Raw genomic sequence first — 57,671 nt, 5'->3', positions numbered from 1 at the left:
GTAGCAGGAATCACTGATAACAAAAACTCCCCTTTCATCCAACTAAGCAAATCCTTATCTAAATCAAGATCGGTAAGGGATTTTATCCCACCTCTAATCTGTTCTGGTGCGATCGGTGATAAAGGATTTCCTTGAGATGTTAAAACATAGTCTCTCCACAACCTCTGTAAGTTACCGCCAGTAAGCATCATTAAGGTTTCCGCTGGTATGCGGCTTTGCATTTTCCCAGCTTTGTTTTCCACGACCAGTACACGTTGACTATTAGGATTTAACCAAGAAACGCCCTTAAAGCGGATTCCTTCTGACTCTAAGGTCATTGTCCCTGCTAAACCTTGGTTATTTTGCAGTTGAGCCAAAACTTGAGCCGGTAAAGGGCGGTTTGGAGAAGCCGCGGCTATTTTCGCTGCTGTTGGTACATTTACATAAAACTGTCCAAAGGGTTGGTAATTGGCAATTTTTGGGAAATTCTCAGCAAAGCCCCCTGTTGTAGCTAGCGATGTTTTATTGTTATAAGCATCGATCGCTCGTTCTGTGGCTTTGGGACTATCAGTTATGACTAAAAAACGCCCATTTAGTAATGCAGCTGAGAAGTTTTGCCCCGTTTGTCCCTCACTTTGTTTGATGGCGACCCCTTGATAAGTACGGTCAATCCATTTGCCTTGTTTAAGAGTTTTGGGTTGTGCCAAAATGCTTTTGGCGATTTCTGGATTTTTTACTGGCAATACCATTACCATAGACTGCTGATCGCTAGCAGCATCTTCATTGGTGGTAACTGGTTTGGGTGCAGGTTTATTCCCTGTTACTGGGGCAAGAATTGCGATCGTCACGTCATCGCCTACCCAAGGAGCGATATCTTTCTGGAAGTCGTAACCATTATTAGTCAGAAAGCGATCGCGTAACTGGACTAAATTTTTGTCCAGTTCTGCTTGGGTTTCTTTTGTCCCAAACTGCCGCAATTTCTGCCACTGCTGGGGATCTGTTGTTAAAGAAACCGCAAACAGGGCATCACCAGGAATAATATTTGCACCTACTAGCAAATCGCTAGAAGATATTTGTCTCTGGGCTAAAAACCAGTAAGCTACACTCCCCACACCAATCAATAACCCCGCAGCCGAGAGCGTCAGTACCAGAGACGGTTTTTTATTTTTCTTCATCGGAACAGACACAAGAGGCGGTGCCATTGAAACCTATACCTCATATTTCCAAACTCATTACTTGCTGAATTGGTTAAGTCAACCAAAAAGTTTCTTGCGATCTAAGGTAGTTAATTTCATAAATTTCTCCACCATAGACATTGATAATATTTCCGTAATCAACCTTCTCTACTGTTTCAAAGCGGTGTTTTAGTGGTTAGTTACCTTTTTTAACACGCTTTGTTGAATTTCGCAGAACACTTCCTTCAAAGGGCTATCTTTTTCGGAAAGTCTCCGAAAGTTAACATCCTTCATTTCAAGCACTTTGAGGATATAACTAACTTGAAAAAGCTGCAAGTAATCTGTAACGCAGACCACCTTCTTGTTATAGAGCCTCCATCTGTGGTATTGACTTGATCTAAGCAATATCAATTCAGTGTCCGGGAATTTACATAGATTACTCATCTTCAAAGTCATTAATGCAAAATTCCCATTTTCTGGGGCGCACTGTAAAAGATGAAAAACTTTTAAATAATACTATGCCTCACCATTAACAGCACTCAACTGCATAGGCCCCAAATATTTGGTTAAATAAGGTGAAAAAACTTCATAAATTAATGTTAGTGGCTGTCCATGATGCCAAAACAAGTAGTGGCGACCCCAAAAAGGCCCAGTTACACCAAAACCGGACTCTAGTGCCAATGAGTCACCGTAATAAATTCCTCGAACATCCCGATACAATTCTGTGCGAAGACGAGCTAAACTTGCCCAAATTGGTAATGAACGGTTTTGCAAATACTCATCGACATGACTGGCTTCCCACCACGAAGTAGCATAGGCTAATCTTTGACCAGAAGCGGTACGCAGCCATACTTGTCGTCGTAATCGCGGTTCTGGGACAGCTTGGATTAATTCAGGAGCAGCATCCAAGTCGATGCCAATCAATGACATATCAATAACATCTACTTCTACAGCCTCACCTGTGAGCAATTCTAAGTGACGTGTTGGAGAGCCGTCACCCAAAAGCATTAGCTGCCATGCAGGTGCTAGCTGAGTGTGAGGTAAACTTTGTTGAATTATTTCCTCCCCTCCTTGCCAAATCGGAGTGAGGCGATGCCAAGCTGGTGGCAGTGTTAAGTTGTTTGTCGGCGGAAAAGAAATAGTCAATGCTTTTTACAAAACTTCACCTATTTCTATAAAAGCATAAAAAACTAGTACTTTGACAAGGCAATGCTTAATATGTAATAAGCACTGAGTGGTTCCGAAAAGGACTAAAGTCTTCACTACAAACTTAAATATTTAAGGGTCAATAGTCTAAGGTTTTTTGACCTGTGACTATTGACCCTATGCTTAAACAAGCAAAAATGCGGATGGCGAGACTCGAACTCGCAAGGCAAAGCCACACGCACCTCAAGCGTGCGCGTATACCAATTCCGCCACATCCGCATGGTTTCTCTAAGAATAGACTATAGCATAAGAAAATAATTATAGTAAGGTGATATCTAAATTCAGTTGCTCAAAAATATAAATTTTCTCAAGGCGGTATCAGACTGACAGAAATTTAGCAGCTGTACAAGGGATATTGAAAAGGGTATAGCTACTGTGTTCGGCGGGATGCGATCGCGTATCCGTCTGCTGTAGGCGATGTCTACGACGGGCTATGACGCTACGCGATCGCTATCGGCGTCGCAAAAGCCCAGCTTGTTAGTCTAGCCAAGACTTACAGCAGCAATGTTGTTAGTGTAGTAAGACCCGTAGAGGCAGCAAGCCTGCAATATGCAAGTTTGCTTAGGATCAGGGTGGCGAATCTCCTGTGATAATTTGAAATAATGCGGAAGCGTTGTTTCAAGTTGGATCAGAGAAAATGTCAATCTACTGGTAATGATATCGAAACTAAAAAATGAAGTTTGACAAAATATTAATTGCCAATCGGGGAGAAATCGCCCTTCGCATTCTCCGCGCCTGTGAAGAAATGGGAATTGCCACAGTTGCGGTTCACTCCACCGTTGACCGTAATGCTCTGCACGTCCAACTTGCTGATGAAGCAGTTTGCATTGGCGAACCTGCTAGCAGTAAAAGTTATTTGAATATTCCCAATATTATTGCTGCTGCACTGACGCGCAATGCGACTGCCATTCATCCAGGCTATGGTTTTTTGGCAGAAAATGCCCGGTTTGCGGAAATCTGTGCCGACCATCATATTGCTTTTATTGGCCCAACTCCAGAAGCTATGAGACGGATGGGCGATAAATCCACTGCCAAAGAAACCATGCAAAAAGCTGGAGTACCGACGGTACCAGGTAGTGAGGGATTGGTAGAATCCGAGCAAGAAGGATTAGGATTCGCCAAGGATATCGGCTATCCAGTGATGATCAAAGCTACAGCCGGTGGCGGTGGACGGGGTATGCGCCTAGTTCGTTCTGAAGACGAATTTGTTAAACTTTTTCTCGCAGCCCAAGGTGAAGCAGGAGCAGCTTTTGGGAATTCTGGCGTTTACATAGAAAAATTTATTGAACGTCCCCGCCACATCGAATTTCAAATTTTGGCAGATAACTACGGTAATGTCATCCACTTGGGTGAACGGGATTGCTCAATTCAGCGCCGAAATCAAAAGCTGTTAGAAGAAGCTCCTAGTCCGGCTCTCGACCAAGACCTACGTGAGAAAATGGGACAAGCTGCTGTCAAAGCGGCCCAATTCATTAACTACAGTGGGGCTGGTACTATTGAGTTTCTCTTGGATAGATCCGGTAAATTCTACTTTATGGAAATGAATACCCGGATTCAAGTAGAACATCCTGTGACAGAAATGATTACTGGGATTGACTTAGTTGTAGAACAAATCCGCATTGCCCAAGGTGAAAGACTCAAGCTGACCCAAGACCAAGTAGTATTACGAGGTCATGCGATCGAATGCCGAATCAATGCCGAAGATCCCGATCATGACTTTCGCCCTTCTCCTGGACGGATCAGTAGCTACCTGCCCCCCGGAGGGCCTGGTGTGCGGATTGATTCCCACGTTTACACAGATTACCAAATCCCGCCCTACTACGATTCTTTGATTGGTAAGTTAATTGTTTGGGCACCAGACCGACCCACTGCTATTAACCGGATGAAACGCGCGCTGCGGGAATGTGCCATCACTGGACTACCTACTACTATTGGGTTTCATCAAAAAATTATGGAAACTCCACAGTTTTTGCAGGGTAATGTCTATACAAATTTTGTGCAGGAAATGAACGGGTAGGAGAGTAGGGAAGGAAAAAGGTTATAGGTTACAGGGGACAGGATTATAACCTGTAACCTGTAACCTAATTAACACGAGATAGCATAGTCAGCAATCCTTGTTGACCTAGTAGGATTTCTCGTAGCAGGCTGAATATACCAACCCAAATAATAGGTGTAATGTCTACCCCACCTATAGGTTGCACCAGCTTTCGCAACGGGATTAAAAATGGCTCAGTGGGCCAAGCTATTAAATTAAAGGGCAAACGATTCAGATCCACTTGCGGATACCAAGTGAGAATGATACGAAATATAAATAAAAATGTCATGACCCCTAACATAGGGCCAAGAATCCAAGCAGTCAGGTTAACACCAGTCATCGGTTTCAGGTACTATCTATCTGTAAAGAGAGAAAAAACTTAGGCGCAGTCCGTCGTAGACATCGCTAAAAATTTTAAGCTTTGTAAAGCACTCCGATCATTATTTTAACCAAATGCTGTCACTTCCATCTGAAATAGAAAAGCGAATTTGCCCGCGCGATTAACTCAATAATTGGTGAAAGCAGTTACCAAGTTTGGCAGTTCAGAGTTAGAGGCTTCTCAAGAAAGTAATACACTATTAAAATTAGGATGAACTGTGTAAAAAAAGGTTGAGAAGTATGACGCCTTCTTTAGCAAATTTTCTTTGGAGTCTGCTATGGGGTACAGCAATTGTTGTAATACCCGTTACAGTTGGTCTAATTTTCATTAGCCAAAAAGATAAAATACAGCGTTCATAATGCTTATGAGAGTTAATTTAACTCTCATAATCGATTGTCTGTCAGCTATCTACTTAATTGCACTAAAAGCGGCATTTTGTGCGGCTGGTGGCAGTTGTAGATGACAGACATAGGTGTTTTTACTTTTCGGTGAATAGCTTCAGAGCTTCTTTGCCAGAGGCTTTGAAGCTTCAATATATCGTGACTAATTAGAGTAGTGATTTTAATTGTGACTCGCTAACATAGATTTGATATTGGGAAAACAGCAATGATAAATTTTGGGCTGAACTCAGCCAGTTTTCTGGCTCAGGTTAATTTTGGGGCAAACTCAGCCAGTATTCTAGGAATTTTCCTGGCTGTGGCTGGGGCAGCACTGTATTTTCTCCGCACTGTGCGCCCAGAATTGTCACGAGATCAAGATATCTTTTTTGCGGCAGTCGGCTTGCTTTGCGGCTTCATTCTTGTCTTTCAAGGATGGCGGCTTGACCCGATTTTACAATTTGGTCAACTGCTTTTAGTTGGCACAACTGTGTTTTTTGCAGTCGAAAGTATTCGTCTGCGGAGTATAGCTACCCAGCAAGCAAAGCGTAATACTCCGATTGTGGACGATGAGCGGGAGGTAAGCGGAAATTATTCAATGAACCGCAACCGCAAGAGGTATGGGGCTGAGATGGAGGCAGACTTAGATCCACTGCCTTATGAAGACGAGGAAGAACGACCCTCGCGTCGCCGGATTCAGGGTAGCAGAGATGAGATTTCCACTCGTGATGACTACTACGAGGAACAACCACCCCGTCGCACAGAACGCCGCAACAGCAGCAGTAGTGAAAGACAGGCTCCATCTGATAGAACGCGTCGGCGGACTTCTGGTCGTCCCGTGAATCGCCCTTCTGAAAGCTCTGAAGATGAAAATTGGGGTTCTTCATCTAGGCAAGTTGATGATTGGGAAAGTTCGGGTGGGGAAGTCAGAAAACCTTCTCGTCGTAGTAATAACGGGTCTGGGCGTCCCGAAAGTCGTGAAGATGATGTTTCTTCCAGACCAAGAAGGCGTCGTCCACCCACTGACTCAACTCCTCGAAGACCGCGCGAAGATGATGATGCGATCCCAACTGATTATGTGCCATACAGCCCGATGGAAAAACCAAATGAGGGACCAGATAATTTGACCGATTTTGATGACGATGTTTAAAACAGTTGGCGTGCAAGTAAGTTTAGAGGCGACGGAAAACAGTTGAGGTGGAAAAATTTACGCCGACATTTTGGCTCCAAAGACCAATTCATTGGAGCCTGGTTTTTGGTTTAACAAGTTTGCTTGTATCTTGTGGTGCTAACGATATTCCCATAGGGCCTACTTCTCTTAACAGTCGCTACACCGAGGAGCAACCTGCTTTGAGTGGAAATGGGCGCTTTTTAGCGTTTGTATCTAATCGCAATGGTAATCAGCAGCTACTAGTGTACGATTTGGAGAGGCAACTGTTTATTGGCACTCCGGGGATAAACCGACAAGAGACAATTGCCGAAAGTCCAAGTTTGAGCTACACAGGGCGTTATATTTCTTATCTTACTAGCGATCAAGGTAGACCAGTAGTAGCGCTTTACGATCGCGCTACGCAACAGTCGCAAATTGTCACACCAATTTATCGCGGCTGGGTCAGAAAACCAAATATAAGTCCAGATGGACGTTATGTTGTATTTGAAACCGCCACTCGTGGTCAGTGGGATATTGAAGTCCTAGACCGGGGGCCAAATATTGAGTTAGATATTCCCAACGGTGCAACCGTAGGTTCACCTCCGTAGGGAAGAAAGTTAGGAGTTAGGAGTTAGGAGTTGTGAGACTATTGACTAATTACTAATGACTAATTATATGAAACGTGTTTTTTTTATACCTGTATTTTTCTGTTTAAGTTTATTGACTGGGTGTTTTGGCTACCCTCGCCTTTTGAGTTATCCCTTTGATCCAGGGGGTCGGAGTCTCAATAGTTTAGCGTCGGAATTAAACCCCCAAATTTCTGGGAGATACATTGTTTTTATTACTGACCGACGCGGTAGCCAAGATGTTTATATGTTTGATACGGTAAATCGTGATTTGGTTGATTTGCCAGGTTTAAATTCCTTTGATGCGATCGCAAATCATCCTAGCGTTTCACAAGATGGTCGTTATATTGTATTTGCGGCTAGCCGTCAGGGGCGATCGGCTATTTTTCTCTACGACAGAGAAACACGCCAATCGCGGAATTTGACCAATAACCTGCAAGCCGAAGTTCGTAACCCTACAATTAGCGCTGATGGTAGCAGAATCGCTTTTGAGTCTAGTAATAATGGTCAGTGGGATATTTTAGTATATGACCGTTATGGACGACCGTTGAATATACCTCAAGAACCGCGTTGAACTATAGTTAGAAGTTAGGAGTTAGGAGTTAAAATTCCTCACTCCTAACTCCTCACCTCTAACTTTTGTTTTCTACTTGTTGCACAGATTCAATGAGCGATCGCACTTGTTCCGTCCCCTCAGAAGCTTCAAATGATAGGGGAAACTTACCTCGGAGGATCATCCGCAAACCGAGGGGTGCAAGACTGAGTAATCCTTTTAAATCCCGAAAATAATTACCGACTACTTGTACACCAAATTGACGTTCATCAATCCAACCACCTTCTTTAACTAAATCTACCAATACTTTCCGGTGGCGAATTGAGCGACTATCGCTAGCTTGTTTCTGGGTGAGAATTTCTTGTTTAACTTTGGTGATTTGTTCTAATGGCGCAACTTCCATTGGACAAACAGAATCGCAGTACAAACAACGGGTGCAACCCCATACGCCTTTAGTACCTTCGTTGTAGCTTGCTAAACGATTTTCGGTATCGCTATCGCGGGAGTCTGCGACCATTCGGTAAGCTTTGGCAAGGGCATGGGGACCTACAAAGTCTGGATTAACTTCACGAGCGTTGCATTCAGAGTAACAAGCACCGCACATAATACAGTTACCAGTTTGATCGAGGCGCGATCGCTCTTGTGGTGTTTGCAAAAACTCTCTTTCTGGTACTTGTCGTGCTGCCGTACTCACATAAGGGGCGACTGCCTCTAGATTATTCCAAAAGCTGCTCATATCTACAACTAAATCTTTAATCACGGGCATATTGCCGAGAGGCGCGATCGTGATTTCACCAATAGCATTTACTTTACTTGGGGATGATGGTATTTGTTGTAATCTGGCAAGTTCACTCCCAACATTTTCTTTACAAGCTAAAGCCGAACGCCCATTAATTCGCATAGCACAGCTACCACAAATGGTGTTGCGGCAATTTTTGCGAAATGCCAAAGTTCCATCTTGCTCCCACTTAATCTGATTGAGGCAATCCAAGATTGTATTACCTGGTTCGGCTTCCACAAGGTAGGTTTGCACAACAGGGGAGGAATTTTGTTGCTGTCGAATGATCTTAAAAATAACTTCCATAACTACCAAAATTTTAAAATTACTTCACCAGCCTCAAAAATCATGAATCAAAGCGAATCAAAGCAGGTAGTTGCGAAAAGTGAGTTATACTTTTTCGCCCCTAATTCAACCCCTGGTGTTAATAGGCTGACGATTCAAGGGCTACTGATTCTAGTTTAAGGATAACCATTAAAATTTTACTTGTAGTAGCCTTGTAGGCAAGATTTTTGTCAAATTCTGAGTTAAAACGCCAAAAATGTAATCGCAGCTTTGCATTAAATTTACCTGTTTGGGAATGTAAAGGAAAGAGAGTTTGCTGAAAAAGTAACTTAAGTTGATCTTTGACCTAGCGATCGTATCCAAATGAAATGTATCTGAAGTTAGCAACACGTCTTAATGTCAACTTTAGTCAAGCAGTCCTGACAGTAAAATTTCATCAAGTGGTAGCGAAGGCGGAATTTTTTGATTATATAGAAGTGTGAAAGCCTATGTTTAATATATAGTAGTGGCAATCAAGCACTAGGCAGATGTTAAGAGATTTGTTCTTCCCATAGACAGACGTGCAAAATCCTCTGACTGCTTTTGACCTGAAGATAATAAACCGAGGAAAAATCCCTACCACTTTCAAAGAAAAGTTAGATCGCCGCGAAACCCGGAGGTGCGAGACTTTTCGCTTTTTGGCTTGCTGTCAATCAAGAAAATATGGGATTGAACTCATTGGTCAAAACTGCTCGTCTCAATTATATAAATTTTTATAAAAGCCAGATAGCAATGCTCACGCTTGCAAGAAAGGGTTAAGAAAATCGTCATTGCTTTTTTCAACTTTCAAGTCCAGGAATTTAAATAAAAATTTACCAGCAACTTTAATTCAAAATTAAACAACTATTTTGCTATTATTAGTCCATGCTAGTATTTAATATAAAATTACGAAGTAGCAAAACCAGAATCAATAGCCGTATCAGCGCGGTTACTACTGCTTTGTTGATTCGTAATGTAGAGACAAGAAAATTCATGTCTCTACTGGTAGGACAAAAGGGTGTATGCCCGTAGGACTCTATTGAAATACTATGCTGTCCTAAGCTTGAGAGGACGAGTGGAGAAAACTCTACTTGCTCATTGACAAGAAAGGCAAGCACTGAAAGTGAAAAACCTGCAATTTTTTTGGTCTACGACTTATTTGCAGTAGAACCTAACCCCATTTGTAAAGGTGGCTGAAAGTTACACCGCTACAGTAGCGCCAAAGGAGAAAATAGTTTTCTTTCTGATGGCGAATAATGGTTAAAAGTGCCGTAACATCACCAAAATTAATGTCTGTGGCAACTATGGCCTCTAGTTGGTTGTGGACAACCATATAATAGAAGTGCTTTTGGCTCCTATCGGCAGGAATTCACCCGTTACACTAGGGTCTTCAGTAGCTCTATGCAAATGCTAAAAAATTAAATGCTGGCATGAGACTACATCGTTTATCAGTTTGGAGAGAGTAAGGAAAATTTGAGCATAATGACTGAAACTGCAACCGCGCCATTAACTGGAAAAGCACTACTTGCTAAAGTAAAAGAACTTTCCACATTACCACGCCGAGAAAGAGCTAAACAGTGCGGCTATTACACTGTTACTAAGAATAACCAGGTTCGTGTCAATCTCACCGATTTTTATGACGCTTTGCTATCTGCTAGAGGAATTCCTCTAAGTCCAGAAGCACCTAAAGATGGTCGTGGTCGTGAACCGACATATCGGGTTAGTGTCCATCAAAATGGTCAAATTGTAATTGGTGCTACATATACCAAAGCAATGGGCTTGAAGGCTGGAGATGAGTTTGAAATTAGGCTGGGATACAAACATATTCACCTGATTCAACTAGGTGAAAGCGATAAAAAACTAACTTCACAAGATATAGATTCTGACGAATCAGACGAAGATTTGGAAGACGAAGAGTAAATTTGCTGATGGTAGGGATAAGTTTCAGGTGATGATAACTTGTCCTTACCCCGACAGCAAATTGGTAGCCAGCTAAAAAATACGATTAGGCCCCTTGCAGAATTCACCAAATTTAGTAGAGTCTTGATTAATCAGCAAGAAATCTATAATGCAAGAAGTCTATCGTGTTTTTTTTGTTTATTTTGATAACTTTCTTTGAGTCTTCACTCAACGCCTTACTGGCGTTTATAGAAAATGCACCGCCATTAGTTATAGTGACGGCATTTTTTGTCTGCTGGATAGTTTGCTGGTTGCCAGTAGCAACAGTATCAGCAATATTGCTTAATTGGCAACCTCCTAAACCTTTACAGCCAGAGCAAAAAATGCCGTTATTGGTGTCACTTTACCTATTAGCTCCTCCGCTCCTCTGGGGAGTTGTTTGGTTGACTAATAAATCTTTTTTAGATTACGGCTTTGTAGGCAATTTTTCAACTCTTGGTTTTTTAGCACTAGGTTTTAGTTTGGGAGTGCTGAGTCTAGCTATTGTATTTAGTGGGCAATTCTGGTTAGGTTGGTGTTCTTTTGAAAAGTCGAATTTTAAGTTACTACTACCCATATTGCTACCAATTTTCTTGATAGCGTTGTTAGTCGGTGGGATAGAAGAGTTAGTTTTTCGCGGTTTCCTGTTCACAGAATTAGCGCAGGATTACCCCGTTTGGGTAGCAGCAGCAATTTCTAGCTTGATTTTTGCCTTGTTACACTTGGTTTGGGAGCAACGTGAAACTGCACCCCAACTTCCTGGATTATGGCTGATGGGAATGGTGCTGGTGTTAGCACGCTTTGCCTCTAGCGGTAATTTGGGTTTAGCTTGGGGATTGCACGCGGGATGGGTATGGGCGATCGCTACCATAGATACAGCAGAACTAATTACTTACACTGGTATTGTCTCTGACTGGTTCACAGGTAAAAATAAAAAACCCCTGGCTGGCTTGGCGGGAATTATTTGTGTATTGGGAACTGGAATAATTATCTGGTTCTTCCCTAAATATTTTAATTTCCCATAGAGAGATGTACGTTAACGCAGATCCCCGACTTCTTCAAGAAGTCGGGGATCTAAATCCAACGATTTAGTAGGCACTATTCCACCCTACTAATCTTTATTTAGTACTCAAAACTACTCAGACCTTTTCATTCTGTCGATTTCTCGTTGTAATTCTTCAATTTGACGGCGTAAAATTTCTGTTTCATTTGCGGAAGATTCTGCTGCAACATTTACCGATCCAGAAGCAGGCGATCGCTGATAATTTCCTCGGCGAATTTGCTGGTATTCTTCGGATACTGCCCACGACCGTAAGTAATGCAAGCGTTCAACAGGGAAAGGATGACTCAACATCATACCCTGACCGCCATTGTAGATTAAAAACTTATATATTTGATTCAGTCCATCCTCATCCAGTGCCTGATAATTTTCTGACTGCTTGATAAACTCTTGTAAACTACATTCATTGGCATATTTGTTACTACCGCCAGAGAGTTTCATCATGGTTGACATCACAGGATTCAAGTCATCCATTACTAGTAGTGCAGCGCGATCTGACGATAACTCGGCTTTGCGTCGCCACTCAAAAAAGGCATAAATCAAGCCTTGGGTGACAATATTACCGATGCCAAAGGTCAATTCTCCCAAGGCAGAAGCAGCACTCATCGCCCACATGGCCATTTGAATTAAAATAGTATGACCACATTTAATATGCCCCAGTTCATGGGCTAGCACCGTCCTAATTTCGGCTTCGTCTAGTAAGTCTAGTATCCCTGTATTTATGACTATGTAAGGATTCTCTTGCCCCAGTGCATAGCTATTTGCTTGGGGATTTTGCGAGACAAACAGTGTTGGTTCTGGGTAAATGTCCAAATCTCGGACGCATTCCCGAAACATCTGGTAAATAGTGGAATATTGACGCGGCCCGACTTGGATGGTGTTACCCATTAGATAGACTAATTGAGGGCGTTCGTAGATAAATTCCACAAATTTACGAGCGATTAAATCAAATCCCGGTAAATTTCGTAAAGCTTGCTCGGCTTGGCGATCTAGTGGATGCCTAAAGGCTTCGCTAGATATTCCTGTGTAAGTTGGCATAATTATAGGGTATTGGGTGATTGGTCACTGGTCATTACTCATTGGTCATAAGTTTTGGATCAATGGTAAATGACAAAGGACAAAGGACAAATGACAAGATAATAGAAATGGGGCAATTGGAAGTAAAAGTCACTTTGTATGGAATTGAAAGCGTGTGATTGAGGCAGAAGTTCATTTGTCACTACATAACTTTTTGCGATCGCAAGCGGGGTTCCCTTCCTGGCCCCATCATTTGACGATGGCACGGTTGGTAGCACGCGCCTTGCGCCTGGGACGTAGCGCCCTAATTCAAGTAGGGGCAGTTAGTGGCTATCAAGGGCGGTATCGTACTAGTTTCGTAGCATCAGCCCTGATGTGGCATGGCCCTGTAATTATTGTTGCTCAAGAAACAGTGCAGCAAGTTCTACTGCGAGTGGAAATTCCCCGTCTACAGCAATGGCTACCAACCAATAAATCGATTAGGACAGGTGATGCTTGGCCTGATGCTGAGTTCCAAGGGCTACTCTTAACTTCCCCAGAAGCTTGGTTAAAAGGACAATTGGCTGGTGGCTCACGCTTTCCCCAAGGCATCCCCACAATTATTGATGGGGTAGACGATCTCGAAGATTGGGTGCGTCATCAACTTAGCCAAGATATTCAACCCGATGATTGGGATCAACTGATGCTGGCTTGTCCCAACCAAGCTGAGGCAATTCGTGAAGCACGGATACAACTAACACACAAACTTTTTCAGCATCCTGCTAATCCATATCAGTGCTATCTAATTTCCCAGCCAGAAATAGAAATTTTGCATCGCCTGCATTTGGCTTTAGATCGAGCAAACCTCCCAGATAAGTGGAAAAATTTCTGGCAACAATTTCAAACCCTTGATGAAAATCTTTCGCCCCCTGCTTCTCCTCCTCTCTTCTGGGCGACTATTGCCCATCGACAAGGTTTATTTTCTTTGCACTACGCCCCAATGGAATTAGGGGAAATACTTTCACCTATTTGGCAGCGACAACCAGTAGTTTTAATTGGCAGCGCTATCGAACCGGAAACTGAGGCTCCCCTTTTTCGCCAGCGCTTGGGTTTGGACGATTTAACTTGCCTGAAGTTCTCTTCGGAAAGTCAAGCCGAAGCAATTCAACTGTATGTACCCTATAAGTTACCTCTACCCAACACGCCAGAATTTCAAGCGGCATTTATTCACAAAGTCCGCACACTGGTTTGTCTAAGTGCGACAGCACCAGGATTAACTGTTGTCTTGGTGGGGGATGTACCACTCAAGGCTCAAGTGGCGACAATTCTAGCCTCAGAGTTTGGTTCGCGGGTGCAAGTAGAAAAAACTTGTTTAGATGAAAATGGTATTTTGATTAGCGGTTGGGAATTTTGGCGAGAACATCAACGAGTCTTGCCAGCACCCCATCTGTTAATCATTGCGACTTTGCCCCTACCATCTTTAGAAAATCCTCTGGTAGCTGGTAGGGTAGCTCTTTATAAGCGATCGCATCAAGATTGGTTCCGTTTATACTTGTTGCCAGCAGCTTTGAATGAATTACAACGCGCGATCGCTCCAGTACGAGAAAGTCAAGGGATTGTGGCTTTACTTGATAGTCGTGTTGTTAACCGCAGCTACGGCGCTCAAATTCTCGCAGCCTTAAGTCCTCTGGCACGCATTAACTATCTCGATCCCAGCCTGTTTTCCAATACAGATGAGGAAAATTCTGCCTAAAGTTCAGTTACCAGTGACACCACTTGCTGCACTTGGGGAGACCCCAAGACCCTTCGGGTTCGGCAGTCCCCCAGACGCTCGTTCCTCGCTACCGCTAGCACTAACGACGGAAACCGCCATCGCGCTTCGCGTCTCCCCTTGGGAGAAGACGGGGGCTGCCTCACCGCAGTGGCTCCCCAATGCCCAATTTAAATTTTGTCAACCAAAGCGCGATCGCCTAAAAGTAAGCATTATTATCAGCTTATGGAAGGTGATACGAGCGCGATCGCCTCTCTGTAGGCATGATTTCTGGCAAGATAAATTTAGAACCTAAGTAGAATTTGAGTTGCTGATTATGGGTGAAGCAAAACGTCGTAAAACCACACTAGGAGAAACATACGGTCAAGAGACTCGGATATTGTCTTGGGTTCCGATCACAAAAACTCAAGGTGAACAATTTGTCACTTGGACTACTCGTGGTGCTTGGATAGGCATTGGTCTTATGGTTGTAGGATGGGCAACAATCCGTTTTATCGGCCCAGCTTTCGGTTGGTGGCAAGTAGTCTATTAATTCTTAATTCATAATTGAATTAGTTGGATATCTAGACTCCAACTAATTCAAGACCACTAAAAAAGATAATGATGCGCAAGTATTTTGCTAATAATTAGGAATTATGTAAGTTAGCGCAACAGTAGCGAGTTTGCCTACCGCTATAAGCAGGCTAGGCGCAGCCTCTCATAGAGAGGGTTATGACTAATTACTAATTAGTTAGCTGAATTATTAATAAAAAATAATTCCTATCTTTGGATAGATAATCGAAATATATTATATACGCATTAAATTCGGCAAAACCAAACTAAGATAATAATCCTTCTAAATTATCGCGCTTTGGTTCGTAGAACTTTTTGAAAATAATCCCAAAATACCTGGAGATATTGCCTAAATGGCAACATTGCGCTGCTGAGTTTAGGTATTGTCAGTGTTAAGTTTTCCGATTGTGGATTCTATACTCATATTTGCCTACTAATTACGTGAGGTTTGTATAAATTATTGCATTTATTATCTCGCAACTACTTAATCTATAATTTGCACTGTCATCTTTTTAACTTTACATATATAGGAGGAACGAATTTGGTATAACTAATCATTTGTCTATACCAAAATCTACGTTAGAAAGAGAACAGATTAAACATCTAAGCAAGAGGCACTATAACGATGCAAAACTACATTATGCCCTCTAATGACAGTGTATTTGACTGCACATAGCCAATAAAAACCAAATATGTAGCTTTTCTGTAGTTGACTAGTGCTAAATTTAAGTTACTCTTAAAGCGGATCGCTTACTGTAGGAATCTACTCTGACAGAAGTGTATAAAGATATAGTTAAATTTAGCAATTCTGTCCGAAATTTTGAATTTGCAAACTGAATAGTTTGATACGGCTCTCAAAACCTCGATCCACTACCCTAAACAAGGTAGTCAATTAACGACTCAATATCATCCGTCCGGTAATTGTAATGAATAGTTTACAATACCAATGGATGAGAAAATCTAAAGAAAATATAAAAGAAACTCAAATTACTGTGGTGTCTGGAGGACAAAAGTGTTTCTGAGACTAGCACATCAACATCGACAATTCGTCCAAGACTTAGTAATGAACCTGCAAGCTTTGGCAATTGTATTAGAGCGGCGTGGGTATCCTGCATCCTGCTATACCTGTGGCGACCAAATGAATAGTGCATCATTTATGGTTAGCTTGGGTGATAATCATCTGATTCGATTTTTAGTGTCCGATTACGGCATTACTTGGACGGAAATGCGGGATGACCGCGAATTAATGAAGCTAGAGGGTGCGGAGGCAATTAGCCAGCTAGATGAATTGGCCGATCTTGTCAAGCAATCTATGCAAAGTGATACAGGCTCTAAAACTCTTGCCAAGAAGTATTAAGGTTTCAGAGGTCGATAGCAAATTAGAACTTGATTATCGGTAACTGTTAATCAGTAATAGTGGCTTAGTTAGCGATCGCTCCTACCTATTTATCCATTACCATTAAGTGATTGGCTAAGGCTGGCCCATCGCACACTTTTTGTATCTGCCAAAATCTCATAAGCAGGATTTTCAGCTTACCGCTGCGGTCAAAATCACCGTTATTGCGCATTACTAAGTTTCAAATGGTGAATCTGGGCAGTAGCAGCAATTATAGTGTCAGATGCAATACACCTAAAGTCCATTACCAATTAAAATAAATGGTGCCCAGTAGTACGGATGACTAAAGTCATTAACTGCGGCTGCGGGTGCATTGTGACTTATTTCCTTCCAGTTTCCAGTAATTAATGAGACTTGAGATTGGCGTAAAGCTTCAGTTTTAGTCAACTTATCAGTAGAGAGAATACCATAAAAAGCACTCATGAGTGCTTGCGTACCACCATCATCTACAGACCACAAAGAAGCGATCGCAGCTCTAGCGCCGGTTTGTTGCATCTGATAGCCAAAGCCCAAAATTTCCTCACCGTTACCTAACTTGCCTCCCAAGCCGGTTTCACAGGCGCTCAACACTACCAAATCGACATTTGGGAGTGACCAAGTGGCGACATTTCTAAAATTAACGCGATCGCCATTCCCGAATAAAATAAACGAATCTTCTGGTTTTCCGACCACAAAGGCTGCATGAGTCGCTAAATGGACAATTGTATAATCATCCATTTGGGGTACAGCGACTCTAGGGGTAAAGGCATCGTCTAAAAGCTTCGTAGTTTCAGGAACCGCAGCTGCTAGACTTTCCACCTCCCGCGTTGCAAAGGGTAAGCCAGCAAAAGCAACCTGTCGATTACCAATTTTGATTTGATAATTACCTTTAGTAAAAGCACCCGCTAAAACCCGCAAAGTAGATTGTTTTGGGGTGTTTAAGTTAGTCAGACTAGCCGATGTAATGTGATTCACATTGAAGCGTTGCACTAGCCATTGTTTGCCATCATATAAAGCAGTTAACGGAATGTAGCGTAACCGATCGTCTGGAGCGTAAATCAGAGTTTGCGTATCTGATAGCTTCAAGTCTTTCTCTATCGGTTTAATTAGCCAGTCATACAATTGGCGTGCAGGTGCTTTGATATTTCGACTGGGATTGATTAAAGCTTGGCGGAAAGCATCAATTGTTTGATGGAGATTTTCGCGTTTTACAGCAACAGTGCGATGGATTGGTGGGGATTCAGGAGTTACCAATACCAATTCCAAACTATCTTTTAAAATCAGTGGGTAGAGCAATGCCGATTTTTGCGGTAATCGCGCCAAATTATCTCGAAGTTCGTTGAGACTCTCCAAATCCAAATTTTGCCGCCTAGCTGTACGGCTAATTTGCTCTACCTGTGCTTTCACTGAAGGACTATTGATAAATTCGTTAAATCCATCTAGAAGTTGCTGTTGATTTAAGACTAATTGCTCGATGCGTTGTTTCTGTTCGAGCGATCGCTCTTTGGGAGAAATTTTCCGTAGTGTTGTCAGTTCTTTACCCAGCACAACAGCATTATCCACACTTTGATCCAACTTTTGTTTTATTGGTTTTTCTGTTGCCGCTATATTAATACCTTTAACAGTACGTTGATTACCTGGCACATTCTGGAGATATTCCTCTAGTTCTTCAACTTTGAGTAAATCTATTGTCCTTTGTGCCTCAGCAACACGTTCCTGTTTGAGCAATCGTTCACCCAAAATGCGATATGTCTGGCTAACAGTTATGCTGTAAGCATCTGGTTGCAGCGCACTCAATGCTGATGGATTCAAGCGAGCTTTCTCACGATTAATCAAACAATGCTTGTAGAAAAAAATTGCTAACTCTGGCTTGTTTTGGATATCGAATAAGTAACCTATGTTACTGTAAGTTTTGCCTAGTCGAACCAGATCCCCTAGTTCTTTGTTAATTAATAAAGCTTGTTGATAGGATTGAAGTGCTTCAGAATACTTTTTTTGACTTTGGTAGATTCTGCCGATATTGTTGAATGTTACCGCTTCCCAAGAGCGCTCTCCAAGGTCTCTGCTGATGGCTAATGCTTGCTGTAATTTCTGCAACGCTTCTTTCGATTGACCTTGCCGAGATTCTTTGATAGCTTCTTCGTTAAGCCTTGCAATTTCTGAGAGTTGATTATTCTTGGGTAAAGCTTGAGCTTTTTCTCCAGATTCGTACCTCAACCTTGCATTTGTGTTTACCTGGTTATTGTCTGGGTATGCCATCCCAAAACCTAGTAAGCTAAGTAGAGATAAAGTAACAACACTCACATGCCGGAGATTAGGCTGCATAACAAAACACTCCCTATGCTCGGAAGGTAAATATTAAATCAATAAGTCCGGCAATGCAATTAATTTTTATGCTATTCAATAATTTGGAAAATTTATAGGTAGTGAGAAATTTGAAGATGTCAGAAGAAGAACCTAGCCAACCAAAATTGCCACCAACCAGCGCCCTTGACAATCCATCCAGTCACGAGTTTGGGAATTGGTTTGAATATCCTGTCAGAGTGCAACCCCACCACACAGACTATGCCGGTCTTGTCTGGCACGGTTCCTATATAGCTTGGATGGAAGAAGCGCGGATTGAATGTTTGCGATCTATAGGGATTGAATTTGCTGATTTAGTCGCTATAGGTTGCGATTTACCAGTTGTAGAACTGTCGGTGCGCTATCACCGTTCAATTCAATTGGGTATGGCAGTGATGGTAAAAACGCGTATGGCTGAGGTGACAGGTGTCCGCATCAATTGGGATTATGCCATTGTCTCAACTGATGGACAAGAATTATACGTCACGGCTAAGGTGACATTAGTGGCTTTAGATCGCGACAGAGGCAAGATTATGCGTCAGTTGCCGCCGAGTTTTAAGGATGCCTTAGCCAAGATTTCAGCATTAAATAACAATTGACCAAGAAAGGTTGTCATTTCATATTTTATACTTCACCTTTCATTAGCAAAAGTGAAGTATAGATTTTTACTTTCCAATTTGGATATGCGACAGATTTTGAGCAAACTGGGTTACGTAATGCCAAATATCTTGTGGAGTTATGCCAAAACTAATATTTAATAAAACAAGGATTGCCGCAAGAGTTAATGCAGTACTCACAGTTGTTTTTAACAATTTCCATAATATTATGAAGATTATCCAAGCTATAATCAACGTAATAATCATATATATTAATTCCTTAATAATTGCCCTTGTCTGAGAAGGTCTTTATTTAGAAAGGGTAAATTTTTATCTAAAGTCAAAATTACTATTGCTAAAGCTATTAGACCTAATTTTGAGTAGATACTAAAGCTCAGATTTTTTGTGTAACTGTGCCAATGCCATACTACCTGAAAATGAGACAAAAATGCAGAGCAGAGGCAACTTATTTGGCAATTTGGCAGAATTACTGGAAAGACTTCTTTACAACTTTTGTATCAATAATCACAAAACACAAGAGTTAGATTAGGACTCCGATTTGATTTTTGAAAACATCCTGAGACTGAAAAGGGTGTTGTATCAGGGTTTCATTAGTACAAGGAGGGGAGATAGCTACTCTTCAACATGACTCATTAGTACAAAATATAGTATTTAGTCCTGACGGGAAAAATGTTGCTATTGCTTTATCCGATGGTACTGCAAAGCTGTGGAGCCTCGAAGGTTTGAAAATTCCTACCCTCAAGCATAACGCTCAGATTAACAATATAGTATTTAGCCCTGACGAAAAAACTGTTGCTACTACTTCATCCGATAGTACTGCAAAGCTGTGGAACCTTCAAAAAGGCGAAATTGTCACTCTCAAACATGATGGTGTAGTCAACCATGCAGTATTTAGTCCTGATGGTAAAACTATTGCTACTACTACTTCAAGTGATAAAACAGTTAAGTTGTGGAACCTCCAAGGTCAGTTAATTGCTACTCTCAAACATGATGATGGAGTTAGTAAAGTAATATTTAAGCCTGATGGCAAGTCTGTTTTAACTACTTCTTATGAGAATGCAAAGTTGTGGAATCTAAAAGGACAAGAAATTGCGACTTTCAAAAACAAGCATCTTGATAAAGCAGTATTTAGCCTGATGGTCAGACGGTTGCTACTGCTTCAGGTTATAGTTCTTCAGATATTAGCGGATCTGTGAAGTTGTGGAACCTTAAAGGTGAAGAAATTATCACTCTCCAACATGGTCGTTTTACCAATGTATTATTTAGTCCCGATGGTAAGACTATTGCCACGGTTTCAATGATCAGTAATACTGCCAAATTATGGAATCTGCAAGGTGGGTTAATTGCTACTCTCACACATGATAGTTGGGTCAACGATATATCATTTAGTCCTGACGGTAAGATTATTGTTACTGCTTCATCTGATAAAACGTCAAATTATGGAATCTGGAAGGACAAGAAATTACCACTCTCAAGCATAATAAAGAAGCCGATGGAGTATTTAGCTCTGATGGTAAGACTATTGCCACTAATTCACTAGATGGAATTGTGCGTCTATGGACTGAGGTAAAAGATGGTTCTTGGCAGCAGTTTGCTGAATATCAAGGTACGGGTGTAGTATTCAGCCCGGATAATAAGTTAATTGCCATTCAGGTAGATGATTATTTTGTGCAGATGCGTTGGGTTCAAAGTTTAGATAGTTCACTAGCGCGAGGTTGCAAGCATTTAAAAGAATACCTCGCTTCCCGTCCCGATTTGCGAAAAGAAATTTGCCCTGATAATAAATAGCCACGCTACGCATTTATGATGTTGTAGAAGTGCGATCGCATTTATTGTTGAGGGGATGAGGGGCGATCGCATTTATTAGGTTTTGGGAATTGTGTGATCGTATTTATCGGGTTGATGGGGAAGTGCGATCGCATTTGGGTTGATGGGAAAGTGCGATGTCTGACGACAAGCCGCTGCACGTCTACACATTTCGTCTACACATTTATTGTTGAGGGGATGAAGGGCAAATGATGTACTTGCTATAATCTTTTCATAAGCATTTAGGAAAGCTTGAAAATGCGCCAATTTCCCCTTGGAGACATCCAAAATCTCCACAGCGATGTTTTAGAACAAGCTGCGACGGAACCAGTCGTACTGACAAGCGAATCGCAAGCTAGTTACGTAATTATGTCAGTGGAAAATTACGAGCAATTAATGAATCAAATTGCTCAATTAGAAGATTTAATTTTAGGTCAACAAGCACAAATGGCTGTGGCTAATTCTAAAATGGTTGGTTCGGAGATTTTTACAGATGAACTAGAACGTCTAGCAGCGTTTGATGATTAATTTATGGTATGGCGAAATTAGACGGTTTAGAGACGGTTCTCGATTTCCTCAAAGGTTTACAACCTAAAATAGCTGCTCAAATAGCGAAAAAAGTAATGTCACTCAATGTTGACCCCTTACCCGCAGATTATAAAGAATTAACTGGTTATCCAGGATACTATCGGGTAGATTCTGGAGAATATCGTATTGTTTACCGCTTTGATATAGATGCAGATTTGGTCGAGGTGATTTTAGTCGGTAAACGTAACGACGATGAAGTGTATAAGCAACTCAAACGTTTGCTGGGCTAGAGATTTGTAGTGCGTGCGATCGCATTTATTGTTGAGGGGATGAAGGGCGATCGCGTTTAGTTTGGGTTTGAATGGGATTGAGCTATAAATTCCTAGATTGAACTACCAACGCTCTAACATCAAGCCATCAACATAATCAAAGTCTGTATCATCTGTAACTAATATCCAGCCCTGCTCTAAACATTGTGCCGCAATCCAAACATCATTCATTGGAATTGGTCGTCCCTTCCGTTTCAGTTCCAGTGGGATTTTAGCATAGACTGCTGCTGTTTCTCGACTTAATGGTAGAACTACACAAGCCTCAATAAACTCCAGATAACGAGGTAAATTTTGGAATGGACGAGTAGAGTTTTCCGCGCCAAAAAGTAACTCCCCCACTACGACGGTAGGTAAAACCACCTCTGGTAATGCTAGTACTCGTGCAACTATCCCATTGTCCCCATTCAAAAAACGCACCGCCACGGAGGTATCCAGAGCAATCTCACCACTCATTTACATCCACCTGACGACATTCTGTGGCGATCGCCCGTTTTAATTCTTGGGCTTCGACATCACTTAAAATACCTGCAAATTTTGCGAGGGGATGAGTTTTGCGTGTTGCTTTTACTCTACGAACAAAATCCAATACTGACTGAACTATATCATCAGGAGCTTGTTCGAGTTCCTGGATCAATTCTTCACGATTTGTCATGCATTCAATTGTTCTTAGCTAATTCTTTCTATTTTCAGTATATCCAAAGTCCCAAAGCGATGTCTAACGACAAGCCTTACGGCTACGCATTTGTGATGTTGGAGAAGTGCGATCGCATTTATTGTTGAGGGGATGAAGGGCGATCGCTAAGTTTCAGCCTATTTTCTCCAATAGTGCTTCATTGATAACCGTTTGATAGCCTACCCCTCGTTTTTCTGCCTCTTCTTTCGCCCAGGCTATGATTTTCGGATGAAATCTGATAGAAATCGGCTCATACTTTTCCTCTTCATCCTTAGCCGGTCGTCCACGCTTTCTCGGTATAATCCCAAACTGATCTGCGATCGCATCTCTGAATTTTTGGTTTTCTTCTGGTGTAACTCGTCTTGCTCTATCAAAAGGAAACTCAGGTTCCTGACTCATATTGTTGGCACTCCCTTTTTGTCGCTTTTCTTGCACTAATTATCCTAATTCGCTCACCTCGTATGGTAAAAACAACGACAACAATTGAGCCATCTTCCGCTTCACCAATTGCCCATTCCCTTTCTTCTCCCTGAGAATGACTAGAATCCTCTGTAAACAGAAGATAGGGATCGGCAAAAACTGTTACAGTTTCCTCGAATTCAATGCCATGTTTCAAAAAATTTGACTCGGCTTTATTCTCGTCCCACTCAAAGCGCATTTATAGTATATACCAAAAATATTTGCCTTTGGTATCCTACACCGACTTGGGCTTTGGGATGGAGTGCGATGTCTGACGACAAGCCTTACGGCTACGCATTTGTGATGTTGGGGAAGTGTGATATTTGACCGTTAGCCTTCAGCTTAGTGCTGAAGGCTAAACAAGAATTGGTCAAGAGCCAGAAAATCTGCCTTTTGGGGATATGAGTGAAGGTTTTTATCGCAGAGAAATTATCCGCGAGTGAGTTTCTAATTTTTCAGTCGCTGTTAAAACTTCTTGTCTTGCCCATTTATCTGCTGCCAAAATGTCATCTAAAGAGGGATTAGCACGGTTATCATTTTGATGCCGATCGCACACCCATTCTATACACCGGGGAATATCTAAAAAGCGAATTTTTTCATCTAAAAATAAAGCCACAGCTTGCTCATTGGCAGCATTCAGCACAGCTGGCATCGAACCACCAGCTTTACCCACAGCATAAGCCAACTGCATACAAGGATACTTCTGGTGATCTGGTTCCCGGAAGGTTAAGTTTCCAGCTTTGACTAAATCTAGTCGTTCCCAGTTGGTGTAGATGCGATCGGGCCAAGATAGAGCATACAGCAAAGGTAAGCGCATATCTGGCCAACCGAGTTGGGCTAAAACTGAAGTATCTTGCAGTTCAATCAGTGAGTGAATAATGCTCTGGGGATGAATGACAATTTCGATATCGTCATAATCCAACCCAAACAGGAAGTGAGCCTCAATTACTTCCAGTCCTTTATTCATCAAAGTAGCAGAGTCTACTGTGATTTTCCGTCCCATCGACCAATTAGGATGCTTGAGAGCGTCAGCAACGGTTACATCTGCTAACTTTTCTACATCCCAGTCGCGGAAAGCTCCACCAGATGCAGTCAGTAAGATTTTCTGCAAGCCATCCTTGGGAACACCTTGGAGGCATTGAAAGATTGCGGAATGTTCGGAATCGGCAGGGAGTAATTTTACACCATGTTTTTCGACTAGGGGTAGAACCACAGGGGCCCCAGCAATCAGAGTTTCTTTATTTGCTAAGGCAATATCTTTACCAGCTTCAATCGCTGCGATCGTGGGTAGCAAACCAGCACAACCAACGATGCCAGTGACAACAGTTTGAGCATCGCCGTAGCGAGCGACTTCTATCACTCCGGCCTCACCTGCCAATAGAATTGGTTGGGGATCGAGGCCAATGAGAGCTTCTTTGAGCGCTGGTAATTTATCTTCTGAGCAAATTGCTGCTATTTGCGGCTGAAATTGCCGAATTTGAGCAGCCAACATCTCTACATTGTTCCCAGCTGCCAATCCCACAATCCGAAACTGATCTGGGTACTGAGTGACAATATCTAAAGTCTGAGTACCAATAGAACCAGTGGAACCAACGAGAGTAATCGCTTTCACAATTGCTTAAGGATTTACAGACAACTCTCACTATAAATTGCTTGGGACTCTTTAATCACAGCAATAACTATAATCGATACACTAACGCGCCAAAGGAGAGACGCAGGGAAAATGTACCCGTGTCCTCTTGTTTATATCCCTACACCAGACCCAATCCATTAATTTTAATCTATAGGACTCGTATTTGATTTACGAAAAAAATCAGTACACCCCGCAAAGGCTTCTTCCTGACTCCCTCTCTACGCAAATAATTTCAAAAATTAAAGCGGACTGGTATATTTACATTTACTTATTAATTTTTACTCTAATGAAAAAAAAAGATTCGGCAAAAAATACACTTGAACAAAATTATAGTTTCAAAGTTAATGGGTACTTTTTTGTAATTACGATGTGGCTTTTGAGCAGACTTTTAATTATAGTTGCAATGCAAGTTGTTGCTCCTTTAATATATACATCATCCGTACAACCATATTGGCACCCTCCATATCCGCTAGACTTTTCTCCCGATTTTATTCCTAAACCCAGTTGGGAACTCTTCTCTCATTGGGATGGTAAGTGGTATCGAAAAATTGCACTTGAAGGTTATAACTATGTTGATGATGGAAATCAGTATTCTATTGCTTTCTATCCTTTATTTCCCTTACTCATTCGCGGGCTGATTACGTTTGGCTTGCCGTTTGAAGTGGCTGGTACACTGTTAAGCAATCTAACTTTTCTTGGTGCGTTGCTTCTTGTGTACTCTTGGACAAAAGAACGTCATGGTATTGATGCTGCAAAATGGGTAACTGCTGTGATGGCTTGGTGTCCTTTTTCTTTATATGGCACAGTAATCTATACTGAAGGACTATTTCTATTTTTGACTACAGCAGCTTTACGAGCATTTGATAATCGTCAGTATGTATGGGCTGCTTTTTGTGGTGCATTAGCTAGTGCGACACGACCGACAGGAATTACATTACTACCCACCTTCATTTTCGTAGCATGGATAGAACGGAGATCCCTAAGCGCCTATATAGCGGGTCTCTTTGTAGCAGTTGGGATACTTTTATTCTCTGTATATTGCGCTATTAGTTTTGGAGATCCCTTAGCATTCGTTCATGTACATAAGGCATGGGCGCAACCGAGTTGGTGGTATATATTCACGGACGCTATCTTAGTGGGCAAAGATAGTTTGATTAAAATTGTCATGGTCTTTGGTGGCGGATATTTGTTGTGGCACTACCGCACCCAGCTTAACAATGTTGTTATAATATACGGTTTTTGCTCTTTGTTAATGCTAATATTCTCTGGATCTCTGGCGTCTATTAACCGTTATGCTTACGGTATTGTATCGCTCTCGCTTGCATTAGGCTTATTGTTTTCCAAGCAGCAACGTTGGAAATATGTAGTATTTATTTGGTTTATCATATTGCTCTTTGTTTATGCGATCAACTTTACTATTTGGAATTGGGTCGCTTAGGAACTTTCAAATCAAAAAATATCCACAAAACTGACGAAAAAACTCTCTCCCTTTCATTTCTCTGTGTCTCTATATTTTCTTGTTTTATGGGGGTGCAAAAACTCCTATTATTCAGACGCTCTCTACGAGACGCTAAAAGCGAACGCAGACTCGCTAACGCTGCGCTATCCGCCAGTCATACAGAATATCCAACTGAATTCTGAATCCTGACTCCTGAATTCTGTTCGATAAAAAGAAAAGCTGGATATCTTGTTAGCTCTCAATTCTCAATCTTTCAAAAAAGTTAGTGTCTTAGCCGCGTAGAGTATAAATATGCTCATGCAAATTGCAATTGGCATAAATAATTGGCAATATGGTTGGGTTCAAAACCCACCTGGCGGGATTCCAGACCCTTGTATCTCTTGTTATTTGGCGCGATCGTTGAATATTAGGCGCTTTTGTGACACTACTAGCCAAAATAGCTGTAGGATTTTCCCAAGAGCATTGGATTGCTTAGAGGGTTCAATTTATTATTGCTAAGAAATTGAATTTAAATTTCCTAATGAATGTATCCAATCAAACGAAGATAGCGATCGCTTCATTATTTCTAGGTGTAGGTGCCATATCTTTTGGCTCTATTTTTATGAAATTGAGCGAAATTGAACTCAGCCCCAGTGCCACTGTATTTAATCGCTTTTGGCTTGCTAGTGTGGTTTTCTTGCTCTGGCATGGATACAAGGCAATACGGCAGCGATTTTCTGGAGACAAACCTGTAGAACAGCAGCCATACACCAGCCAGGATATTTTACTATTGCTAGGTGCTGGTATTCTTTGGGCTGCCACTTTAGTTCTGTTGGCTTGGTCGCTGACTCAAACTAGCGTTGCAATTTCTAGTGTGTTGCATAATCTCGCTCCCATATTTACTAGCTTAGGAGTGTGGCTGTTATTTCGTCAGCGTTTTGAAAACCAATTCCTGATTGGGATGGTCATCGCCCTTGGCGGAGCGATCGCTATTGAATTTGAGGAGTTGCAAATTGCCACAGACGAGGTTCAAGGAAGCTTGGCTGCGATCGTTTCGGCGGTTTTATTGAGTGCATACCTGCTGATCGTAGAAAAATTACGAACCAAATTTTCTCCAGCTACAATTCAATTGTGGATCTGTGCGATCGCGGCTTTAGCGATCTTCCCTATACTTTTGTTTACTCAAGATCAGCTTTTTCCTTCTACAGTCAGTGGGTGGCTTTGGGTAATTTGCTTGGCGCTGATTTGCCAAGTTTTAGGTCATGGGCTTTTGACCTATAGCCTTGCCAAGTTTTCCTCTGTGGTTGTCTCGTTGGTGCATCTGCTAGAGCCAGTATTTAGTGGCATTTTCGCTCTAGTAATTTTTTCAGAAACATTAACTTTCTCAAATTGGGTAGGTTTCGCTGTAGTTTTAATCGGTTTATACTTAGCCGTATCTAGCCAAGAGGCTGTTAATTTGCCGTTCCAAGAATTAGTCAAAAATATAATTAACACTTTCCTTCAAAGTATGACGATCAAACTGTCATTACTAAAGCAACAATTCTCCGAAACACCAGCTTTATTAGGAACTGTCTCATTATTGTTTGCTCTAATTCCCATATCTTTAGCACCATCTCTGACCAAATTGTGTCAACAAGAAATTGGTGCAAATGCTGTAGTATTTCATCGCAGTTGGATTGCGACAGTTGTCTTTGGTTTGTGGAATGGACTTGAGGCTTTCCGCTACCAACAGTCTATTGAAGGAGGCAGGAGGGAAGAGGCAGGGGGCAGGGGGCAGGGGGCAGGGGGCAATATTACTCCTGCCTTACTTGATAACCAATCCATAGAACAGAAGCCTTTTACAAGTCAAGAAGTATGGTTATTGTTGGCAATGGGAACCTCTGCTGGAACCTATCTTCTATTGTGGGCTTGGTCGCTGAGTCAAACTAGTGTTGCCAATGTGGCTTTACTGTCTAATTTGAACTCCTTATTTGTTGCTTTGGCTGGGTATTTGTTATTTGGTCGGCGTTTCGACAACAGATTCGTGATTGGTCTGATCATAGCCTTGGGGGGAGCGATCGCGTTTGAACTCAATAAGGTGCAATTTGCAACCGATCAAATACTAGGTGATGCATTAGCATTGCTAACTGCGGTTTTCATGGCTACATGTATGCTGCTGATAGAAAGACTCCGAACCAGATTTAGCACTGCAACTATCATGCTGTGGCGCTGTGGAGTGACAACAATGTTTCTACTACCCGTCCTGCCTTTTCTTGAAAATAGACTATTCCCCTATTCCTGGACAGGTTGGTTTTTCATTATTTTCCAAGCTCTTTTTTGTCAAGTGCTGGGTCAGGGACTTTTAGCTTATAGCCTCAGTAGAATCTCTTCGGGCGTTGTCGCCGTCACGCTTCTTTTAGAACCAGTCCTAGCTTCCATTTTTGCTTGGTTCATTTTTTCAGAACAAGTAGGTTTGTTTGACTGGGCTACTTTTGCCGTGGTTTTAGCAGGTATCTATCTAGCTCAATCTAGTCAATCGATTCTTCAAGTAACAAATGAAGGCTCGTAGTAGCATCACAGGAAGTAAACAAAGATAAGCTGTTACACATTTAACTTGTATAAGTAGTGTGGGCATATTGCCTAAACTACAAAACTTTGCTCAAATTTATATCAGCGCGGGTGGGGTATTTTTGTACCTCACCAACTTAAAATATGCTGTAGGATTTGGACACAGGCAACTTGACTGATACAATTTATGACAAAAGCTTCCGACAAAACATTATTAAGAGTAGTGAAATCTCCGTTTAATAGGTTTTTAAATTCTCTGCCATTTCCGGTTCCTGGATACTTGGCTATTGGCATTATATTAGCAGTATTGATTCGATTGCTTTGTGTTCCAAATAAATCGGTGGATTACAAGTTTTTTTTAGCACGTTGGTATGATTTTATTGCATCTCATGGGGGTTTGAGCGCTCTCAAATATAGTTTTGCTGATTACACACCCTCCTACCTCTACTGGATTTTAATTGCTGCCACCTTGCTGTCTGGATTGCCAAAAATTTTTGCAATAAAACTTTTTGCGATGGCTGTTGATTTTCTTTGTGGCTTTTTAACTTATAAAATTGTCCGACTCAAATACCCAGAAGGTAATAAACCAATCTTTGCTTTTTTGGCAGTTATTTTGAGTCCGACTGTAATATATAATAGTGCCCTCTGGGGTCAATGTGACAGCATTTATACAACGGGATTAATAGCCTGTATTTACTTTTTATGTATTCAAAAAGAAATTCCTGCCTTACTCAGTTTTGGCGTGGCACTTTCTTTTAAGTTGCAAGCAATGTTTTTAGCACCTTTATTATTAATTTTTTTAGTCAAAAAGAGAATTCATTGGTATTATTTACCATTGATTCCGGCGGTATATATAATTTTAGTTTTGCCATCGTGGTTAATGGGAAGATCGATACAAGAATTGCTGTTAGTATACTTTAACCAAGCTAATAAATATAAACAATTGGCGAAAGGTGCGCCTAATATTTATCAATGGATTCCTAATAATTTTTATAATATTGTTGTGCCGATAGGTTTAATATTAACTGTATCTGCAATATTTTTATTAGCATATATTGTTTATAAAAGTAAGCTAAAAATTACTCAGGACAGGCTGATACACCTAGCCACTATCTCAGTTTTGTTTATGCCATATATCCTGCCCAAAATGCATGAAAGATATTTTTATCCTGCCGATATTGTTTCGATTATCTTTGCCTTTTACTTCCCTCGATATTTTTGGGTAGCTATAGTTGTGCAAATGGCATCATTTTTTAGCTATTTGGGAACTCCCATATTTATCCAGTTATTTTCAATACCTTTAGCTTTTGCTCTCTGGTTTGTTGTGCGAAAGTGCGATCTGATTTATCCAAAGCTAAATTTTAGAGCGTATGTAACTAAAGGATAAATTAATTAAGATGGAAAAACTTAAATATGTATGATATTTAAATTATGGTGAAATAAGTGTAAATCCTCTAGCCGATCCGATAATTTTACTACCAGTTAATTTGATTTGCTGTAAAGCCCCATTGTCTAAAAGCAAATAAGATTTATTAGATAACATTTGTTGTAAAATTGGCACATTTGCAGGAGTTAACTTACAGTCGCAGTAAAAGTCTAAACTGGGACGTCCATAAGCAAAAGAAGTATAAATTTGTGTTCCTGGTGAAACATTTGACCGAATTAATTCTGCGACTGGTTTAACTGGAAAAGCTTCATTTAATTCCCAAATCCATGATTGCGAACTCATCAATAGTACTAAAACTAAGTACATTCCAGAAAATAGCACTGTAATAAAGTTGCGATCGCGTTGTCTAATTAACCAGACTACTGCACTCATGCTTATTGCCAAAACAATGCTCATGATTATTAAAGTAGGCTCTTTCTTTGCAAGAATAAAGTAAACACAACCTCCTAAACCAGCAATAGCAATAATGGCCAGAAATATTGTCAAAATTCGCAGCTTAAAATGACTGTACTGCCAAATTTCGCTAAGTTTAGCACCAATTGCCAAAGCTAAAAATGGATATACAGGCATAACATACCAAGGGAGTTTAGTTCTCATTAAAGAGATAGTTACTAAGTAAAAAATTGTGCCAATAATAATTAGACTACCCCAGGTAGTATGACGTTTTTTCCAAGCTAGATAAAAACCTCCTGGTAAAAATAATAGCCAGGGAAAACTATATTTAATTAACTCAATTAAATAGTACCAGGGTGGGCCACTATGACCTTCAACTGGTTGGGTAAGGCGATCAAAAGTTTGTGTTTGAAAATTCACTTGGAAGAAAGTTTCGCCATAATGTTGCCATTGAGCAGCAAACCAAGCGATCGCAGGTGCATTTCCTAAAAACATTCCCACTAATAAATAGGGGCTTGTTAACAAAGCAAAGTCCCGATCTGCAATCAGGAATAAACAAGCGATCGCTCCTAGCGGCAAAACTATCATCCCTTTCGTGAGAGTGATTAACCCTAGACAAAATCCCACACCTAGAGCATAACGACGATTTTGACGTGCTTTTAACAAACAAAACAACAGCAGCAAGAAAAAGGTAATAGTTATACCATCTAACATTGCTAGCCTTCCGTGACGCACCACAGGCAACATTGTCAGGTAAACTAAAGCGCTAAACAAAGCTGGTAAACTTTGGCTAAAAAGCAAACATCCCACCAAGTAAAGCAAAGGCACTCCCAAGGCAGTTAACACTGCACCCGGTAGACGCGTCGTCCACTCATTCACGCCTGCGATCGAGTAAGTCCAAGCAATTAACAAGTGCATCAAGGGTGGCTTATTATGATAAGGTTCTCCTCCCAAGGTGGGGTAAAGCCAATGCATTGAACCAAGTGGGGCACGCCAAATTTCACGAGCAACCTGTGCCACAGTACCTTCATCCCAATCTCGTAAAGGGGAGTTTCCCAAAAATATCAACCATAAAAATAGAGATATTATCAGTAGGCTAAATAACCATTCTTTTTCTCGGAATAGATGCATATCTAAAATCGGGATAATTATCTCAAACCTCTATGATATCCCCACGAAAGCTTGCTTTCTAGGGCATCATAGCAGCTGGTTAAACCAGTCTTATACTACAGCAAAATGTTGAGTAGCCTTTGCTGAAACAATAGATACTTTGACATAATTTCATAATTTCTGAATGACAGATACAATTTATGACGAAAACTTCAGACAAGACATTATTAAAATTAGTGAAATCTCCATTTAATAGGTTATTAAACTTTTTTCCATCCCTGGTTTCTGGATACTTAACTATTGGAATTATCTTAGCGGTGCTGATTCGATTGATTTGTGTTCCTAATCAATCGTCTGATTATAAATCTTTCTTAGCGCCTTGGTATGATTTCATCGCATCTCATGGCGGATTTAGCGCTCTGAAATATAGTTTTGCTGATTATACACCCCCCTACCTCTACTGGATTTTAATTTCTGCCACTCTGCTGTCTGGATTGCCAAAAATTTTCGCAATCAAGCTTTTTGCGATGGCTGTTGACTTTCTTTGTGGTTTTTTAACTTACAAAATTGTCAGATTAAAATATCCAGAGGGTAGTAAACCAATATTTGCTTTTTTGGCAGTTATCTTGAGTCCGACTGTCATATACAATAGTGCCCTTTGGGGTCAATGTGACAGCATTTATACAACAGGGATGATTGCTTGCATTTACTTTTTATGTATTCAGAAAGAAATTCCCGCCTTACTCAGTTTTGGCGTGGGGCTTTCTTTCAAGTTGCAAGCAATGTTTTTAGCACCTTTATTATTAGCTCTTTTGCTCAAAAAGAGAATTCATTTGTATTATTTACCATTAATTCCAGCAGTATATATAATTGCAGTTTTGCCACCTTGGCTGATGGGAAGGCCAATACAAGAATTGCTATTAATCTACTTTAGCCAAGCTAATAAATACAAAGAATTGGCTAAAGGTGTGCCTAATATTTATCAATGGATTTCTAATAATTTTTATAATATTGTTGTGCCGATAGGTTTAGCATTAACTGTATCTGCAATATTTTTATTAGCATATATTGTTTATAAAAGTAGATTAGAAATTACTCAAGATAGACTAATACACTTAGCCACTATTTCAGTTTTGTTTATGCCATATATCCTGCCCAAAATGCACCAAAGATATTTTTATCCTGCCGATATTCTTTCGATTATCTTTGCCTTTTACTTCCCTCGATATTTTTGGGTGGCTATAGTCGTACAAATGGCATCATTATTTAGTTACTTAGGAACTCCCATATTTATCCAGTTATTTTCATTACCTTTAGGTTTTGTTGTTTGGTTTGTGGTACGAAAGTGCGATCTAATTTATCCAAAATTACAAGCTGGATTTTCTTCTAATATTAATAAAAACTTTTAGTCATGCCAAGTAGGATTTCAATAACAGAGAAACTGCCAACAATGAATCATATCAAAGTAATTATCGGCATTAGTACCTTAGTTTTATTTATCTCCAGCAGCTTACGGCACGAGTTATTTAATTCATCTGGGGATTTAGCATTTTTTGACCAATGTATTTACTTAATTAGTCAAGGAAAACCGCCAGTTTCTTCTGTACTTGGTTTTCATGTTTTAGCCGATCATGCTGCTTGGATTTTATATCCTTTGGCTTTATTGTACAAAATTTACCCTAGTGTTTATTGGCTATTTGCAGTACAGTCTATTGCTTTAGCATTAGGTGCTTTACCTACATATTTTCTAGCACTGCAAGCAGGTTTAAAAGAGAATTTAGCAGTTGCAATGGTGGCTGTATATCTAATGTATCCGGTAATTTACAATAGCAATTTATGTGATTTTCACCCAGATACGATCGCAGTCCCTGCATTTTTGATGGCTGTTTTGGCTGCTAGATCGAAAAAAATAGGTTGGTTTTGCGTCAGTATTCTTGTGGTATTGGGTTGTAAGGCTGTCTTGGCACTGACTATAGTGGCTATGGGGATTTGGTTACTCTTGTTTGAAAAGCGACGTTTATATGGTGCGATCGCAATTATTAGTGGCACAATATGGTTTTTGATTGCTAATTCCATCATTATCCCTTTTTTTGGTACTGAAGCCGCATTACTTAACCGTCATCTTTATCGCTATAGCTATTTAGGAAACTCATTTTCCGAAATGCTACAAATATTACTGTTTAAACCACAAATAATTTTTAACAACCTTTTTTCAATTATCAACTTAGAATACTTATGTTTTTTATTCTTACCTGTGATTTGGGGTTTAAGACCACAATATCTCATGCCCTTGATAAGTATAATTCCTTGCGTAGCACTAAATTTACTTGCCGATCATCCTTCACAAAAAAATCTAGTTTTACATTACTCTTTACCAGCAATTCCATTTCTTATTTTAGTTTTAATTGCCAGCCTAGCAGCAGGTAAAGCATGGCTAAAACAAAGACAAGCAATTATTTTGTGGTCTTTAGTTTGGTTTTTAGTTTTCGGTAAATTTGGTTTCTTTAGCTCAAAATATCTCCACAATCTAGATAATTGGGCAGCCACAAAAGAGGCGATCGCTTTAGTTAAAACTAAGGATAGTGTTCTTACTACAGATATAATTACTCCACATTTAACCCACAGAGAGTTAATTAGTTTTAAATATAATTCTTCTCAAGATATTGCTGAATTGAATAAGTTTCATTATGTCTTGCTCAATGTTCGCCATCCAGGTTGGGCTGCAAGCCCCGAATCTCTTTCTAATTTGGTAAATATTTTGAAAAATCAGTCAGATTTTCACTTGGAATATCAACGAGATGATGTATATCTTTTTGAAAAAACTATTAGTTAACAATACTCCTTTTCCTGAAACTGGCTCAATAACCAAGTTCCAACTTCAGATTGACTCATTTCACGACTTTGGCGTAAAGCTTCTTCTAAAATAGGCATCGCTAGCCCAGGTAATACCTGTGATTCTTGAATACGTTTACTGCCTTGATCTGCGATCGCATAAGCGATGATTTGGGTATTTTGCACATCCACCACCCAATATTCGGCAATACCTAACTCTTCATAGAGCGATCGCTTTGTACCCAAGTCATCCAACAGAGATGTTTTCGCAATTTCAATCACTAAATCCGGTGCAGGATAGCGATCGAGGTTGACAATTCCTGTACCTGCTGGGATAGTTTGGGCGCGTTCTCTGAGGTAATACGCCACATCGGGTTGACAATCCTGAACACCAGTTTTACGAAAGGTGGTTGTATCTAAACCTGTGGCTAGAATCCCTTTAATAGTCGCAAATAGAGTTACAGCAAAAATAATTACCAGATGGTCTTTGCCATGATCAAAACTAACTGGTGGCATCTCCAGCCTCATGTGTCCTTTGTAGTAATAGCTTTTTCCCTTCTCGTTGAGCAAGTTAGCGATCGCTTGTTCATACTCCTGCCAAGAAGCACAAATCCATATATCTGTCGGTAACTGGGTCTGAGTTTCACTCATTGCCTAACCCTTCTGCGTTTCTGTTTCTGGTAGTAATCAAATCTCCTAGCTAAGTCTGTGGGTAGTTTTTGCCATTCTTCATCAGGGACTTGGGCAGAGATTTCAGCTACCAATTCCCAAATAGGCACAGCGTTTGGGTCAAAGGAAAGTTCACTTAATTTGGATATCTCGCTGAACTTGATGGTAGTTGACAGGTTTTCAGAACCATCTGACGGAGATATCGGCGTATGTTCCGGTTGAAAATTTTGTTTTACCATTCTATTAATTTTACCTGCTTCTTCAATATCTGAGCCTGGATGAGCAGGGTTAAAAGGCGATCGCTTTATTTTCTCAATTTAGTTTATTCTCCCTTCACTCCAGCTTCAATTGCTTTTACCAATGGGCTGACCCACCACATATCTGAAACTTTTTGAAGTCCCTCAAAGATAAATGCTTTTCCTCCTAATTCCAAGCGCTTCCTCAAAGTTGGATTCTGCTTCACTTGCTCTACTGCTTCTACCACAATGATTTGTTTCTCTTCTTCAGTTGGAGTGGGATTTTGAGTAATACGATTTACGATTTGCTGAATCTCTTCAAAAGTCTCTATGATATTTTGCTCTTGAGCATAATTATGCTGTGTTCCAATCTGATCTCCATTTACCGTGCTATTTACATTGACTCCACCCACAGATCCACTAAAGTTTAAGTTTGGGTTGTTTGATCCTTGCATAATAAAGACTCCTGCTTGAATTTGTGTACTTTGATTTTTTGGCTTATTGCTCACAATCTTGAGAATCTGCTCTGGTTGAAGTGGTTGCCAAGTTTTGCGGCGTGTAACGTTCTGGGCGTTTAGCAAAGTTCTTTTAAGCCAGGTCAGTTTAGGAAATTGTTCGGAAATGCACTCAATTTCGATACACGCCTGAGATGTCCCAGTTTCCCTAAGTTGTGTTAAAACACTGTCTCTTAAGTTAGCAACGCTCTCTCTAGCGCCCATATTGTGAGCAAGAACATCATTGCTGTGGTCAGCATCTTCAGCATGAGGATACTGACAAACTAGCCAGATGTATAAATCCGCTAGCTGTTTTTCAGTCAGCTTCAAATGCAAACCATGCGAGTAGCGGTAAGCGACTGCTTCAAATACTTCTCGCCCAAAGTCTGTATTTTGGTGGATAGCCGACCAAATAACCGCCCAGCTAGTAGGTTCTGCACATTCGACTAATACCCTACCTGCAACTACAGCTTTCTGGTGTGCTTCTTCTTCTAAAGGTAGAGAAATAGAAACAATAGATTTAGCAAACTCTCTAGCTCCAATCGATTCACGCTTTAAAAGTTCTTCAAGTAACTGTCCTATACATTCAGGCTTAATTGTTGCATCCTTAGCCTTTTCTAAAATAACAGCTTTGAAAGGCTCATCCCAGCATTTCTCAAATTTATAAAGAATAGAGATATAGCTTTGTTCCTCATTTTCATTATTAATAATGGACAGTAGCGTATTCAGGGTTTCAGAAGGGGCATTTAGGTATGCCCGCTTAACTAATTCGGTGTAGTAATCTTCTCTTTGGGTGGTGCTGCTATGAGGAAAGGCAACAATAACAGATGCCCACCGTTGCCATATCTCAGATGATATAGTGTCTAAAAATTCTGGAGTTTCTTGTAAAAGCAATAGTAAAGCTTTACAGCCAGCTAATGCTGGACGATCATACGTATTTGTCCCTATCCAGTCATCAACTACTTGATTATATTCTTGAATATACTTTTTAGCGCCGTTGATAATTCTTTCACGAGTTTTTCTATCAGCTTCTTGCCATCCAGGAAGTTTTGTTAAATCTGATTCAAGCTCTTTTTCATAAAATTTACTATCTGGCTTAAGCAGCATCTCCCTATTTATTTGCCACCAAGCTAATAGATTTCCTGACTCTAGCTGCTCTAAAAATAGAAGTACTTGTTCTTTAGGTGGTGGATCTAGAATAGGTTTTTGTCTACGAGCTATGCGTTCTTGCATCTCTTGATAGTCAGACCTCGACTTCTCAGCCTGCATTGAGTCCAAATCAATTATTGAAACATAATATACAAATTCTTCACGCAAGATATTATTAGTCTGAGTAGCTGTAAGGATAGCATCTATCTGCTTCACATCTTGACGATTAAATTTCCACTGAATTAGCGCTGCCCAAATTCGCTCTTGCTGAGAATCAACATTTTGAAGTTTTCCGAGCATCCAAAAAACATCTTCTGTCGAAAGGATATTTTGTGTTAATGAATCCAATAAAAAAAATATATTTTCTCCTGATTGGGAAACTGTTATGACTGCCTGCTCAACAAGCTTGCGCCGATTTTCAATATTATTAACAAGTGATAATTCAAATTGTGCTTGAATCTCATCGTCGAAAGTTATGATTTTCTGGTCTTCTCTCCACTGTATTAGAGCGACTTTAGTAAAACTTTCTGCTATATCAGTTAAATCGAGATGTTCCCAAGCTTTTAACATTATCGCATCTGCAAGTATTTCAAATGAATGTCCAAAGCACCTAATACCTTGCTTTTCGACCCACTTAAGAGCAACTAACAAATCACATGGCTGTAGTTTTGGTACGAGTTCAAAGTCAAGAAATACTCGATACGATCCTGTAAAGTTTCTCTTCTTAGGTGGAGTTAAGACATTAAACAATTCCTCTACTGGTAGATGATCTGACCAAATGGCTCTGAAAATATACCCTTTAAGTTGGTCATCCTCATCTTCTGGCATTTGACTAAAAATCAGAGACTTCAGCCGTAATCTTGCACTCGCATTACCAACTGTGCAGATTGCTTTTGCTGCACTAGCTCGGAGGTAAATTGATTGAGATGAATCAAGTGCTAGGTTTACCAACTCCTCCTGAAGTTCATCTACCTTACAAGCCTCAGCAATATCTATTGCTGCATTTAGTGCATCGATTGGCTTGCTTAAATCCTGAATATATGGAAGCAATTGTACAGCTAACCCGGAATGTTTAAACTTCTCGTATGTGGGATAATTATCTCTATATGAATCAAATAGCTTTCCCTGCTCATACTGTTTTAATAAGTTATCAACTATTGCTGCGCGAAGATTTGCATCTGTAGGTATGTCGCTTCGCAACAGTACATCAGGATCAGCATGATTTCCTGAAGTACGTCAGTCCTCATACTAGCTAGCCATGCTGCTGTCTCATGAAGTTGTGGGATTAACTTACGTTCAGGATCTTCAGGTGAAACAATGAGTTTCATTACTTGATTCAAAGGTGTTTCGTGCTGAACTAAGTACCATGCTGCAAGAAATTCAGCATAGGTTTGGTGTGCCCATCCCATACGGCTTAATTCACCACGAGATGAGAAAAGACCAGTATCTAAAACTTCTTTAACAGTTTTTCGAGTAATTTCCAACTCTCGACCGTCAAAGCTTTCTGTTCCTTGGTATATCTTCTCAATCAACACATCTTCATCTGGAACATCACCCCAATCTGTATCAGCCCAAATAGCAAATTTATTACCAAAAATTGTAATAGCTGCAATCCTAGCGGCAATAATTAAACGTTTTTGCCGCTCAAGATTTACTATTAATTGTGATGAAAGACGGTTTGGATTCCTTTCTTCACAAAGCCAGAGGCAGCCTTCAGAATAAAGCTCATATAACCTTTGATTAGGAGGAAATTGGCTGCCGTGGCGATGATAAGTCTTGATAAGGAATTCAAATGTAATGGGTTTAATAGCTAAAGGTACAACATTTTTCTGGTTAATTTCCTCTAGAAATGCCTCAGTATCGTTGATGCCTACAATTTTCGCTGCTTGACTAACATCTATACGGCGAAGCGGAGCTAGTTCATAAATTCCGACATTATCTTTACCCCAAATTTCCTTTAGTCCTTCCTCTAATACTGGTTGCCAAACAGCCGTTCGGCAAGCAATACGCAGATTTAAACGCTTAATTTGATCGCGATAGGATTTAAATTCATCAACCAAGAGTGTTGCTAATGTATCTATACGTAACAAACACTCATCAAAGCTATCTAAAAAAATATGTAATTGATGAGTACCTTGTAACCATTCATTGAATTGTGGACTGTTAAATAATTTGTCAACTAATCTGGTTTCACTTCCAAAAGAACGGATATCATCTAACGAATGTACCTGACCACCTTGCTGTTTAATTTTACTGATAATTTGTTTTTTCTCTGCTTGTAAAGCACGGCTTTTGCCAATACCTGGTTCACCCAGGAGTGCTAAACATGGTAAGTCGGAGATAGCATCAAAGGTTACTAAATCTGGATTGTATATTTTTCCCCACTTTTCTTCCGGGTCGCACAGATAACCACCATCAGCTAGATTAATACGACCTGACCGAGGACACCAGAATCGCTTCCATTGATAATCTTGACTTGGCATTTTCACTGACAAGAGGCTGAAAACATTTTTACTATGTTAACCTCACCAACCCTTAATAATGTCGCTTCAGAGACGAGTTTTCGGGATAAATGCTTGTGCGATCGCTCTCAAAATCTCAACTTTCAACCTCTGAACTCGGAAGTTGCACCTTTTTACTCGAACGTTGAGCCTTTGAACTCGGAAGTTGCACCTTTTTGCTCGAACGTTGAGCCTTTGAACTCGGAAGTTGCACCTTTTTGCTTGAACGTTGACCCTTTGAACTCAAAAAAAGAAGCTCAGAACTCGGAATGTCGTGCTTTTAACTCTAACATCCAAATTCTGAGCTTCAACGTTGCACATTTTAAGTGCAAATAGTGAACTATTTTCTACAACGCTGCTTTTTGAGACTTGGATTTTCCAGGTTTACGAGCAAATCGTTGTCCCATTTGCACAACTACTGCATCTAAACCCGCGCCTTGTCCACTGGCTTTGGCGTAGTTATACACCTGTAACGCGGCTGCATAAGCTTCGCTACCGACTGCAAGAGATGTATCATCGACCAATTCTTGTAACTGCGTCAACGACAACAACACCGGATACAACGCTTCAAATAATTGCACATCCTTCCGCATTTCTTCCAAGTCAAACGATCGCGGTAAAAACTCTGGATTCTGCGCCGCCACCTCTAATGCTTTACTCACAAACGCCCGACTCTTATCGCCCATCTTGGGCAAAGTCTTGCGATCGTCGGCACTCAAATCAACCAAAAATGGTAACTTTTCTTTAATGGTGGCAATCGCTTGCAACACAGCATCTCTGTCTATTTGTGCCAGTGTTGCACTAATTGGGGTTGTAGACATAGAAATCACTCTCCAGTAAGTTTCTTTGATCTAGAGTGCCCAGATATACAACCAAAATTTTCATTCGCAGAGCAAAGCTGGTTATCGTAATAAAGACTGATTGGGCGTTAACTGGCTCTCAAAACGGCTGTAAACAATTTGGGTTGGATACCAAGAAGAAAACCAGTACAAATCTTGCATAACTTTGCAAGTACTACTCTCATCTGCTAACTCAAAGTGAACCAGGGCTAAATTATTCAATCCAACTACTTCTCGTCCCTCTTGAAACCAACGAGATTTCCAAAACATCAGGGGTTGCAACCATTTCCATTTAGCATTTTCGGCTCGTTTCCAGGGAGCTATCAACGATAATATATCTGTTGTGTAGTCAGAAGTCTGAGCAATGTTTCGAGGTATCCATTCCAGTACACAATGCCAGTCAGGGTCATTCAGCAGCTGACGATTATGGTGTAATTGTTTCTCGGAAATTTCTACCATATTGGGTGGGTTGATCCAGCCTATCCAATGTCGTACCTGTTCTGGGAGGAGCCAATCTTTCAATCGTGTATGAATTAACCGCGTCAAAATCTCTTCATTCTTCAATGCACTAGCGGTTAACTGTACCAAGACAGATTGTAATTTGGAATGGGTGCGTGCATAAGATAAGTGAGCAACAGAACTGTAGTGAATATCTCCAGATAGAATCACGACTTGTTGACGTTCTTCAAACAAAGTAGTTAGGAATTTCGCCAGTGCTTCAACATTAATATTCCAGGCATCTCCAACATCTGTTGAAAAAACTTTCTCCTGGTTTAAGTGCCAATGATGAATCCAATCAATCACTTGTAATCCAAATACATTTGTAGGCGCAATCACAAATGTAGTTTTAATCTGAGTTTGTTCATCTATTTCTTGTAAAGGTAAAACTAGTTGTTGCTCAAAGGCTTTGGGACACAACAGCATAGGCGGCGCAATTGGTTTTTGATCGGCTGGATAACCCCGCCATGTACGTGTATCCAGCACAATTACTTCATGGCAATCGCTGCGGACTATGTAGTGCCAAGTCAACGCTTCAGGATGTCGATCCAGAATAAATACTGCACCGTCTCGAACTAAAATAGGTAAGTCTGTGTGGGGATCGTTGGCTGGCATACCTACATAACGAGCGATCGCTTCATCAGCCTTTGCATCTTTTCCTTGGGAAGCTGACCAAGCTTGTGCAGCGGCCAACAGCTTTTCACCTGGTTTTCCTTCTGCAAATTGCCCTGGTGTATTGCCCCAACCTTGAAATACCGTATAGGCTAACAATGCATTTTGGACTATTCTTCGCCCTAATGGCCGCCCCAGCACTCGCAAACACCAAGCTTGGTTCAAATTCCAGTCATCACTAACATCATGGTCATCAAAGATGCTGTACATGGGGATATTGGCAAGGGCACGGCGCACTTTCCAAAGGGTATAGATGAATTGTCGCAAATGCTTGACTGCCTGATTCCAGTCTTTGATAGCATGGCGATCGCGCGTTACTTGGTGTCCTTTGGGAAATGCAGCCGGCCAGCACACTGGCGACCAAGCTAGTAAATAAGTAGCGTAATATTCACCCAGACTGAAAAGATGACTGTTAACTTTCTCAGCTTTATTATGTAATCCGGCGGTCAACCCAGCTTGATTTGTCGCCACATCAGCCCGCTCTCCAGGGGGTAGCTGCTGGGGAGTGCAATACACTCCATTCACCGGAAGTTTTTCTTCCCAACCCAAGAGGGCATCACCAAGAGTAGTGGCAACCCACAACGACGGATCTGCTACATCGTCGCCGTAAATTTGATCTCCCGTGAGGAATAGCTGATGAGGGCGGTGTTGGGGCTGATTTGCTGACGCCTGAATCATACTATCGAGAATTGGCAGTGCATCAAACCCATGACCATGAGGTTTACGGCAGGAAGCATGGACAATTTGTAAATCTTGAAAACGGTTTGGCGGTAGAGCAAAGGTTGGTTTTTGATGATCGAAGTAGCTGATGCTAACTGGAGGAGAGGAGTTTGAACATAATGCTTGTTGCAGAGTTTCCGTGGTTTGGTCAACAACAGTAAACTGGAGGTCGTATGCATAGATGTGACCTCCAGTTAGGCGATGTCCAATTGTAGACCGAGCCGTGATGGCAACTACATGAAGATACTTACCCAAAGCAAAGGTAGAGCGTTCTCCTGACAATAAGCAATTTCCTAGTAGCTCTCCATCATTTGTTGTGTCATAAACCTTGAGTTCTACCTGACAAGACTGTTTGAGTGCCACCCATACTGTTACTGATTCAGGTTCAGTATGTTTGATAATTGGCCCTGCCAAAATAAGCGGCAGTTCTTGGAAAAACCCGTCTCCAGCTTGGTACTTCATTACAAACAGTTGACAAAGTGATGTATTTTAGATGTGTTATTTTGCTTCTAAATTGCTAGCCCAAACTCATCTAATCACCAATAATGCATCAATTCTCATCTGTTTAACATCAGTTTATGGCGCAAATTGCTTGCAGCCTAAAAGCTCAGGGATAGGCGAGACACCCATCCCATAAGAGTAATTATTTGAGTTAATTAGTTCCGCGCGATACCTTCTTCACGCGCGGCACGTTGCACAGCAGCAGCAACAGCAGTGACGACGCGCTCATCGAAGACTGAAGGAATAATATGTTCCCGATTCAAATCTGAAGGCTTAACTAAAGAAGCGATCGCACTTGCGGCTTCCAGGTACATTTTGATGGTAATTGTTTGTGCCCGACAATCTAAAGCACCACGGAATACCCCAGGAAAAGCGAGGACATTATTGATTTGATTTGGGTAATCACTGCGACCGGTAGCAATGATAGCAACATCTTTACTGATTAATTCTGGCTGAATCTCTGGAATCGGATTTGCCATTGCAAAGATAATTGGATCTTTCGCCATCGATTGCACCATTTCTGGTGTCAAAACTCCTGGCGCGCTGACACCAATAAACACATCTGCCCCTTGCATTGCACCCGCTAACGTACCCTGACCTTTCACCGCAAATTCGAGTTTTTCCTCTGTCAAATCGGTGCGATTGGTAGAGATAATCCCTTTAGAGTCGCACATCCAGATTTGTTCTGCCCCAGCTTTGCGGAGTAACCGAGCGATCGCCACTCCCGCCGCCCCAGCACCGTTAATCACGATCTTGATTTCTGCTAAGGATTTATGTACCAGTTTCAGAGAATTAAACAAGGCTGCCAAGGTGACAATTGCTGTACCGTGCTGGTCATCGTGAAAAACGGGGATATCTAACTCTTGGCGTAATCTCTTTTCAATTTCAAAGCAGCGAGGTGCAGCAATATCCTCTAAATTCACGCCCCCAAACACCGGAGCAATATTCTTAACTGCCTGGATAATTTCTTCTGTATCTTGGGTGGCGAGACAAATAGGAAAAGCATCCAGCCCTGCAAATTCCTTAAACAGCATTGCTTTACCTTCCATTACTGGTAGGGCGGCTGCTGGACCGAGATTTCCCAAACCCAAAACCGCGCTACCATCGGTGACAATGGCAACGGTGTTTTGTTTGATGGTTAAGTTGTAAACTTCCTCTGGATCTTGAGCGATCGCTGTACAAATTCGACCGACTCCGGGCGTGTAAGCCATTGCGAGATCAGAAACACTCTTCAGGGGAATTCTGCTGGTAATGCTGATTTTGCCACCGCGATGCAAATTAAAGGTGCGATCGTAAACACTGAGTAACTTGATGTCCGGCAAGGCTTTGACTGCTTGCACAATGGTTTCAGCGTGTTCAGTACTAGCAGCATCCACAGTCAGATCGCGGGTGGACTCTTTGCGGGTTTGCTCAATTAAATCAATTTGTCCGAGATTACCGCCAGTAGTTGCGATCGCCTGTGTTACCGACGCCAACATCCCTATACGATTGGGAATCTGCAAGCGCAGTGTCAAACTAAAACTAGAATTAGGAGTTAGGTCTGCCATGTTGATTTTGGATTTTAAGTTTTAGATTTTATATTGAATTGAGACAAAAACTAAAATCTGATATCTGTAGTCTGGGGAAACACAATGTATGTAAACTCCTGGGATAACCTTCAGTAGTTAGTTTACTCACTACTCCCAGTTTTGATAATTATTTTTATTTATACCAATGCATTTACTAATATAAATGAGTAACAATTTAGTAATTGTACCCAAATACACCAGATATTTTTTTAATATTTTATCTATGTAAATATTTGTATAACTATAGCTTCATGCATGAAAAAAGCGCCCTCTAGACAGAGAGCGCAGTGAATTTTAACTTACAATTAACCGTGAATTACAGGTGCCGCAGCTACGCCCGTCGTAGACATCGTTGCCACAGGTACTGCCTCACCCGCCGCCAAATCCAAGGGGAAGTTGTGAGCATTGCGCTCGTGCATCACTTCTATACCCAAATTGGCGCGGTTTAGCACATCTGCCCATGTATTAACTACACGACCTTTGGAATCAAGAATTGATTGGTTAAAGTTGAACCCGTTGAGGTTGAACGCCATTGTACTGATTCCCAATGCCGTCAACCAGATACCAACTACAGGCCAAGCAGCCAAGAAAAAGTGCAAGGAACGCGAGTTGTTAAAGCTGGCATATTGCCAAATTAACCGTCCAAAGTAACCGTGAGCCGCTACGATGCTATAGGTTTCTTGTTCTTGACCAAACTTGTAACCGTAGTTTTGAGATTCACTTTCAGTGGTTTCCCTAACTAAAGAGGAAGTCACCAAAGAACCGTGCATCGCACAGAACAGCGCACCACCGAACACCCCAGCTACGCCCAGTTGGTGGAATGGGTGCATGAGGATATTATGCTCGGCTTGGAACACAAGCATGAAGTTAAACGTGCCGCTAATTCCCAGAGGCATCCCGTCAGAAAAGCTACCTTGACCAATTGGATAAATGAGGAAAACAGAAGTCGCAGCAGCTACGGGAGCAGAGTAAGCAAGGCAAATCCAGGGACGCATCCCCAGACGATAGCTTAACTCCCATTGCCGACCGAGCCAACAGAAAATACCTATCAAGAAGTGCAAGACAATGAGCTGATAAGGGCCGCCGTTATAGAGCCATTCATCCATTGAAGCAGCTTCCCAAATGGGGTAGAAGTGCAAACCAATGGCATTAGATGTGGGTACAACAGCACCAGTGATAATGTTATTGCCGTATAATAAAGAACCAGAAACTGGCTCCCGGATGCCGTCAATATCAACGGGTGGTGCAGCAATAAAGGCAATAATGAAACAGATAGTAGCGGTCAATAGGGTAGGGATCATTAAAACGCCGAACCAGCCAATGTAAAGCCGATTGTCGGTGCTAGTAATCCATTGACAAAAACGATCCCACAGGTTGCCGCTTTCGCTTCTTCCTAGAGTTGTGGTCATAACTGTGTCGTTTATAAATCGCTGACAACAAACTTTCCCAATTTTTCAGAATTGAGCATTAAGCTGTTTTCAAAGACTTTCGCCAAATACCTTCCCCCTAATAGCCGGGACTCTCTAGAATTACCTCACACCAAAAATGCTGTTAACTAACTTCCCCAGGGAGACTGTGTAAAAAAGGGAAAACTTTCCCGGCTCCTAATATCACGTTTTACATTAATAATTTGTATTTTTCAAGACATTATTTTTAAGTTTTGCTAAGTTAAACCCTCAACAAAGTCAGCGTGTTCTTTTGAATTTAACCCTTGTTGCAGTACTGCTAAAACTTTCGTCATATCTCCTGTGATTAGTGAGGTGACAGCTAACCACAAACCTGGAAATACTTTACTTTTAATGACACCATCTGCATCTGCAACGAGTGGCAAATATTCACCATTTTGCAAGCAGAACCAGTCGAGTTTATTCTCTAAAGTTTGCCAGACGATATATTCCTGTACTCCGTTGCGACGGTAAACGCGTTTTTTGTCGTACAAATCAATAGATGCACTACTAGCTGCTACTTCTGCTACTAATTCCGGTGCGCCTTCTACGTAATCATCTTCACTGATTTGCGCCTGTCCTCTGGTTGGTTTATCTATCAACAACAAAACATCAGGTTGTGGTTCATTATCTAAATCTAAGCGCACGGTAGCATTGTCGCCTAATGCTATGCCTGGAGTGGAAACTTGATAAACTCCCAACCAGGTAATTAACTGTCCATGAGGTTGGCCATGACTTCTAAAACGCAGAGGTGATGCCAAGTAGACGACTCCTTCAATTAATTCTGCTTTTTTATCGGGCATTGCTGTATAACGACGCTCAAATTCGTGGCGGGTTAAGCAATCGCCACTTTCTAAGGGAGGGATAAAAGCGCTATTATTTAAGCCATGTTCCACAGAAGTCGTCATTAATTGATTCCTCATGCGTAGGAGTTGTAGCTTGAATCTAACAAAAAAAGCGCCCCCCATTTCTGAAGGGCGCTTCTTATTTAGCTAATACTGAAGTATTAACCGTTGATAGCAGGAGCAGTCATTGCTACAGGACTAATTTCACCAGCAGCCAAATCTAGGGGGAAGTTGTGAGCGTTACGCTCGTGCATTACTTCCATACCCAAGTTAGCGCGGTTGATTACGTCTGCCCAGGTGCTGATGACGCGACCTTGGGAATCAATGATTGATTGGTTGAAGTTGAAACCGTTCAGGTTGAATGCCATCGTGCTGATACCCAAAGCGGTGAACCAGATACCGACGACAGGCCAAGCTGCTAAGAAGAAGTGCAGTGAACGGCTGTTGTTGAAGGAAGCATATTGGAAGATCAAACGACCGAAGTAGCCGTGGGCTGCAACGATGTTGTAGGTTTCTTCTTCTTGACCGAACTTATAACCGTAGTTTAGTGATTCGGTTTCGGTGGTTTCACGAACTAAGGAAGAGGTTACTAGAGAACCGTGCATTGCTGAGAACAATGAACCGCCGAATACGCCAGCCACACCTAACATGTGGAATGGGTGCATCAAGATGTTGTGTTCTGCTTGGAACACAATCATGAAGTTGAAGGTTCCAGAGATACCCAAAGGCATACCATCAGAGAAAGAACCTTGACCAATTGGGTAGATCAAGAATACTGCGGTAGCGGAAGCCAAAGGTGCGCTGTAAGCTACGCAGATCCAAGGACGCATACCTAAGCGGAAAGAAAGTTCCCACTGACGACCGAGGTAGGCAGCGCAACCGATCAAGAAGTGGAAAACTACCAACTGGTAAGGGCCACCGTTGTACAACCACTCATCAAGAGAAGCTGCTTCCCAGATTGGGTAGAAGTGCAAACCGATGGCGTTTGAAGAAGGAACAACTGCACCAGAGATGATGTTGTTTCCGTAGATCAAAGAACCTGCAACTGGTTCGCGGATACCATCGATGTCCACAGGAGGAGCAGCGATGAAAGCAATTACGAAGCAGGTTGTAGCAGCTAGTAGGGTTGGGATCATGAGTACACCAAACCAACCGATGTATATACGGTTGTCGGTGCTGGTGATCCACTCGCAAAAGCGATCCCATACATTAGCGTCAGAGCGCCGTTGTAAGGTTGTGGTCATTGTTTTATAAGTGCAATGGGTTGTTAAATATGGAACAAGCGGAGTTTATTTTCGCCTGTTGAAATATAGTCTACATGAATTTACTTGGACGCGATCTGTGACTTAATATTCTGTAACAGAATTGTTTAACAAGTTCATCGAACTGTAAAGTTTTCCTACTACAAAGAAAGCGATACAAAGTAGTAAAATGAGGCTTTTGAAGCCACTTTAACAACAAACTAGCTATCATTTTCAATGATGCGATCGCCTAGTTATTTGCCTTTACACTTCTTTACGATGAACCAATTAAAAACATTTTAAGTCTTGTCGATTTGTAACGAAATAATAAGCTCTATATTGTCTGATGTTTCAGTTAAAAATCAAAGTAGATGTAGGGCAAACTGCCTTCAGGAGCTAATAACCAAACAGCGTAAAAACATAGGGGCACGAAGACAAGCTTAATAGGCCAGTTAAACTCTAACTTCAGCATTCGATTGAAGGCATAAACTACAGCCATAAGGGCAGCTAAAGCTAGAAGTACCCAAGAGAGTTGGGATTGGCTCATATTTAAGGCTTCCACATAGACCTTTTCAGCAAACTGGGCGTCAGCCGGATAACCCCAAAGATGTCGAATTACTAAAGAAGAGTCTTGGAGATTAGGTAGACGGAACCAAATCCAAGAGGTAAAAACCATCAATTGAGTTAAGAACCAAGCGACAAAGATACCTAGAGGATTTTGCCAGAATTGTTCTAGATTTTCAAAGCGATCGCTTATAGAATCTGTAAGTCGATGAACCACCAAGGCCAATCCGTGGAATATGCCCCAAACGACATAACCCAAAGCAGCACCATGCCAGATACCAGCAATTAGCATCACAATAAATAAATTCCAGCAGGTACGGACTAAACCCCGACGGGAACCACCCAACGGAAAGTAGACATAGTTACGTAGCCAATCTCCCAGAGTTATATGCCAGCGCCGCCAAAATTCGGAAATATTGGTGCTGAAATAAGGAAAGTCGAAATTTTCAGGTAGAACCAAGCCAAAAAGCATAGCACTACCACGGGCAATGTCTACGTAACCGTTGAAATCTAGATATAACTGCAAGCCATAAGCGAATATAGCTAACCATAAATCGGTACTACCCGCCCGTTGTAAATTACCGAAACATAAATCGACGAAAATTCCCAAATGGTCTGCAAAAATACCTTTTTTGACTGCACCCCTAGCAATCAACCACAGCGCCTCAGCTACTCTATTGGTATTGGGTAATTCTAGTGTATTAAATTGATTTGCTAAGTTGTGATAGCGCGTAATCGGCCCTGAAATCAGTTTGGCGAAGAATAATTTGTATGTAGCAAACTTGAGAAAATTATCAGTAGCAGGGGCACCGCGATAGACATCTATTAAATAAGCAATACATTCAAAGGTGAAAAATGAAATTCCCAAGGGTGCAATTAATTTAAAAGAGCTATCTGGTGAGTTTGTTTGGACATGAAAAACAAACTTGAATAAAGGGGTAAAATACTTAAAAGCTAATAGCAGTAAAACATTTAGACTTATACCCAGCCACAAAACCTTTAGACGGCGACGATTCCAATCAACTTGAGCAAATTGCCATTCTTCATTAGAAATTTGCCAATCAAGAGAATGTTTTCCTGGTGATGTGTTGTTACCAATTTCCAGCCCTACACGGAAATTAATAAACGCCAATGCTAATAGTAATGGTATGTATTGGATGTGCAAAGATGCATAGAAAACCAAACTAGCAATTAGCAGAGTCCACAATCGCAATTTATGTTGTGCTAAAGACCAGTAAATTCCTAACACACTCAACAGGAACAGCCCATAGAAAATTGATATAAAGTTCATTTTTTAGTCATTTGTCATTTGTCATTGGGCACTTGTACTGAGCGTTTGCGCAGTCTCTGGTAGAGAAGTATTGGTCATTAATCAATAACTCTTCTCCTACTTCCTCATCCCATTCCGCACTCTCCACTCCCTACTTCACTGGCCAAGGAATCATCGGATCGTTAGCTAGCTTTTTCGAGACTTCGTATGCACCAAAGCGGTTGAGGTGGCTAGGATCGGAAAAGAAATCATTTACTTTTGTCCACTGTTGGCTCAAATCACGATAAATAAAGTTGGGATTAGTAGCCAAACGCAACATATATTGCTGAAATTGTTGCTCATATTGTCTACGCACTGGATCTAAATAATCTCCCGTCAGAGGCATGTTGACAAACACTAAGGAGATTTTCTGAGACTGGGTAAACTGAAGCACTTCTTGAAAAGCAGTATCTTGCTGCCCTTCTACTTGGAAGGATCTATAGTCGTTGTCATAATTTCCAGGAACTCTAGAATGTTTTTGATAGTATCTCGCGGGATTAAAGCGAATAGACAAGGGTAGAAAGCCATCAAAGTCAACCGCTTGCTGAGTAATACTTTCATCTGAAGTACCGTCTGTCAACTGTTTTTGTGATGCAACTGTCTGGTTATTACCAAATAAGAGCAGTTGTTTTTGCAGTAAACTTTTAATTTGGTCGCGGTTTTGATAGGTAGCCGAAACAGATGCTAGAGCCTGATTTAATGACTGATTGACAGCTTCATAAGTACTAATTTCCTGTTTTTCTTCGTTTGTCTTTTGCTCTTTTGAATTTACTGTATTCTCTGGCAAATCATTGCTATTTGCAGTGGTTGCTGTTTTTTGGAATACTTGCTTATAACCAACGGATGCCGCAAGCGATTTAAAGGTAATATCATCACGCCCACCGTTGAAAGCACGCGCACCATCTGCCCAGATAATTATTTTGGGTAGTTCTGATGGTTCTAGAACGTGACGAATTACAAAGTCTACAACTTGTGCCGTAGCACCATTGATTCCAAAGTTAAACACGTCAAGATTTGGATAGCCTTGAGTTGCTAAAGCTTTAGAAAGTGCTGCGGGATCTACTCCTCTGAGGGCGCGGGAGGAGCCAATAATCAAGACATCTGGGGGACTACCAGTTCTTGCTAAACGCTGTTTATACAGTGCTAGTTGCTCGTCTAACTGCCTGACATTAAAACTTGGCATCTGCGATCGCGCTGCTAAAAGAATAGCTGTTGCGGTTGCTTTTTCCTTCAGTGGTGCGGCTGCCAAATTATTTTTTGGGGTATCATCACTCTGGGTAAATTCCGAAGCATTAAATACAGAACTCTGATTTGGAGGAGATTTTGTCTTGGAAGTGCTGCTAAAAAATGTCGTTTTCTCACTCTGATTTTTCCCAGATGTTAAAGATACCTTTTGCTCGGAAGATGAAGATGGGAAGGTGGCACTAGCTACTTTTGGCGAACTGGGCGTATTAAGTGCAATAATTCGACCCAATACCCAATCAGTTTGGAGGGTGAGCAATAATCCTAGTGTTCCCCAAACCAGAGCAATTTTAATTCCTCGAACATCGTGGTTGGGTTCCGCTGACTCGTTGCTTTCGGTAAATAGCTGGCTTTTCAACAGGAATTTTCTCGCAGTTGAACTCGCCGTTGCTATCCAATCTCGCGCTACTTCTGTTACAAAATTTTGAACTTCTTCTGTCGTTAAGTCTGGGCGCAAAATTGGCTCACTAGTCTCAGATGTTACTAAATCGTTAATGTATATAGAAGTAGCAGCAAATTCTGGGGTTGCTTCTGGTACTAAACGTTGGCGATGTTCAAGATCGACGCCATAATGCCAAAAAGGTTCTTTATTCCCAGCCCGGCGACCGTAGATACGTACTCCTATAATACCGGAAATTTTGAACTGACGGATAAACTGCGTAATTTTACTTGCTACTTGTTGCCGCTGTGGACAAACAGGTGCATCACACATAATGTGCAATAAACCATTTTTGTTCAGTAGAAGTACGCGAGTCCCACCTGTCAATAGTCGCCAATCCAAATCAGGATTGAGTAAGCGTTCTAGTAAAAATACGATCGCTGGTTCATCACCAGTATTTGCCAAATCAAGTGGTGATATGGCAAAGGCGGGATGCTTGGCTGCGGGTAAAGCCAGCCAATCAATCCAAGTGGGTTCCTTGTCGCCTGCTTTTTGCCCGTAGATGGTGGCAGCGAGAATGCCTTGAGGAGCGATCGCTTCTAGCTGCGGTAAAATCGCCTCTAAGCACACTACCTTGTCTGGGATCGGGGCAGTTCCTAAAGGATCGAAAGCTGGGATACAAAAAATATGTAGCGTTGATTCTTTCAAAGAAACTTGGACACCAACTTTTAACCCTGATAGTACTTCAGCTAATAATCGAGCGATCGCTTGGACATCCCCCCAACGCGCCCACTCCTTCAGCATCACCTCTGGCGGTGTCAAATCTATCCGCAGCAGCCAATCAGGGGCAGTTTCGCCGCTCACCTGAGAAACAATTACGGCATCTTGGTAGCCGGAAAGCTTGAGATAACGCAACTTTTGTGCTATCGGTTCGGCAAGCAACGATGCATCAGGGCTATAGCTTGACTGGCAAAATATCCAGAGGCGATTTTCTTCTGACTGAGAATTCTTGGGCTTATATAACTTAATCTTTACCTGTACCGATACACCTAGCGTACTCAGAGTTTCGCTCAGATATCGAGCGATCGCTTCTGGATTTCCTTGGCGTGCCAAACTTTCGTTAGAGACAATTAGCGCCCCACCCGGTTGCTTTGATTTTTCCGAGTCTGCTAGTAGCGCTTGTTGCACCTGATCGAGATGCTTATCTATTTGATTTAAGTGAACTCGATGGCACCATGAGGGACGCTGTTCCCCTTTTCTGCGGCCATAGACAAATACTTGATATATTGAGGTTTGTTCGCTGCTTGTGAGAATATCTAAATTTGTTTGCTGTAGTGCTTGCAGCAAATCAGACAAAGTACGCCAACGCTGCGGACATTCTGTACCTTCACAAAGAATATGGAGGTCATTTCCCCGCAACCGGACTTTCACTCCGAAAGTGTTGATCCCTGTTGCTTGGCTCACCCATTGCACTAAGGATTGCTGGCGATCTGGTACTACTGTTTTCATGCTCAGTTAACTTTACAGGAAGCGATGGTTGGGGGATAGTGCCTGCACTTGTAAACTAGAACCATAGGTCTATCACACTCTGACGGTTTTTTTTAACAATTTTGTTACCTTCGTAGCTCACAAAATCGGACAAGATAGTCTTGTATAGGTTGCAAATCTAACTAATATTGAGTTTTGCGTTTATTTTACTAATAGGGAGTCAAAAATCAGAAGTTAGAAGTTAGGAGTTAGGAGCCAGGAGTCAGAATAATTCTATATGACTGGTTGATAACTTGTCCCTTGAAAGCTGGATTTGCGCCCCACTGCCCTAATGCCCGTGATGGGCGAAACAAACAATAAGCTTATCTCATTAAACTCTCTCCCTTTATCGTTGGAGTCATCTTAACTCCTAACTCCTGACTCATAACTCCTAACTCCTTCTTACTCATGCTTCCCATAACCAAAAATTAGCAATGCCTCCTACCAACCAACAGTCTTCACCTAAACCCGCATCTAATCTGGATTTGTTTCCCATTCCTCAATCGTTCTTTTTACAAATAGGTACAGCGTCTATATTACTGCTGCTGATCGCTGGAAAAACTACAGTAAGAGCACTAGAAGCCATAGGAGAAGCTAGTGAAGAATTATTCCGAGGCGATCGCCTACCCAATTTAGACTTTCCATTAGACTTCCCAGATGAACACGAAATCAATCAAGATGAGAAGATATACACCAAATAATTATTTGCTCAGGAACAACCCGGTGAGCATTAAGTGCAAAACCTAGAACCGTAAACAGTAATTAGCTTTACAAGAATAGAGAATATGGGTTCCCTTTTATACTCTTCGTCTCAAACTGCTGATATATACCCGGTGTCGGAATTATTTTTGCGCCATCGTCTCCAGGTAGTGGAAGAATTGTGGGAGTCAGTTCTCCGGCAAGAATGTGGTCAAAATATGGTAGACTTGTTGCGTCAGTTGCGCGATTTATGTTCGCCAGAAGGACAAGCGACAAATGACCAAGCATCCTCAGCCGTCAAATTAATTGAACAACTAAATATCAACGAAGCAATTCGCGCGGCTCGTGCTTTCGCTTTGTATTTTCAGCTGATTAACATCATAGAGCAGGAATACGAACAGCGGCAGCAATTGAGCCGTTATGAAGCCGAAACAGAGGAAATAGAGCCGGAAACACCTTCTAATGTTAACTATTCCTCCAATCAAACAGAAGATGATGCGCCCGTTAGCAAGGGAATAGCAGCAGCCTTCCTCAAAAAGAATTATCTCGAAAAGGCGCAAGTCAAACCAAAAGGGACTTTTGCTGCATTGTTTCCCTATTTATTCAAACTGAATGTCCCACCCCAGCAAATTCAACGTCTAATTGCACATCTGGATGTACGGTTAGTTTTTACAGCGCATCCGACGGAAATTGTTCGTCATACCATCCGCGATAAGCAGCGACAGGTGGTACAACTTTTGCAAAAACTGGATACCTTGGAAAATCACTCTGGGACTACGCCAGGAGCATATCCTTGGGAAGCAGTAGATGTCCGCGAACAATTGCTCGAAGAGATTCGCCTGTGGTGGCGTACAGACGAACTTCACCAGTTCAAACCCACAGTGCTAGATGAAGTAGATTATGCCCTGCACTACTTCCAAGAAGTTTTATTTGATGGTATTCCGCAACTGTATAAACGTTTCAAACACACTCTATCCAATACCTTTCCTTGGCTAGAACCACCGAGTAAAAACTTTTGCTCTTTTGGCTCTTGGGTAGGCTCAGACAGAGATGGAAACCCATCAGTCACACCCGAAATCACCTGGAAAACAGCTTGCTATCAGCGCAAAATGGTGATTGGGAGATATATTCAGTCAGTGAAAAATCTGATTGAATTGTTGAGTGTGTCGATGCACTGGAGTGATGTTTTACCAGACTTACTGGAATCTCTAGAATTGGATCAGTCCCAGTTGAGTGAAGTTTACGACGCACTGGCGCTGCGTTATCGACAAGAACCCTATCGGCTGAAACTGGCTTATGTGCTGAAACGGCTGGAAAATACTCGCGATCGCAATCTAGCTTTGTACAATCGGGAAACGCCAACAAATCAAGATAGCCCCCTGTATCGTTCAGGAGCCGATTTTTTAGCAGAACTGCGGATGATTCAGCGCAACTTGACAGAAACAGGTTTAAGTTGTCGAGAATTAGAAAATCTCATCTGTCAGGTAGAAATTTTTGGTTTTAACTTGACACAGTTAGATATCCGCCAAGAATCATCTCGCCACGCCGATGCGCTCAACGAGATCCTGGAATACCTGCAAATATTACCTCAACCTTACAACGAACTATCCGAAGAGCAAAGAGTTGCTTGGCTCACAGGAGAACTACAAACCCGTCGGCCATTAATTCCGGCAGAATTGCCATTTTCGGAAAAAACCAACGATGTAATTGAAACCTTTCGCGTCGTGCGATCGCTCCAACAAGAATTTGGTCTCAACATCTGCCAAACTTACATTATCAGTATGTGCCGCGACGTGAGCGACGTGCTGGAAGTACTACTGTTAGCCAAAGAAGCCAGACTTTTTGACCCCGCCATTGCCGTCGGAACTATTCAAGTAGTCCCCCTATTTGAGACAGTAGAAGATTTACAACGCTCCAGAAGCGTCATGCGCAACCTGTTTGAACTTCCGTTATATCGCGCTTTATTAGCCGGCGGCTACGAACAGACAAAAGCAGAAGGTGCAGATGAAAATTCATCCCCCCCTGCTCCCCTGCTCCCCTCCTTCCCTGCCTCCACCTCCTCCGTCACCCCCAACTTACAAGAAGTAATGCTGGGGTATTCTGACAGCAACAAAGACTCTGGTTTTTTAAGTAGCAACTGGGAAATTCATAAAGCCCAAAAATCACTGCAACAAATCGCAGAAAACTACGATCTGAATTTGCGGATTTTCCACGGACGCGGCGGTTCGGTGGGGCGCGGTGGCGGCCCCGCTTACGAAGCGATTTTGGCTCAACCAGGTCATAGTATCAATGGGCGAATCAAGATTACCGAACAAGGAGAAGTTTTAGCTTCCAAATATTCCTTGGTGGACTTGGCTTTGTACCACATGGAAACCATCACCACTGCTGTGATTCAAGCCAGCCTGCTGCGAACAGGGTTTGATGATATCGAACCCTGGAATGAGATTATGGAAGAATTGGCAGCGCGATCGCGTCAACATTATCGTGCTTTAATCTACGAACAGCCTGATTTTGTTGATTTCTTCCACGAAGTAACCCCCATTGAAGAAATTAGCCAACTGCAAATTAGTTCCCGTCCAGCCCGCCGTCCATCTGGTAAGAAAGATTTAAGCAGTCTGCGAGCTATTCCTTGGGTATTTAGCTGGACGCAAACTCGCTTTTTACTTCCTTCCTGGTATGGCGTTGGCACAGCATTACAAGAATTCTTGAACGCAGAACCAGAAGAACACTTGAAATTACTGCGCTACTTTTACGTTAAGTGGCCCTTTTTCAAGATGGTGATTTCTAAAGCCGAGATGACTTTGGCAAAAGTAGATATGCAAATGGCACACCACTACGTCCAAGAACTGTCAAAACCAGAAGATCAACTTCGCTTTGCCAAGGTGTTTGACCAAATTGCCAGCGAGTTCTATCTGACAAGAGATTTGGTGTTAAAAATCACCGATCACAATCGACTGTTAGATGGCGATCCGGTATTGCAACGATCTGTTCAGTTACGTAATGGGACAATTGTCCCCTTGGGATTTATCCAAGTTTCACTACTCAAGCGTCTACGGCAGTCCCAAAATACTACTGCGACTTCTGGAGTAATTCATTCTCGTTACAGCAAAGGCGAGTTACTGCGAGGAGCATTGTTAACTATTAATGGTATTGCTGCTGGGATGAGAAATACAGGTTGATTGGGAATTGGGAATTGGGCATTGGGAATTGGGCATTGGGCATGGGGCATAATGACCAATGACAAATGACAAATGACCAATGACAAAAAACAGAATTTTAATTTGCACTTTCTTGGCACTGTCATCAGGTTTTTTTGGCGCTTACACCAGTGGGCAAATCACCATGATGCTGCATAGCCAAAAGTGCCAAAACCAACCTTGGGGTTTAAAGGAGATGTGCAACGCTTGGATGACACCAGGGGCAATATGGCAAGGTAGCACAACAGGGCTATGGACAGGCACTATCTTAGGGGCGTTTGTTGGTGATTTAGTGACGCGACAAACTCGTGATTAGCAGTAGGGGCGCAAGGCATTGCGCCCCTACAACATAGTTGGTTCAAATACATGAAAACTTCTGAAACATGAGTTCGGGCAACTTTGGTGTCAGCAAGGCTGGTAAAATCTACCCATAGCGAAGAAGAGAAAATCACCATGCCTACCGAAACTAATCCAGGGAATCAAACTACTACAGGGGCTGATGCGATTGATGAAGCGATCGCACAGGGAATTGATTTTGATGGTTCTCCCATTCCACCTGCCAAGCTAGAACTTTATGGTAAAGTCATGGCGCTAGAAGGCAATAGACAGCGCAGTGGTGTATCTAATACGATGCGATCGCGCATTGTGCGAATTGGCGCAAAACACATTCCCCAAGCAGAACTCGATCAATTACTTGTAGATGCTGGTTTTGCACCTCTAAAAGAAAAAGAAATTGCCTTTTTCTATAGCGGTAAATAATTGTTGATGTTTTACAACAGTTTTCATTTATTTGAACCAAATATGTTTTAGGGGCACAGCATTGCTGTGCCCTCAATACTGTGCGGTTAAGGCAAGAGACGCGATGAATCGCCGTCTCTACAATAATCAGTCTTTCGTTTTGATGACGATTTATCGCGTCTTGGTGAACTCGAATTTTCATCAAAAAACCTTAACCGAACCGTATTTGT

54 protein-coding genes and 1 tRNA gene (1 of these 55 only partly in view) are annotated in these 57,671 nt (G+C 41.5%); 28 read left to right on the top strand and 27 right to left on the bottom strand.

Going from position 1 to position 57,671, the window contains the following annotated elements:
* The 3 genes from HWQ43_RS24485 to HWQ43_RS24475 form a co-directional block, all read right to left on the bottom strand.
* A protein-coding gene (locus tag HWQ43_RS24485) for a DUF3352 domain-containing protein (RefSeq protein ID WP_292738557.1) crosses the window boundary here: on the bottom strand, window positions 1-1,181 show its 5' portion. It extends 589 nt beyond the left edge of the window; only the first 1,181 of its 1,770 coding nucleotides appear in the window; it begins with the start codon at window positions 1,179-1,181; its stop codon lies off the left edge, out of view.
* A gap of 489 nt (window positions 1,182-1,670) precedes the next feature.
* Window positions 1,671-2,300, bottom strand: coding sequence for a chorismate lyase (locus tag HWQ43_RS24480; RefSeq protein WP_292738556.1), 630 nt, complete (start codon window positions 2,298-2,300; stop codon window positions 1,671-1,673).
* A gap of 198 nt (window positions 2,301-2,498) precedes the next feature.
* Window positions 2,499-2,579 (bottom strand) — tRNA-Leu (locus tag HWQ43_RS24475).
* A gap of 454 nt (window positions 2,580-3,033) precedes the next feature.
* Between HWQ43_RS24475 and accC the strand changes: the two genes are divergently transcribed.
* Window positions 3,034-4,377, top strand: a complete 1,344-nt coding sequence (gene accC, locus HWQ43_RS24470; protein ID WP_292738555.1) for an acetyl-CoA carboxylase biotin carboxylase subunit — start codon at window positions 3,034-3,036, stop codon at window positions 4,375-4,377.
* A gap of 64 nt (window positions 4,378-4,441) precedes the next feature.
* Here the strand turns inward: accC and HWQ43_RS24465 are convergent, their stop codons facing one another.
* A complete protein-coding gene (locus HWQ43_RS24465) occupies window positions 4,442-4,735 on the bottom strand; it encodes a YggT family protein (protein ID WP_292738554.1) in 294 nt (97 codons plus the stop codon).
* A gap of 278 nt (window positions 4,736-5,013) precedes the next feature.
* Here HWQ43_RS24465 and HWQ43_RS24460 point away from each other — a divergent pair, with 278 nt between their 5' ends.
* The 4 genes from HWQ43_RS24460 (at window position 5,014) to HWQ43_RS24445 (ending at window position 7,501) form a co-directional block, all read left to right on the top strand.
* Window positions 5,014-5,133 (top strand): photosystem II reaction center X protein, encoded by a 120-nt coding sequence (locus HWQ43_RS24460; protein WP_012412183.1) that lies wholly within the window; start codon window positions 5,014-5,016, stop codon window positions 5,131-5,133.
* 247 nt (window positions 5,134-5,380) lie between these two features.
* Window positions 5,381-6,301, top strand: a complete 921-nt coding sequence (locus HWQ43_RS24455) for a Ycf66 family protein (RefSeq protein ID WP_292738553.1) — start codon at window positions 5,381-5,383, stop codon at window positions 6,299-6,301.
* A gap of 47 nt (window positions 6,302-6,348) precedes the next feature.
* A complete protein-coding gene (locus tag HWQ43_RS24450) occupies window positions 6,349-6,909 on the top strand; it encodes a hypothetical protein (protein ID WP_292738552.1) in 561 nt (186 codons plus the stop codon).
* Window positions 6,910-6,976: 67 nt separating this feature from the next.
* Complete coding sequence (locus tag HWQ43_RS24445) at window positions 6,977-7,501, top strand: Tol biopolymer transporter periplasmic protein (protein WP_292738551.1); 525 nt, start codon at window positions 6,977-6,979, stop codon at window positions 7,499-7,501.
* A gap of 58 nt (window positions 7,502-7,559) precedes the next feature.
* Here the strand turns inward: HWQ43_RS24445 and HWQ43_RS24440 are convergent, their stop codons facing one another.
* Both HWQ43_RS24440 and HWQ43_RS24435 read right to left on the bottom strand, forming a co-directional pair.
* Window positions 7,560-8,564: a succinate dehydrogenase/fumarate reductase iron-sulfur subunit gene (locus HWQ43_RS24440; RefSeq protein WP_292738550.1), complete on the bottom strand. Its 1,005-nt coding sequence runs from the start codon at window positions 8,562-8,564 to the stop codon at window positions 7,560-7,562.
* 1,168 nt (window positions 8,565-9,732) lie between these two features.
* Window positions 9,733-9,894, bottom strand: a complete 162-nt coding sequence (locus HWQ43_RS24435) for a hypothetical protein (protein WP_292738549.1) — start codon at window positions 9,892-9,894, stop codon at window positions 9,733-9,735.
* A 149-nt stretch (window positions 9,895-10,043) separates the two neighbouring features.
* On the opposite strand from HWQ43_RS24435, the gene HWQ43_RS24430 reads away from it, so the two are divergent.
* Window positions 10,044-10,481, top strand: coding sequence for an AbrB family transcriptional regulator (locus HWQ43_RS24430; RefSeq protein ID WP_094350106.1), 438 nt, complete (start codon window positions 10,044-10,046; stop codon window positions 10,479-10,481).
* Window positions 10,482-10,645: 164 nt separating this feature from the next.
* Window positions 10,646-11,524 (top strand): type II CAAX endopeptidase family protein, encoded by an 879-nt coding sequence (locus HWQ43_RS24425; protein ID WP_292738548.1) that lies wholly within the window; start codon window positions 10,646-10,648, stop codon window positions 11,522-11,524.
* A gap of 110 nt (window positions 11,525-11,634) precedes the next feature.
* Here the strand turns inward: HWQ43_RS24425 and HWQ43_RS24420 are convergent, their stop codons facing one another.
* Window positions 11,635-12,597 carry a M48 family metallopeptidase gene (locus tag HWQ43_RS24420; protein WP_292738547.1) on the bottom strand — a complete coding sequence of 321 codons (963 nt, stop codon included), beginning with the start codon at window positions 12,595-12,597 and terminating at the stop codon, window positions 11,635-11,637.
* A gap of 154 nt (window positions 12,598-12,751) precedes the next feature.
* On the opposite strand from HWQ43_RS24420, the gene HWQ43_RS24415 reads away from it, so the two are divergent.
* From HWQ43_RS24415 to HWQ43_RS24400, 4 genes are all read left to right on the top strand, one after another.
* Window positions 12,752-14,308, top strand: coding sequence for an ATP-dependent DNA helicase (locus tag HWQ43_RS24415; RefSeq protein ID WP_292738546.1), 1,557 nt, complete (start codon window positions 12,752-12,754; stop codon window positions 14,306-14,308).
* Window positions 14,289-14,621, top strand: a complete 333-nt coding sequence (locus tag HWQ43_RS24410; RefSeq protein ID WP_292738545.1) for a hypothetical protein — start codon at window positions 14,289-14,291, stop codon at window positions 14,619-14,621. Before HWQ43_RS24415 ends, HWQ43_RS24410 begins: the two co-directional genes overlap by 20 nt.
* A 21-nt stretch (window positions 14,622-14,642) precedes the next feature.
* A complete protein-coding gene (locus HWQ43_RS24405) occupies window positions 14,643-14,858 on the top strand; it encodes a DUF2839 domain-containing protein (protein ID WP_099101660.1) in 216 nt (71 codons plus the stop codon).
* Window positions 14,859-15,890: 1,032 nt separating this feature from the next.
* On the top strand, window positions 15,891-16,235 hold the full coding sequence (locus HWQ43_RS24400) for a DUF1815 family protein (protein WP_094350113.1): 345 nt from the start codon (window positions 15,891-15,893) through the stop codon (window positions 16,233-16,235).
* A gap of 273 nt (window positions 16,236-16,508) precedes the next feature.
* Here HWQ43_RS24400 and HWQ43_RS24395 read toward each other — a convergent pair whose 3' ends face one another.
* Complete coding sequence (locus HWQ43_RS24395; RefSeq protein ID WP_292738544.1) at window positions 16,509-18,578, bottom strand: CHAT domain-containing protein; 2,070 nt, start codon at window positions 18,576-18,578, stop codon at window positions 16,509-16,511.
* A 116-nt stretch (window positions 18,579-18,694) separates the two neighbouring features.
* Between HWQ43_RS24395 and HWQ43_RS24390 the strand changes: the two genes are divergently transcribed.
* Window positions 18,695-19,195: a thioesterase family protein gene (locus tag HWQ43_RS24390; RefSeq protein WP_292738543.1), complete on the top strand. Its 501-nt coding sequence runs from the start codon at window positions 18,695-18,697 to the stop codon at window positions 19,193-19,195.
* A gap of 66 nt (window positions 19,196-19,261) precedes the next feature.
* Here HWQ43_RS24390 and HWQ43_RS24385 read toward each other — a convergent pair whose 3' ends face one another.
* The gene (locus HWQ43_RS24385; protein WP_292738542.1) at window positions 19,262-19,459 is read right to left on the bottom strand and encodes a hypothetical protein; all 198 of its coding nucleotides are present in this window, start codon (window positions 19,457-19,459) and stop codon (window positions 19,262-19,264) included.
* A 332-nt stretch (window positions 19,460-19,791) separates the two neighbouring features.
* Here HWQ43_RS24385 and HWQ43_RS24380 point away from each other — a divergent pair, with 332 nt between their 5' ends.
* From HWQ43_RS24380 to HWQ43_RS24360, 5 genes are all read left to right on the top strand, one after another.
* The gene (locus tag HWQ43_RS24380) at window positions 19,792-20,409 is read left to right on the top strand and encodes a hypothetical protein (protein WP_366932900.1); all 618 of its coding nucleotides are present in this window, start codon (window positions 19,792-19,794) and stop codon (window positions 20,407-20,409) included.
* On the top strand, window positions 20,406-20,753 hold the full coding sequence (locus tag HWQ43_RS24375) for a hypothetical protein (RefSeq protein WP_292738541.1): 348 nt from the start codon (window positions 20,406-20,408) through the stop codon (window positions 20,751-20,753). The genes HWQ43_RS24380 and HWQ43_RS24375 overlap by 4 nt, the downstream gene beginning before the upstream one ends.
* Window positions 20,660-21,001, top strand: a complete 342-nt coding sequence (locus tag HWQ43_RS24370) for a hypothetical protein (protein ID WP_366932899.1) — start codon at window positions 20,660-20,662, stop codon at window positions 20,999-21,001. Before HWQ43_RS24375 ends, HWQ43_RS24370 begins: the two co-directional genes overlap by 94 nt.
* Before the next feature lie 276 nt (window positions 21,002-21,277).
* Window positions 21,278-21,547: a type II toxin-antitoxin system prevent-host-death family antitoxin gene (locus tag HWQ43_RS24365; RefSeq protein WP_292738539.1), complete on the top strand. Its 270-nt coding sequence runs from the start codon at window positions 21,278-21,280 to the stop codon at window positions 21,545-21,547.
* Window positions 21,548-21,555: 8 nt separating this feature from the next.
* Window positions 21,556-21,837: a type II toxin-antitoxin system RelE/ParE family toxin gene (locus HWQ43_RS24360; RefSeq protein ID WP_179048669.1), complete on the top strand. Its 282-nt coding sequence runs from the start codon at window positions 21,556-21,558 to the stop codon at window positions 21,835-21,837.
* Between the two features lie 102 nt (window positions 21,838-21,939).
* On the opposite strand, the gene HWQ43_RS24355 is transcribed toward HWQ43_RS24360, so the two are convergent.
* The 4 genes from HWQ43_RS24355 to HWQ43_RS24340 all read right to left on the bottom strand — a co-directional run bounded on the left by HWQ43_RS24355 (window position 21,940) and on the right by HWQ43_RS24340 (window position 23,165).
* Window positions 21,940-22,329, bottom strand: coding sequence for a type II toxin-antitoxin system VapC family toxin (locus HWQ43_RS24355; RefSeq protein WP_292738538.1), 390 nt, complete (start codon window positions 22,327-22,329; stop codon window positions 21,940-21,942).
* The gene (locus HWQ43_RS24350; RefSeq protein ID WP_221708583.1) at window positions 22,319-22,528 is read right to left on the bottom strand and encodes a DUF2281 domain-containing protein; all 210 of its coding nucleotides are present in this window, start codon (window positions 22,526-22,528) and stop codon (window positions 22,319-22,321) included. The genes HWQ43_RS24355 and HWQ43_RS24350 overlap by 11 nt, the downstream gene beginning before the upstream one ends.
* A 153-nt stretch (window positions 22,529-22,681) precedes the next feature.
* Complete coding sequence (locus tag HWQ43_RS24345) at window positions 22,682-22,948, bottom strand: BrnA antitoxin family protein (protein ID WP_292738537.1); 267 nt, start codon at window positions 22,946-22,948, stop codon at window positions 22,682-22,684.
* Window positions 22,932-23,165 (bottom strand): BrnT family toxin, encoded by a 234-nt coding sequence (locus tag HWQ43_RS24340; protein ID WP_292738536.1) that lies wholly within the window; start codon window positions 23,163-23,165, stop codon window positions 22,932-22,934. Before HWQ43_RS24340 ends, HWQ43_RS24345 begins: the two co-directional genes overlap by 17 nt.
* A gap of 5 nt (window positions 23,166-23,170) precedes the next feature.
* On the opposite strand from HWQ43_RS24340, the gene HWQ43_RS24335 reads away from it, so the two are divergent.
* Complete coding sequence (locus tag HWQ43_RS24335) at window positions 23,171-23,335, top strand: hypothetical protein (protein WP_292738535.1); 165 nt, start codon at window positions 23,171-23,173, stop codon at window positions 23,333-23,335.
* An 88-nt stretch (window positions 23,336-23,423) separates the two neighbouring features.
* On the opposite strand, the gene HWQ43_RS24330 is transcribed toward HWQ43_RS24335, so the two are convergent.
* Window positions 23,424-24,620: a 1-deoxy-D-xylulose-5-phosphate reductoisomerase gene (locus tag HWQ43_RS24330; protein WP_292738534.1), complete on the bottom strand. Its 1,197-nt coding sequence runs from the start codon at window positions 24,618-24,620 to the stop codon at window positions 23,424-23,426.
* 184 nt (window positions 24,621-24,804) lie between these two features.
* On the opposite strand from HWQ43_RS24330, the gene HWQ43_RS24325 reads away from it, so the two are divergent.
* From HWQ43_RS24325 to HWQ43_RS24315, 3 genes are all read left to right on the top strand, one after another.
* The gene (locus HWQ43_RS24325) at window positions 24,805-26,079 is read left to right on the top strand and encodes a hypothetical protein (protein WP_292738533.1); all 1,275 of its coding nucleotides are present in this window, start codon (window positions 24,805-24,807) and stop codon (window positions 26,077-26,079) included.
* Between the two features lie 541 nt (window positions 26,080-26,620).
* Window positions 26,621-28,627 (top strand): DMT family transporter, encoded by a 2,007-nt coding sequence (locus HWQ43_RS24320; RefSeq protein ID WP_292738532.1) that lies wholly within the window; start codon window positions 26,621-26,623, stop codon window positions 28,625-28,627.
* Window positions 28,628-28,813: 186 nt separating this feature from the next.
* Window positions 28,814-30,013 (top strand): hypothetical protein, encoded by a 1,200-nt coding sequence (locus tag HWQ43_RS24315; RefSeq protein ID WP_292738531.1) that lies wholly within the window; start codon window positions 28,814-28,816, stop codon window positions 30,011-30,013.
* 42 nt (window positions 30,014-30,055) lie between these two features.
* On the opposite strand, the gene HWQ43_RS24310 is transcribed toward HWQ43_RS24315, so the two are convergent.
* Window positions 30,056-31,597, bottom strand: a complete 1,542-nt coding sequence (locus HWQ43_RS24310) for a glycosyltransferase family 39 protein (protein ID WP_292738530.1) — start codon at window positions 31,595-31,597, stop codon at window positions 30,056-30,058.
* A 506-nt stretch (window positions 31,598-32,103) separates the two neighbouring features.
* On the opposite strand from HWQ43_RS24310, the gene HWQ43_RS24305 reads away from it, so the two are divergent.
* Together HWQ43_RS24305 and HWQ43_RS24300 are read left to right on the top strand one after the other, a co-directional pair.
* Entirely contained in the window at window positions 32,104-32,985 is an 882-nt protein-coding gene (locus HWQ43_RS24305) for a hypothetical protein (RefSeq protein ID WP_292738529.1), read from the top strand.
* Between the two features lie 41 nt (window positions 32,986-33,026).
* On the top strand, window positions 33,027-34,409 hold the full coding sequence (locus HWQ43_RS24300) for a DUF2079 domain-containing protein (RefSeq protein WP_292738528.1): 1,383 nt from the start codon (window positions 33,027-33,029) through the stop codon (window positions 34,407-34,409).
* Here HWQ43_RS24300 and HWQ43_RS24295 read toward each other — a convergent pair.
* From HWQ43_RS24295 to HWQ43_RS24280, 4 genes are all read right to left on the bottom strand, one after another.
* On the bottom strand, window positions 34,406-35,059 hold the full coding sequence (locus HWQ43_RS24295) for a Uma2 family endonuclease (RefSeq protein ID WP_292738527.1): 654 nt from the start codon (window positions 35,057-35,059) through the stop codon (window positions 34,406-34,408). The genes HWQ43_RS24300 and HWQ43_RS24295 overlap by 4 nt on opposite strands.
* The gene (locus tag HWQ43_RS24290; RefSeq protein WP_292738526.1) at window positions 35,056-35,316 is read right to left on the bottom strand and encodes a hypothetical protein; all 261 of its coding nucleotides are present in this window, start codon (window positions 35,314-35,316) and stop codon (window positions 35,056-35,058) included. The genes HWQ43_RS24295 and HWQ43_RS24290 overlap by 4 nt, the downstream gene beginning before the upstream one ends.
* Window positions 35,317-35,399: 83 nt before the next feature.
* Entirely contained in the window at window positions 35,400-38,156 is a 2,757-nt protein-coding gene (locus tag HWQ43_RS24285; RefSeq protein WP_292738525.1) for a hypothetical protein, read from the bottom strand.
* Window positions 38,111-39,439: a hypothetical protein gene (locus tag HWQ43_RS24280; protein WP_292738524.1), complete on the bottom strand. Its 1,329-nt coding sequence runs from the start codon at window positions 39,437-39,439 to the stop codon at window positions 38,111-38,113. Before HWQ43_RS24280 ends, HWQ43_RS24285 begins: the two co-directional genes overlap by 46 nt.
* Window positions 39,440-39,472: 33 nt before the next feature.
* On the opposite strand from HWQ43_RS24280, the gene HWQ43_RS24275 reads away from it, so the two are divergent.
* On the top strand, window positions 39,473-39,793 hold the full coding sequence (locus HWQ43_RS24275; RefSeq protein ID WP_292738523.1) for a hypothetical protein: 321 nt from the start codon (window positions 39,473-39,475) through the stop codon (window positions 39,791-39,793).
* A gap of 11 nt (window positions 39,794-39,804) precedes the next feature.
* Here the strand turns inward: HWQ43_RS24275 and HWQ43_RS24270 are convergent, their stop codons facing one another.
* The 8 genes from HWQ43_RS24270 to HWQ43_RS24235 all read right to left on the bottom strand — a co-directional run bounded on the left by HWQ43_RS24270 (window position 39,805) and on the right by HWQ43_RS24235 (window position 52,789).
* Window positions 39,805-40,278: a hypothetical protein gene (locus HWQ43_RS24270; protein WP_292738522.1), complete on the bottom strand. Its 474-nt coding sequence runs from the start codon at window positions 40,276-40,278 to the stop codon at window positions 39,805-39,807.
* Window positions 40,279-40,359: 81 nt separating this feature from the next.
* The gene (locus tag HWQ43_RS24265) at window positions 40,360-42,648 is read right to left on the bottom strand and encodes a PhoD-like phosphatase (RefSeq protein WP_292738521.1); all 2,289 of its coding nucleotides are present in this window, start codon (window positions 42,646-42,648) and stop codon (window positions 40,360-40,362) included.
* 194 nt (window positions 42,649-42,842) lie between these two features.
* Window positions 42,843-44,234, bottom strand: a complete 1,392-nt coding sequence (locus HWQ43_RS24260; RefSeq protein WP_292738520.1) for a malic enzyme-like NAD(P)-binding protein — start codon at window positions 44,232-44,234, stop codon at window positions 42,843-42,845.
* A gap of 326 nt (window positions 44,235-44,560) precedes the next feature.
* Window positions 44,561-45,664, bottom strand: a complete 1,104-nt coding sequence (psbA, locus tag HWQ43_RS24255; RefSeq protein ID WP_292738519.1) for a photosystem II q(b) protein — start codon at window positions 45,662-45,664, stop codon at window positions 44,561-44,563.
* A gap of 254 nt (window positions 45,665-45,918) precedes the next feature.
* On the bottom strand, window positions 45,919-46,608 hold the full coding sequence (locus tag HWQ43_RS24250) for a Uma2 family endonuclease (RefSeq protein ID WP_292738518.1): 690 nt from the start codon (window positions 46,606-46,608) through the stop codon (window positions 45,919-45,921).
* Between the two features lie 98 nt (window positions 46,609-46,706).
* The gene (psbA, locus tag HWQ43_RS24245) at window positions 46,707-47,789 is read right to left on the bottom strand and encodes a photosystem II q(b) protein (RefSeq protein WP_292738517.1); all 1,083 of its coding nucleotides are present in this window, start codon (window positions 47,787-47,789) and stop codon (window positions 46,707-46,709) included.
* Window positions 47,790-48,141: 352 nt separating this feature from the next.
* Window positions 48,142-49,641 carry an MBOAT family protein gene (locus HWQ43_RS24240; protein WP_292738516.1) on the bottom strand — a complete coding sequence of 500 codons (1,500 nt, stop codon included), beginning with the start codon at window positions 49,639-49,641 and terminating at the stop codon, window positions 48,142-48,144.
* 130 nt (window positions 49,642-49,771) lie between these two features.
* Window positions 49,772-52,789, bottom strand: coding sequence for a DUF1574 family protein (locus HWQ43_RS24235; protein WP_292738515.1), 3,018 nt, complete (start codon window positions 52,787-52,789; stop codon window positions 49,772-49,774).
* A gap of 452 nt (window positions 52,790-53,241) precedes the next feature.
* Between HWQ43_RS24235 and HWQ43_RS24230 the strand changes: the two genes are divergently transcribed.
* The 4 genes from HWQ43_RS24230 to HWQ43_RS24215 all read left to right on the top strand — a co-directional run bounded on the left by HWQ43_RS24230 (window position 53,242) and on the right by HWQ43_RS24215 (window position 57,462).
* The gene (locus HWQ43_RS24230; RefSeq protein WP_292738514.1) at window positions 53,242-53,508 is read left to right on the top strand and encodes a hypothetical protein; all 267 of its coding nucleotides are present in this window, start codon (window positions 53,242-53,244) and stop codon (window positions 53,506-53,508) included.
* Between the two features lie 84 nt (window positions 53,509-53,592).
* Complete coding sequence (locus tag HWQ43_RS24225; RefSeq protein WP_292738513.1) at window positions 53,593-56,685, top strand: phosphoenolpyruvate carboxylase; 3,093 nt, start codon at window positions 53,593-53,595, stop codon at window positions 56,683-56,685.
* Window positions 56,686-56,764: 79 nt separating this feature from the next.
* Window positions 56,765-57,019: a hypothetical protein gene (locus tag HWQ43_RS24220; RefSeq protein WP_292738512.1), complete on the top strand. Its 255-nt coding sequence runs from the start codon at window positions 56,765-56,767 to the stop codon at window positions 57,017-57,019.
* Between the two features lie 137 nt (window positions 57,020-57,156).
* Complete coding sequence (locus HWQ43_RS24215; RefSeq protein WP_100898458.1) at window positions 57,157-57,462, top strand: DUF4090 family protein; 306 nt, start codon at window positions 57,157-57,159, stop codon at window positions 57,460-57,462.
* The last annotated feature ends 209 nt before the right edge of the window (window positions 57,463-57,671 follow it).

It is taken from the genome of Nostoc sp. JL31, from assembly GCF_017114965.1.
Taxonomy (GTDB): domain Bacteria; phylum Cyanobacteriota; class Cyanobacteriia; order Cyanobacteriales; family Nostocaceae; genus Nostoc; species Nostoc punctiforme_A.
The sequence above is the reverse complement of the archived record's forward strand: the minus strand, read 5'-3'. Positions and strand labels throughout refer to the sequence as shown.

Coding starts and splice junctions, on each gene's coding strand:
- HWQ43_RS24430 (WP_094350106.1), top strand. CDS start 10,044: ATGACTGAAACTGCAACCGCGCCATTAACTGGAAAAGCACTACTTGCT.
- HWQ43_RS24345 (WP_292738537.1), bottom strand. CDS start 22,948: ATGAGTCAGGAACCTGAGTTTCCTTTTGATAGAGCAAGACGAGTTACA.
- HWQ43_RS24395 (WP_292738544.1), bottom strand. CDS start 18,578: ATGCAGCCTAATCTCCGGCATGTGAGTGTTGTTACTTTATCTCTACTT.
- HWQ43_RS24250 (WP_292738518.1), bottom strand. CDS start 46,608: ATGACGACTTCTGTGGAACATGGCTTAAATAATAGCGCTTTTATCCCT.
- psbA (WP_292738519.1), bottom strand. CDS start 45,664: ATGACCACAACTCTAGGAAGAAGCGAAAGCGGCAACCTGTGGGATCGT.
- HWQ43_RS24310 (WP_292738530.1), bottom strand. CDS start 31,597: ATGCATCTATTCCGAGAAAAAGAATGGTTATTTAGCCTACTGATAATA.
- HWQ43_RS24290 (WP_292738526.1), bottom strand. CDS start 35,316: ATGGTAAAACAAAATTTTCAACCGGAACATACGCCGATATCTCCGTCA.
- HWQ43_RS24405 (WP_099101660.1), top strand. CDS start 14,643: ATGGGTGAAGCAAAACGTCGTAAAACCACACTAGGAGAAACATACGGT.
- HWQ43_RS24265 (WP_292738521.1), bottom strand. CDS start 42,648: ATGAAGTACCAAGCTGGAGACGGGTTTTTCCAAGAACTGCCGCTTATT.
- HWQ43_RS24435 (WP_292738549.1), bottom strand. CDS start 9,894: ATGGTTGTCCACAACCAACTAGAGGCCATAGTTGCCACAGACATTAAT.
- HWQ43_RS24235 (WP_292738515.1), bottom strand. CDS start 52,789: ATGAAAACAGTAGTACCAGATCGCCAGCAATCCTTAGTGCAATGGGTG.
- psbA (WP_292738517.1), bottom strand. CDS start 47,789: ATGACCACAACCTTACAACGGCGCTCTGACGCTAATGTATGGGATCGC.
- HWQ43_RS24315 (WP_292738531.1), top strand. CDS start 28,814: ATGACAAAAGCTTCCGACAAAACATTATTAAGAGTAGTGAAATCTCCG.
- HWQ43_RS24280 (WP_292738524.1), bottom strand. CDS start 39,439: ATGCCAAGTCAAGATTATCAATGGAAGCGATTCTGGTGTCCTCGGTCA.
- HWQ43_RS24350 (WP_221708583.1), bottom strand. CDS start 22,528: ATGACAAATCGTGAAGAATTGATCCAGGAACTCGAACAAGCTCCTGAT.
- HWQ43_RS24300 (WP_292738528.1), top strand. CDS start 33,027: ATGAATCATATCAAAGTAATTATCGGCATTAGTACCTTAGTTTTATTT.
- HWQ43_RS24410 (WP_292738545.1), top strand. CDS start 14,289: ATGAGGAAAATTCTGCCTAAAGTTCAGTTACCAGTGACACCACTTGCT.
- HWQ43_RS24240 (WP_292738516.1), bottom strand. CDS start 49,641: ATGAACTTTATATCAATTTTCTATGGGCTGTTCCTGTTGAGTGTGTTA.
- HWQ43_RS24465 (WP_292738554.1), bottom strand. CDS start 4,735: ATGACTGGTGTTAACCTGACTGCTTGGATTCTTGGCCCTATGTTAGGG.
- HWQ43_RS24270 (WP_292738522.1), bottom strand. CDS start 40,278: ATGTCTACAACCCCAATTAGTGCAACACTGGCACAAATAGACAGAGAT.
- HWQ43_RS24225 (WP_292738513.1), top strand. CDS start 53,593: ATGGGTTCCCTTTTATACTCTTCGTCTCAAACTGCTGATATATACCCG.
- HWQ43_RS24420 (WP_292738547.1), bottom strand. CDS start 12,597: ATGCCAACTTACACAGGAATATCTAGCGAAGCCTTTAGGCATCCACTA.
- HWQ43_RS24275 (WP_292738523.1), top strand. CDS start 39,473: ATGTTAACCTCACCAACCCTTAATAATGTCGCTTCAGAGACGAGTTTT.
- HWQ43_RS24440 (WP_292738550.1), bottom strand. CDS start 8,564: ATGGAAGTTATTTTTAAGATCATTCGACAGCAACAAAATTCCTCCCCT.
- HWQ43_RS24220 (WP_292738512.1), top strand. CDS start 56,765: ATGACAAAAAACAGAATTTTAATTTGCACTTTCTTGGCACTGTCATCA.
- accC (WP_292738555.1), top strand. CDS start 3,034: ATGAAGTTTGACAAAATATTAATTGCCAATCGGGGAGAAATCGCCCTT.
- HWQ43_RS24215 (WP_100898458.1), top strand. CDS start 57,157: ATGCCTACCGAAACTAATCCAGGGAATCAAACTACTACAGGGGCTGAT.
- HWQ43_RS24260 (WP_292738520.1), bottom strand. CDS start 44,234: ATGGCAGACCTAACTCCTAATTCTAGTTTTAGTTTGACACTGCGCTTG.
- HWQ43_RS24355 (WP_292738538.1), bottom strand. CDS start 22,329: ATGAGTGGTGAGATTGCTCTGGATACCTCCGTGGCGGTGCGTTTTTTG.
- HWQ43_RS24305 (WP_292738529.1), top strand. CDS start 32,104: ATGGCTGTTGACTTTCTTTGTGGTTTTTTAACTTACAAAATTGTCAGA.
- HWQ43_RS24460 (WP_012412183.1), top strand. CDS start 5,014: ATGACGCCTTCTTTAGCAAATTTTCTTTGGAGTCTGCTATGGGGTACA.
- HWQ43_RS24365 (WP_292738539.1), top strand. CDS start 21,278: ATGCGCCAATTTCCCCTTGGAGACATCCAAAATCTCCACAGCGATGTT.
- HWQ43_RS24320 (WP_292738532.1), top strand. CDS start 26,621: ATGAATGTATCCAATCAAACGAAGATAGCGATCGCTTCATTATTTCTA.
- HWQ43_RS24385 (WP_292738542.1), bottom strand. CDS start 19,459: ATGATTATTACGTTGATTATAGCTTGGATAATCTTCATAATATTATGG.
- HWQ43_RS24390 (WP_292738543.1), top strand. CDS start 18,695: ATGTCAGAAGAAGAACCTAGCCAACCAAAATTGCCACCAACCAGCGCC.
- HWQ43_RS24360 (WP_179048669.1), top strand. CDS start 21,556: ATGGCGAAATTAGACGGTTTAGAGACGGTTCTCGATTTCCTCAAAGGT.
- HWQ43_RS24445 (WP_292738551.1), top strand. CDS start 6,977: ATGAAACGTGTTTTTTTTATACCTGTATTTTTCTGTTTAAGTTTATTG.
- HWQ43_RS24455 (WP_292738553.1), top strand. CDS start 5,381: ATGATAAATTTTGGGCTGAACTCAGCCAGTTTTCTGGCTCAGGTTAAT.
- HWQ43_RS24295 (WP_292738527.1), bottom strand. CDS start 35,059: ATGAGTGAAACTCAGACCCAGTTACCGACAGATATATGGATTTGTGCT.
- HWQ43_RS24230 (WP_292738514.1), top strand. CDS start 53,242: ATGCCTCCTACCAACCAACAGTCTTCACCTAAACCCGCATCTAATCTG.